The sequence below is a fragment of the Nitrosospira sp. NpAV genome (assembly GCF_000832065.1).
GTDB lineage: Bacteria > Pseudomonadota > Gammaproteobacteria > Burkholderiales > Nitrosomonadaceae > Nitrosospira.
The window spans coordinates 346,029-403,699 of record NZ_JXQM01000001.1 but is presented as its reverse complement, the minus strand read 5'-3'; the positions used below and the strand labels follow the sequence as shown (position 1 = coordinate 403,699).

47 protein-coding genes, 3 tRNA genes, 2 rRNA genes and 1 pseudogene (1 of these 53 only partly in view) are annotated in these 57,671 nt (G+C 53.0%); 30 read left to right on the top strand and 23 right to left on the bottom strand.

Going from position 1 to position 57,671, the window contains the following annotated elements; genetic code table 11:
- Position 1: 1 nt before the first annotated feature.
- The 14 genes from coxB to fur form a co-directional block, all read right to left on the bottom strand.
- Positions 2–1,024 (bottom strand): cytochrome c oxidase subunit II, encoded by a 1,023-nt coding sequence (coxB, locus tag SQ11_RS01725; protein WP_041512361.1) that lies wholly within the window; start codon positions 1,022–1,024, stop codon positions 2–4.
- A gap of 692 nt (positions 1,025–1,716) precedes the next feature.
- Positions 1,717–2,151, bottom strand: a complete 435-nt coding sequence (locus SQ11_RS01720) for a hypothetical protein (protein WP_041512360.1) — start codon at positions 2,149–2,151, stop codon at positions 1,717–1,719.
- Between the two features lie 182 nt (positions 2,152–2,333).
- The gene (locus tag SQ11_RS01715) at positions 2,334–2,759 is read right to left on the bottom strand and encodes a hypothetical protein (RefSeq protein ID WP_041512359.1); all 426 of its coding nucleotides are present in this window, start codon (positions 2,757–2,759) and stop codon (positions 2,334–2,336) included.
- A gap of 180 nt (positions 2,760–2,939) precedes the next feature.
- Complete coding sequence (locus SQ11_RS01710) at positions 2,940–4,124, bottom strand: tetratricopeptide repeat protein (protein ID WP_232297852.1); 1,185 nt, start codon at positions 4,122–4,124, stop codon at positions 2,940–2,942.
- A gap of 211 nt (positions 4,125–4,335) precedes the next feature.
- Complete coding sequence (locus tag SQ11_RS01705; RefSeq protein ID WP_041512358.1) at positions 4,336–5,202, bottom strand: carbonic anhydrase family protein; 867 nt, start codon at positions 5,200–5,202, stop codon at positions 4,336–4,338.
- A gap of 349 nt (positions 5,203–5,551) precedes the next feature.
- Positions 5,552–6,982 (bottom strand): glucose-6-phosphate dehydrogenase, encoded by a 1,431-nt coding sequence (gene zwf, locus SQ11_RS01700; RefSeq protein ID WP_232297851.1) that lies wholly within the window; start codon positions 6,980–6,982, stop codon positions 5,552–5,554.
- A complete protein-coding gene (gnd, locus tag SQ11_RS01695) occupies positions 6,957–7,976 on the bottom strand; it encodes a phosphogluconate dehydrogenase (NAD(+)-dependent, decarboxylating) (protein ID WP_041512356.1) in 1,020 nt (339 codons plus the stop codon). The genes zwf and gnd overlap by 26 nt, the downstream gene beginning before the upstream one ends.
- Positions 7,977–8,179: 203 nt before the next feature.
- Complete coding sequence (gene pgm, locus SQ11_RS01690) at positions 8,180–9,859, bottom strand: phosphoglucomutase (alpha-D-glucose-1,6-bisphosphate-dependent) (protein ID WP_041512355.1); 1,680 nt, start codon at positions 9,857–9,859, stop codon at positions 8,180–8,182.
- Positions 9,860–10,219: 360 nt separating this feature from the next.
- Positions 10,220–11,887, bottom strand: a complete 1,668-nt coding sequence (gene pgi / locus SQ11_RS01685) for a glucose-6-phosphate isomerase (protein WP_052493922.1) — start codon at positions 11,885–11,887, stop codon at positions 10,220–10,222.
- A 353-nt stretch (positions 11,888–12,240) separates the two neighbouring features.
- The gene (gene pssA / locus SQ11_RS01680; RefSeq protein WP_232297850.1) at positions 12,241–12,984 is read right to left on the bottom strand and encodes a CDP-diacylglycerol--serine O-phosphatidyltransferase; all 744 of its coding nucleotides are present in this window, start codon (positions 12,982–12,984) and stop codon (positions 12,241–12,243) included.
- A 337-nt stretch (positions 12,985–13,321) separates the two neighbouring features.
- Entirely contained in the window at positions 13,322–14,338 is a 1,017-nt protein-coding gene (gene ilvC, locus SQ11_RS01675) for a ketol-acid reductoisomerase (protein WP_041512354.1), read from the bottom strand.
- An 84-nt stretch (positions 14,339–14,422) separates the two neighbouring features.
- Positions 14,423–14,914 carry an acetolactate synthase small subunit gene (ilvN, locus tag SQ11_RS01670; protein WP_041512353.1) on the bottom strand — a complete coding sequence of 164 codons (492 nt, stop codon included), beginning with the start codon at positions 14,912–14,914 and terminating at the stop codon, positions 14,423–14,425.
- 221 nt (positions 14,915–15,135) lie between these two features.
- A complete protein-coding gene (locus tag SQ11_RS01665; RefSeq protein WP_041512352.1) occupies positions 15,136–16,839 on the bottom strand; it encodes an acetolactate synthase 3 catalytic subunit in 1,704 nt (567 codons plus the stop codon).
- Positions 16,840–17,232: 393 nt separating this feature from the next.
- Positions 17,233–17,661 (bottom strand): ferric iron uptake transcriptional regulator, encoded by a 429-nt coding sequence (fur, locus tag SQ11_RS01660; protein WP_041512351.1) that lies wholly within the window; start codon positions 17,659–17,661, stop codon positions 17,233–17,235.
- Positions 17,662–17,735: 74 nt separating this feature from the next.
- On the opposite strand from fur, the gene SQ11_RS16625 reads away from it, so the two are divergent.
- From SQ11_RS16625 to greA, 5 genes are all read left to right on the top strand, one after another.
- Positions 17,736–18,440: an outer membrane protein assembly factor BamE gene (locus SQ11_RS16625; RefSeq protein WP_084226680.1), complete on the top strand. Its 705-nt coding sequence runs from the start codon at positions 17,736–17,738 to the stop codon at positions 18,438–18,440.
- Positions 18,441–18,661: 221 nt separating this feature from the next.
- Positions 18,662–19,471 carry a 4-hydroxy-tetrahydrodipicolinate reductase gene (dapB, locus tag SQ11_RS01650; protein ID WP_041512350.1) on the top strand — a complete coding sequence of 270 codons (810 nt, stop codon included), beginning with the start codon at positions 18,662–18,664 and terminating at the stop codon, positions 19,469–19,471.
- A gap of 171 nt (positions 19,472–19,642) precedes the next feature.
- Complete coding sequence (gene carA, locus SQ11_RS01645; protein WP_041512349.1) at positions 19,643–20,788, top strand: glutamine-hydrolyzing carbamoyl-phosphate synthase small subunit; 1,146 nt, start codon at positions 19,643–19,645, stop codon at positions 20,786–20,788.
- Between the two features lie 41 nt (positions 20,789–20,829).
- Complete coding sequence (gene carB / locus SQ11_RS01640) at positions 20,830–24,054, top strand: carbamoyl-phosphate synthase large subunit (protein WP_041512348.1); 3,225 nt, start codon at positions 20,830–20,832, stop codon at positions 24,052–24,054.
- 95 nt (positions 24,055–24,149) lie between these two features.
- Entirely contained in the window at positions 24,150–24,626 is a 477-nt protein-coding gene (gene greA / locus SQ11_RS01635) for a transcription elongation factor GreA (protein ID WP_041512347.1), read from the top strand.
- A gap of 168 nt (positions 24,627–24,794) precedes the next feature.
- Here greA and yhbY read toward each other — a convergent pair whose 3' ends face one another.
- Positions 24,795–25,145, bottom strand: a complete 351-nt coding sequence (yhbY, locus tag SQ11_RS01625; protein WP_041512345.1) for a ribosome assembly RNA-binding protein YhbY — start codon at positions 25,143–25,145, stop codon at positions 24,795–24,797.
- A gap of 30 nt (positions 25,146–25,175) precedes the next feature.
- Here yhbY and SQ11_RS01620 point away from each other — a divergent pair, with 30 nt between their 5' ends.
- The 13 genes from SQ11_RS01620 to SQ11_RS01560 all read left to right on the top strand — a co-directional run bounded on the left by SQ11_RS01620 (position 25,176) and on the right by SQ11_RS01560 (position 39,608).
- A complete protein-coding gene (locus SQ11_RS01620) occupies positions 25,176–25,796 on the top strand; it encodes an RlmE family RNA methyltransferase (protein WP_041512344.1) in 621 nt (206 codons plus the stop codon).
- A gap of 157 nt (positions 25,797–25,953) precedes the next feature.
- The gene (ftsH, locus tag SQ11_RS01615) at positions 25,954–27,849 is read left to right on the top strand and encodes an ATP-dependent zinc metalloprotease FtsH (RefSeq protein WP_041512343.1); all 1,896 of its coding nucleotides are present in this window, start codon (positions 25,954–25,956) and stop codon (positions 27,847–27,849) included.
- A 151-nt stretch (positions 27,850–28,000) separates the two neighbouring features.
- A complete protein-coding gene (gene folP / locus SQ11_RS01610) occupies positions 28,001–28,774 on the top strand; it encodes a dihydropteroate synthase (protein ID WP_052493921.1) in 774 nt (257 codons plus the stop codon).
- A 155-nt stretch (positions 28,775–28,929) separates the two neighbouring features.
- Positions 28,930–30,291 (top strand): phosphoglucosamine mutase, encoded by a 1,362-nt coding sequence (gene glmM, locus SQ11_RS01605; protein ID WP_041512341.1) that lies wholly within the window; start codon positions 28,930–28,932, stop codon positions 30,289–30,291.
- A 216-nt stretch (positions 30,292–30,507) separates the two neighbouring features.
- Positions 30,508–31,512, top strand: a complete 1,005-nt coding sequence (locus SQ11_RS01600; RefSeq protein ID WP_041512340.1) for a PstS family phosphate ABC transporter substrate-binding protein — start codon at positions 30,508–30,510, stop codon at positions 31,510–31,512.
- 440 nt (positions 31,513–31,952) lie between these two features.
- Positions 31,953–33,869, top strand: a complete 1,917-nt coding sequence (gene thrS / locus SQ11_RS01595) for a threonine--tRNA ligase (RefSeq protein WP_041512339.1) — start codon at positions 31,953–31,955, stop codon at positions 33,867–33,869.
- 26 nt (positions 33,870–33,895) lie between these two features.
- A complete protein-coding gene (infC, locus tag SQ11_RS01590) occupies positions 33,896–34,507 on the top strand; it encodes a translation initiation factor IF-3 (protein ID WP_084226679.1) in 612 nt (203 codons plus the stop codon).
- A 168-nt stretch (positions 34,508–34,675) separates the two neighbouring features.
- Positions 34,676–34,873, top strand: coding sequence for a 50S ribosomal protein L35 (rpmI, locus tag SQ11_RS01585; RefSeq protein ID WP_041512338.1), 198 nt, complete (start codon positions 34,676–34,678; stop codon positions 34,871–34,873).
- A gap of 12 nt (positions 34,874–34,885) precedes the next feature.
- Complete coding sequence (gene rplT, locus SQ11_RS01580) at positions 34,886–35,245, top strand: 50S ribosomal protein L20 (protein ID WP_041512337.1); 360 nt, start codon at positions 34,886–34,888, stop codon at positions 35,243–35,245.
- A gap of 88 nt (positions 35,246–35,333) precedes the next feature.
- Positions 35,334–36,380, top strand: coding sequence for a phenylalanine--tRNA ligase subunit alpha (gene pheS / locus SQ11_RS01575; RefSeq protein ID WP_041512336.1), 1,047 nt, complete (start codon positions 35,334–35,336; stop codon positions 36,378–36,380).
- Positions 36,381–36,500: 120 nt separating this feature from the next.
- On the top strand, positions 36,501–38,885 hold the full coding sequence (gene pheT / locus SQ11_RS01570) for a phenylalanine--tRNA ligase subunit beta (RefSeq protein WP_041512335.1): 2,385 nt from the start codon (positions 36,501–36,503) through the stop codon (positions 38,883–38,885).
- A 56-nt stretch (positions 38,886–38,941) separates the two neighbouring features.
- A complete protein-coding gene (locus SQ11_RS01565; RefSeq protein WP_041512334.1) occupies positions 38,942–39,250 on the top strand; it encodes an integration host factor subunit alpha in 309 nt (102 codons plus the stop codon).
- On the top strand, positions 39,228–39,608 hold the full coding sequence (locus SQ11_RS01560; RefSeq protein WP_041512333.1) for a MerR family transcriptional regulator: 381 nt from the start codon (positions 39,228–39,230) through the stop codon (positions 39,606–39,608). The genes SQ11_RS01565 and SQ11_RS01560 overlap by 23 nt, the downstream gene beginning before the upstream one ends.
- 125 nt (positions 39,609–39,733) lie before the next feature.
- Here the strand turns inward: SQ11_RS01560 and SQ11_RS01555 are convergent, their stop codons facing one another.
- Positions 39,734–40,309 carry a CNP1-like family protein gene (locus tag SQ11_RS01555; RefSeq protein WP_041512332.1) on the bottom strand — a complete coding sequence of 192 codons (576 nt, stop codon included), beginning with the start codon at positions 40,307–40,309 and terminating at the stop codon, positions 39,734–39,736.
- Between the two features lie 189 nt (positions 40,310–40,498).
- Between SQ11_RS01555 and SQ11_RS01550 the strand changes: the two genes are divergently transcribed.
- The 6 genes from SQ11_RS01550 to SQ11_RS01525 all read left to right on the top strand — a co-directional run bounded on the left by SQ11_RS01550 (position 40,499) and on the right by SQ11_RS01525 (position 44,827).
- Positions 40,499–40,575 (top strand) — tRNA-Pro (locus tag SQ11_RS01550).
- Between the two features lie 84 nt (positions 40,576–40,659).
- Positions 40,660–41,406: a 5'/3'-nucleotidase SurE gene (gene surE, locus SQ11_RS01545; RefSeq protein WP_041512331.1), complete on the top strand. Its 747-nt coding sequence runs from the start codon at positions 40,660–40,662 to the stop codon at positions 41,404–41,406.
- 60 nt (positions 41,407–41,466) lie between these two features.
- Entirely contained in the window at positions 41,467–42,129 is a 663-nt protein-coding gene (locus tag SQ11_RS01540; protein WP_041512330.1) for a protein-L-isoaspartate(D-aspartate) O-methyltransferase, read from the top strand.
- Positions 42,130–42,152: 23 nt separating this feature from the next.
- The gene (locus SQ11_RS01535) at positions 42,153–43,247 is read left to right on the top strand and encodes a peptidoglycan DD-metalloendopeptidase family protein (RefSeq protein WP_232297849.1); all 1,095 of its coding nucleotides are present in this window, start codon (positions 42,153–42,155) and stop codon (positions 43,245–43,247) included.
- Positions 43,244–44,203, top strand: coding sequence for an RNA polymerase sigma factor RpoS (rpoS, locus tag SQ11_RS01530; protein ID WP_041512329.1), 960 nt, complete (start codon positions 43,244–43,246; stop codon positions 44,201–44,203). The genes SQ11_RS01535 and rpoS overlap by 4 nt, the downstream gene beginning before the upstream one ends.
- A 198-nt stretch (positions 44,204–44,401) precedes the next feature.
- On the top strand, positions 44,402–44,827 hold the full coding sequence (locus tag SQ11_RS01525; RefSeq protein WP_041512501.1) for a group III truncated hemoglobin: 426 nt from the start codon (positions 44,402–44,404) through the stop codon (positions 44,825–44,827).
- Between the two features lie 87 nt (positions 44,828–44,914).
- Here SQ11_RS01525 and SQ11_RS01520 read toward each other — a convergent pair whose 3' ends face one another.
- The 7 genes and pseudogenes from SQ11_RS01520 to SQ11_RS01490 form a co-directional block, all read right to left on the bottom strand.
- Positions 44,915–45,322 carry a VOC family protein gene (locus SQ11_RS01520; RefSeq protein WP_041512328.1) on the bottom strand — a complete coding sequence of 136 codons (408 nt, stop codon included), beginning with the start codon at positions 45,320–45,322 and terminating at the stop codon, positions 44,915–44,917.
- Positions 45,323–45,532: 210 nt separating this feature from the next.
- A pseudogene (locus SQ11_RS01515) lies at positions 45,533–45,915 on the bottom strand (DUF1579 domain-containing protein).
- A gap of 103 nt (positions 45,916–46,018) precedes the next feature.
- Positions 46,019–46,507: a YciI family protein gene (locus tag SQ11_RS01510; protein ID WP_198140769.1), complete on the bottom strand. Its 489-nt coding sequence runs from the start codon at positions 46,505–46,507 to the stop codon at positions 46,019–46,021.
- A gap of 4 nt (positions 46,508–46,511) precedes the next feature.
- Positions 46,512–46,988, bottom strand: coding sequence for a VOC family protein (locus SQ11_RS01505; protein ID WP_041512327.1), 477 nt, complete (start codon positions 46,986–46,988; stop codon positions 46,512–46,514).
- Positions 46,989–47,112: 124 nt separating this feature from the next.
- Positions 47,113–47,481: a YciI family protein gene (locus tag SQ11_RS01500; RefSeq protein ID WP_041512326.1), complete on the bottom strand. Its 369-nt coding sequence runs from the start codon at positions 47,479–47,481 to the stop codon at positions 47,113–47,115.
- A 159-nt stretch (positions 47,482–47,640) separates the two neighbouring features.
- Positions 47,641–48,933 carry an RNA polymerase sigma factor gene (locus SQ11_RS01495; RefSeq protein ID WP_232297847.1) on the bottom strand — a complete coding sequence of 431 codons (1,293 nt, stop codon included), beginning with the start codon at positions 48,931–48,933 and terminating at the stop codon, positions 47,641–47,643.
- 363 nt (positions 48,934–49,296) lie between these two features.
- Positions 49,297–50,580, bottom strand: coding sequence for a DUF2130 domain-containing protein (locus tag SQ11_RS01490; RefSeq protein ID WP_041512324.1), 1,284 nt, complete (start codon positions 50,578–50,580; stop codon positions 49,297–49,299).
- 304 nt (positions 50,581–50,884) lie between these two features.
- On the opposite strand from SQ11_RS01490, the gene SQ11_RS01485 reads away from it, so the two are divergent.
- From SQ11_RS01485 to SQ11_RS01460, 6 genes are all read left to right on the top strand, one after another.
- Positions 50,885–51,502: a superoxide dismutase gene (locus SQ11_RS01485; protein WP_041512323.1), complete on the top strand. Its 618-nt coding sequence runs from the start codon at positions 50,885–50,887 to the stop codon at positions 51,500–51,502.
- A gap of 18 nt (positions 51,503–51,520) precedes the next feature.
- Positions 51,521–52,723: a tyrosine--tRNA ligase gene (gene tyrS / locus SQ11_RS01480; protein ID WP_156972381.1), complete on the top strand. Its 1,203-nt coding sequence runs from the start codon at positions 51,521–51,523 to the stop codon at positions 52,721–52,723.
- A 286-nt stretch (positions 52,724–53,009) separates the two neighbouring features.
- A 16S ribosomal RNA gene (locus tag SQ11_RS01475) occupies positions 53,010–54,545 on the top strand.
- A 123-nt stretch (positions 54,546–54,668) separates the two neighbouring features.
- Positions 54,669–54,745: transfer RNA gene (locus SQ11_RS01470), tRNA-Ile, on the top strand.
- 6 nt (positions 54,746–54,751) lie between these two features.
- Positions 54,752–54,827 (top strand) — tRNA-Ala (locus SQ11_RS01465).
- 391 nt (positions 54,828–55,218) lie between these two features.
- Positions 55,219–57,671 (top strand): 23S ribosomal RNA (locus tag SQ11_RS01460); it runs 437 nt beyond the window's last position.
- Together the 16S and 23S rRNA genes with 2 tRNA genes alongside form the textbook arrangement of a ribosomal RNA operon.

Sequence of the window (57,671 nt, the reverse complement as noted above, 5' to 3'; positions counted from 1 at the left end):
TCTAATTCAGTGTCGATAAAAATAACGCCAGTTCAGTCGTCTCGGATTCCGATAACGCAATACTTGGCATACGCGATCCAGGTTTGAGCCTTTGTGCGTTGATGACCCACTTCATCAAATGGTCAGGCGTATTCGTCAATAGTCCAGCCGCAAGCCAGCGCCGTGAGTTCAAGTGAGTCAGATCAGGAGCATGGTCGCCCGCAGCGCTGGTTCCACGGATTGTGTGACAGCCGGCGCAACGATCCATGAACAGCTTGTGTCCTGGATCTTCGTTTGACATGAAGGTAAGTGGAGCTGTTCGACGCTGGGCATTCTGCCATTTCTCAAAATCCTGGGCACTCTCCGCGATAACCTCAAGACCCATGTGAGCATGGCCCGCACCGCAATATTGAGCGCATTGCCCGGTATATATGCCGGGTACATCGGCCTGTATCCATTGTTGATTCGTCAGGCCCGGAATCATTTGTGTCTTGCCCGCGAGCGTCGGCACCCAGAAGGCATGGATGACGTCGGCGCTTTTCAATTTGATAAGGACAGGCTGGCCCACGGGAATATGTAGCTCATTGGCAGTGATAAAGCGGTGCGCAGGATCATCGTGTTCATACTCGATTTTCCACCACCAGTCGTACCCTGTAACAGTCAGGATAACGGCCGGGGCCTGGGGAGGCTTCGCAACCTCGTTCAGCACCATCAGCGAATATATAACCAGTCCAAACAATACGCAGGTGGAAATTCCCGTTCCTATATATATCCACCGTAGACCTTCGCCTTCACGGCCAATCGAGCGCGGATCGGCGAGAGGACGCTTACGCAGCACAGCCGCTAGCAGCAGTAGGGCGATAATGAGGCATACCGCCACTGACAGGCCTGCAAGCAACCATCCCAGATGCATTGTCGGTTTAGCTGCCGGACCATAACTATGTAAAAAATAGTTTAGCGGGGCGTCCGTTGTGCTTGCCATGGTGGCAGTTGACACGGTCGCCAGCGCTATCAGGCCGGACGTGCGGAATGTGACAGTGCTCATATGAAATCTTGAGTCAATGACTTTTCATCTCGGGACAACTAAATGAAGCGTAAGCAGTTCTCCGACGGAAATTGATCATAGGCATTAAGGGACGAAGTTAATTCCGCGCCAAAGTAGAGATTCTCATTGAACTCCTTCGGCGTTTGATCAATTAATTTGATATCGAAGTGGCGATATAATTCCTGAAAAAACGTCGCTAAGAAAAGTAGAAGCTAAATCCGATCTTCTTCGATAGCTTTGTAATAAGCGTGCCTGAAGCTATCAGATTAGTTATAGTCCATTTTTAGGACAGGGAGTGGAATTCATGGATGTGATGCAATACCACACCAGAAGGTTACCGGCGCAAGAATGGCGCATTTTATGGAGAATATAAGCCGGTCAAAGTTTGTGACGGCTATTGCAACTAAGATAAATGAAGTCAGGATCGATACTTAATCCTCGAAGATAGCGGATCCCAATCGAGACCCCCAGGATTCCTGCAGGAGTATTCCATTATCATAATGCCTTCTCTGCAGGCTGGTCTAGATGGTTTTAGGGTAAAACTTGATCATGCAAGTGTCCGATCAATCTCGCCAGTATTATGACAACAGCGTCACATAACAAAAACTGTGCCGTTACAGTGAAGTTTGGAGGGTGAACGCAGAAGAGATGCCTGTCTGATTCTCCGCCGCATTTGTTTTGTCATGGATGCGTTATCCTCCCGCTGCGCCGCCTGCGGAAATATTGGTGTCCACATCCGGGTTCGGTCCGGGGGGTGAGTCGGGTCCGAAGAATATCCTAATAATCTTGCGAAAAAGGCTTTCCGGTTCGGGGGCAGGGGACTCGCCCCAGCCAGGTTCCTGATTTGAGGGTAACGAACTTGCCGGAGAGCCGGATTGATCGGGTGTGTGCTGTTCGGGCGCGGCGCTGCCTTTTTTTTGCGGCGAACTTTCCTGATCTGAGGCGGCATCTTTCTGCCTGGATGATGGCTGTGTCGCTGTCGAAACGCCTTGCCCAGGAATCGAAGCGCCATCATGTCCGGCCGCGCCGGTTTGAGCATGGGGAACACCTGCCATGGTGAGAATCATGATGCCAGCAAGCGCCGCCGATTGCATCGCTGGACTTCTCAGAATGGAATTTTGTTTCATAATAATTCCTCTTTCTTTTTCTCGTTAATCCGGCGAAATAGCGAACTGAGTGGCTTGCATCGATCCATGATTTCTCCCAGGTGTCTACATCCACTCATATCATCAATGCAACACTGCTGGCGCTTTGCGTCATACAAACCGGTAATCTAAGAGGAATCCGGCTCTACCTCATACATGAGCACTTAGCCCCCCGCACCTCCTGCCGATATATTGCTATCCATATCCCGATTGGGCCCCGAGGAGTCGCGTCCGTAGAAGATTCTTCTCATCTTGCAAAAGAAACTTTCTTGTTCCGGTGTAGCGTACCTGCACGAGCCAGCCCCAGGTGCCTGGTCCACGGATGCCCCGTTTGACGAAGAATTTAACCGATCGGGTGTGCCTGGTGTGGAGGCGGCGCCCGCGCTCTCGGGTGGCAAATCTTTTTGACCTGTCGCGGCGTCTCCCCATCTTTGCGAGAGCTGCGCCACGATCAGGCTGCCCTGTACGGACATCGAGACACCTGGCTGTCCAGTCTGCGCATGGGATACGCTCATTAAGCCGGAAATCATAATGCTGGCGAGCGTCACGAACCAAGCTGCGGCATTCCTCAGAGTGAACCTGGGCTTCATGGTTTTTACTCCTCCTTATCCGGTTCGGAAAGATAGACAATGAAATGTCCCGCCGAATCTTAGTAGTCTCTTCACCGCGTCATGCTCTCAGGCGTATCGATGGGATATCATTCTCCATCATCATTGTAGCGTTTTTGAGATCACTCGGTTTTGCCAGAAACTCGTTTCATAGCGTTTCCTCTATTCGGCGGCTGATATTCGCCTTTCCACCGCCGCCGCTTCTATTTCCCTGCCGGACTTTCTGTAGAATTCGGCGACATTATTCAGACTTGAAATCACATTGGGATGTTTGTTGCCAAAAGCTCTCTCCAGGACGGACAAAGAGCGGATGAAGAGCGGTTCGGCCTCCGCATATCGTTCCTGAGCTTCATAGAGTTTCGCTAAATTGTTCAGGCTCAAGGCTACATGAGGATGATCAAGCCCGAGCGCTTTCTCCCAGATCGCCAGCGAGCGTTCGAAGAGCGGTATAGCTATCTCGTACTTGCCTTCCGCATAATAAAGTTCCCCCAGATTATTCAGGGTGGTTGCTACATTGGGGTGGTCGGACCCAAGCGCTTCCTCGTTGATTGCCAGCGAACGCTTGAAGAGCGGCTTAGCCAGAGTAAAGTTACCTTCGGCGGTATATAGTTCCGCAAGATTGTTCAGACCTTTGGCAACGCTCGGATGGCTGGGTCCGAAAACTTGTTCCCAGATCGTCAGTGAACGGTTGTAAAGCGGTTCGGCTTCCGCGTAATTACCCTGCGCGCGGTAGAGTCCCGCGAGATTATTCAGGCTAATGGCCACATCGGGATGATTGGGTCCAGCGGATTTTTCCCAGATTGCGAGGGATCGTCGATATAACGGCTCGGCTTGTGCGTAATGACCCTGAATTTTATAGAGGAGCGCAAGATTATTGAGACTTGTGGCCACATCAGGATGGTCCTGTCCGAGCTTTTTTTCCCAAATTGCAAGTGAACGTTTGTACAGGAATTCGGCTTCTGTGTACCGGCCCTCGGCACGATAGAGTTCCGCCAGATTATTCATTCCCTTGGCTACTGCGGGATTATCGGATCCCAGCGTTTTCTCCCAAATCACCAGCGCGCGTTTATAAAGCGGTTCCGCCTGAGCGTATTCGCCTTGCCCTTGAAAAATTAGGCCGAGATTGTTCAGCGTCTGGGCTACATTGGGATGATCGGCACCCCATTCCTTTTCGGCGATCTCGAGCGCTTCTTGTACCAGTACTGTCGCCTGATCGTAACGTCCATTCTGGTAGTGTGATTTTGCTTCGGCATTCAGGCTGGCCCATTTCCCAGTTTGCGCATGGGTCAAGGGCGAAAAAGTTAACAGAAAGGAAATAATGACGAACGGAACGATACGCGTTTTCATTTTACTGGGCTGCCAAATATTGGCAAAAACTGCCAGCATGCTTAGATCCGGAAGGTTTTCGATAAAAGCCATAGCCGGTGATCAAGCAGCAGAAAGCTATTGATTCAGCAGGAATCGGGAATGGTCGGTAGCCGCTTGTTTTCGCCTTCCACCATCTTTTGGAGATGGTGGAAGTAAAAAGGCGCATCGACTATTTCTTGCTTATGCAAATTTATGCAATAGAACCCACAAAACCTGGGTTGACAAGACGCCGCCGTGCAACGAAGCCTATCAGGCACAGTCCCGCCAACAGCATGGCGTAGGTTTCCGGTTCCGGGACCACAGTGGCAAATCCCGGTACATCGGTGAATATTGGTCGTCCATTGAGCGCCTGAACCTCACGCGCATCACCGTTCGGGAAGAGGGAACTGAAAGCACTAATTTGTTCCTTGGACATCTCCATTGGTTGCGCCAGGTCGACCCATTTTACGCCTTCAGAAAATGGGGGGGTGGTTAGCGAGCCATCATAGCGAAAGGAGTTCAGATTGTCCGGAATCAGCGCATTCAAATTGAAGTGATCAACTGTGAGCGTATCCGTTACGGAATGCGGCAAGTTGGAGAAAATCGGGGCAAGCGCTTTATTGAAGCTTCCCTCCTCGATCCATCGGCCTACGACAAGCAGGTTATTTTGGGCATCGGCAAATACCAAGTGCATCTCCATGGGAAACTTATAGCCGTTCTCCAAATGCTCCGCAGGTGTATGAAAGTGGAACTGGGACAATCTATACGTATCCCCGCCAACCGTTACCGATCCGGCACCGGGATCGACGAGATTGGCTCTGGCAGCGGTTTTGTCCACGCCAGGCGAGCCATTATTGATTACCTTCAGTTGAGTATCGGAATTCAATGTAAATAAAAGGGGAGACAAATTCTTATCAAAAGTTGTGTTATTGGTAGTGATGTTAATGGGGCTTTGCGCCTCCATTGCAGCCAGATTATCCGCCAGCCTATCTGCTTGCGCGGCAGGCGCTGTGAGAAAAAGAATAGCAGAAGCCAGCATGGCGGATTGCGTTAATTTAAAATGGAATGAAGTATTCATAAAGAGGTCCCCTTTAAAGTATGACATCTGATTGGAAGGACAGAAATGACATCATGCAGTCCAGAAAATAACATGCTACTTGTGAAAAAAGCGTCGCCTTAGTGTAAAAAAAAAGTTAACCCTACCGTCTGTACGGAGATCTGATTTCTTTTCCATATACATCATAAACATGACATATATGTTGCGATCATGGCTTGCTTATTCCAGCTTTGAACTATCAGGAGTTTCCCATTGAAACCAAATTTCGGCGGATTGCGTTATCGAAAGAATGGGCTGCGTAAATGAGTGATCTGTAATATGAATCCACTCTGCTCTTATGCCACTGATATAATAAGCCGCCTCGCGGCCATTAGATTTTCGACTCCGGGTTGTGCCAGCATCCATCGGGCGCGATGAGCGCCTCGGCTACTTTGGGTCCCCAGCTCCCGCGTTTGTAGGGAAGCGCCCGATGATGCGTTGTAAGAACGCGATCGAGCGTCGCCCAGGCGGCTTCTACCGCTTCCTGACTTGTAAACAGCGCGTCATCGCCGATCATGGCGTCATGCAAAAGCCGCTCGTAAGGTGATTCGCACCCGAAGCGCTCTTCGGCCAGGCAGAGTTCCCGCTGGTTGCCAATAAACTCTTTTCCCATGCGCTTGACTCGCGCGGCAATGGCAATGGCGGAAAGCGGAGAAAGCCGGAAGCGTAAATAGTTGGCGTTGCAAATCTCCGGCCCCGAGTCGGCGAAAAGCCGTTGGGGTGGCGGTTTTAACTGCACAATGACTTCCGCTGCCGTCTCCGCAAGAAATTTTCCGGAGCGCAAATACCACGGAACGCCTTCCCAGCGCCAGGAGTCAATGAAAAGGCGCAAGGCGCAGAACGTCTCGACGTCGGAGTCCTTCGCAACGCCGGCTTCCTTGCGATAACCGGCATACTGTCCACGCACCAGGTCGTCTGATATTACCGGGCGCATGGCCTGAAAAATATTGGTTTTCTCACCCTGAACCGATCCAAAACCTCTGTAGGAAGGGGGCTCCATGGCGAGCAGCGCGACGATTTGGAAAAGATGATTCTGTATCACGTCGCGAAGGCAGCCCGCAGATTCGTAAAATCCGCCGCGGCCTTCCACGCCAAAATTCTCGGCGAGTGTTATCTGGACGCTGGCTACGTAGTTTCGATTCCATATCGGCTCAAGGAATGAATTGGCGAATCGGAAATAGAGAATGTTCATGATCGCCTCCTTCCCAAGAAAGTGATCGATGCGAAAGATCGAGTCTTCCGGGAATACCGAGCGCGCGATGCGGTTAAGCTCGCGCGCTGAAGCGAGGTCGCGTCCGAATGGTTTTTCAACGATTACTCGCGCATGATCCACTAGATGCGCGGCGCCAAGGCTTTTTATGACGGTAGCAAAAAGCGAAGGCGGAATCGCGAGATAATGTGCCGGGCGCCGGGTATCACCCAACGCCGCCTTGATGGTCTTGAACGTCTCCGGACTATTGTAATTTCCGCTTACGTACCGGAGCAGGGAAAGAAGGTGATTCAGCGCATTCGGGTCATCAACTTTTCCGGCCTTTCTTATAGCCGCAGCCGCTCTGTCACGAAGTTGCGCGAGGCTATAGTTCGAAGAGGCCACGCCGACCACGGGCACATTGAGAGAACCCTGCCTCGCCATCGCATAAAGTGCCGGAAAGATTTTCTTCTGGGCAAGGTCACCCGTTATCCCGAATAGCACCAACGCATCGGATGGCTTCGCGTCGCCGTTGGCCCTGTTCATCTCAGGCCCCTTCTTTTTTTTCGCCATGGCCGCCAAATTGCTTTCTCATTGCGGAGAGCAATCTGTCGGCATAGTCAGCATTCCCGCGGGACTCGAAGCGGCTGAAGAGCGCGGCGCTGATGACGGGCACGGGCACCCCTTCGTCGACTGCGGCCAGCGTTGTCCAACGCCCCTCACCGGAATCCGATACGCGCCCCGAGAACTCAGTCAGTTCGGCATCTTCAATCAAAGCTTCTGCCGTCAGATCGAGTAGCCAGGAAGCCACAACGCTGCCTCGCCGCCATACCTCTGCGATTTCAGGCAAATCCAGCTCATACTGGTAAAATTCGGGGTTGCGCATGGGTGTCGTCTCTGCATCCATATCTTGCACCCGCTTGCCGGCATTGGCGCTATGCAGGATATTCAGGCCTTCGGCATAAGCCGCCATGAGTCCATATTCAATCCCGTTATGGACCATTTTGACAAAATGACCAGCCCCGTGCGGCCCGCAGTGCAAGTAGCCCTGTTCCGCTGTGCCATCACGTCCGTGACGGCCAGGTGTGCGCCGCGCCGCGCCAATGCCCGGTGCGAGGGCCGCAAAGATAGGGTCAAGGTGATCGATTATTTCTGGTTCACCGCCGATCATCAGGCAGTATCCGCGTTCACGGCCAGCAACGCCACCGCTTGTTCCGACATCCACATAGTGGATTCCCCGCAAGCGCAATTCGGTACCACGCCTGATATCATCGTGGTAATAGGAGTTGCCTCCGTCAATGATAATGTCGCCCGCCTCAAGCAGCGACGCCACCTTCGAAAGAATTTCATCAACCGCTGCGGCGGGCACCATCAACCATACTATGCGCGGTGCAGCTAGGCGAGCGACCAACTCCTCGACTGAGGATGCTCCGATGGCGCCTTGCAACTGCAGCGCCTCCACGGCTTCAGTGCGAGGGTCGTAAACCACACATTCGCTTCCGGCTTTCATCAGGCGGCTAACCATGTTAATACCCATGCGTCCCAATCCTATCATTCCCAATTGCATCTTGATCTCCTGTTAAGAATTGAATCTAACCCGGCGGTTGATCGCTCTTGGCGATCTAGAATGATGATTTGTGAAGAATTCTTTGAGCCATTTGATTCTCATCTTTTGGGTGAGCCCCGTTACGGGGCGCATGGCGCAATTTTTGCAGCATGTGTCTGCCGCCGCGGAGTGGATTCGGCCACTCGCCGGTTATTTGAAGCTGGCTAGTCCGCCGGAGCCATGGCAAGCGCGTCGGCGACTATTGTCTGTGCCTCGTCAAGGATATGATTCAGGTGCTCTGTGCCTCGGAAGCTCTCGGCATAAACCTTGTAGATGTCTTCGGTGCCAGATGGACGTGCTGCAAACCACCCGCTCTCGGCGATTACCTTAATACCTCCAATTGGCGCGTCGTTACCCGGTGCGCGTGTGAGGACGGTCCGGATCTTTTCGCCGGCAAGATCGGTGGAGTGTATTTGCTGTGGCGAGAGTTTTGCCAGAATCTTTTTTTGCTCTGGCGTGGCCGGCGCATCAATGCGTTGGAAGACCGGCTTGCCAAACTCATGCGCCAGGTCCTGGTATAGCTCGCCGGGATCGCGGCCCATGCGAGCGGTGATTTCCGCTGACAACAATGCCGGTATGATTCCGTCCTTGTCCGTTGTCCAAACCGTGCCGTCGAGGCGGAGGAAGGATGCGCCTGCGCTTTCTTCACCGCAAAAACCGAGGGAGCCGTCATGCAGGCCATCCACGAACCACTTGAAACCGACGGGCACTTCATGTAGCTGTCGACCCAGTTTCGCGGTGATACGATCGAGCATCTGGCTGCTCACTACCGTTTTGCCTACCGCTACTTTACTGCTCCACCGCGGGCGGTGTTGAAAAAGGTAATGAATGGCGACGGAAAGGTAGTGATCGGCTGGTAACAGACCCGTGCTCGCGGTGACGATTCCGTGCCGGTCATGATCAGTATCGCAGGCGAAGGCGATGTCGAAGCGATCTTTAAGCTCGATCAACCCATGCATGGCATAAGGTGAGGAGGGATCCATGCGAATCTGTCCATCCCAATCAAGCGTCATGAAACGGAAGGTGGGGTCGACCGTCTCGTTCACAACGGTCAGATTCAACCCATAGCGTTCCGCAATCGCACGCCAGTAGTGCACGCCCGCACCGCCGAGCGGATCCACCCCCATGCGGATGTTCGCGCCGCGTATGGTATTCATATCAATCACACGGTCGAGGTCGCTTACGTAGGTATTGAGAAAGTCATGTTGATGCGTTGTAGGCGCGCGCAACGCCTTCCCGAAACGTTGTCTTTTTATTCCCCTGAGCTCATTCTTCAGGAATTCGTTGGACATGGATTCGATCAAGGCGGTGACCTCGACACCCGCCGGGCCGCCGTGTGGCGGATTGTATTTAAAACCACCGCTCTCAGGCGGATTATGAGAAGGTGTAATGACTATGCCGTCGGAGAGTCCCTTCGTTCGGCCGCGATTGTATGTCAATATCGCATGAGAAACGGCGGGAGTGGGTGTGTATTCTCCATTCGCGGACAGCATGACTTCGACTTCATTCGCGGCCAATACCTCAAGTGCACTGGTGTATGCGGGTTCCGAAAGGGCGTGCGTGTCGATGCCCAGAAATAGCGGTCCATTGATATTCTGCTGCTGACGGTATTGACAAATAGATTGTGTGGCAGCAAGCACATGCCATTCGTTGAAGCTCGTTTCGAATGCCGACCCACGGTGTCCCGAAGTGCCGAATGCAACTCTTTGGGCTGGCACCGACCAATCGGGGATCTGCGCGTAATATGCGGTAACAAGCCTTGGAACGTTCAGCAGCATGGATGGCTGGGCAGGTTTTCCCGCAAAGGCGCTGACTTTTCGGGTTGTCTTCTGATTTTGGATCATGCTATCTCACTGTGACGGTATCGGAAGCAAAAGTGTGTGGATAAAGTTTTACCTATTCAGGTTTGACTGCTTGAAGCATGGCGCGCAATTTGTTCCCCGGCTGTGGCAACCATGTGTGCAGCTTCGAGCCCCAAATGCTGCACAGGCGTCATACTTGTAGAACTTGCGGGAGATATATACTTTTACTGTGGGTCTCGATCTCCGCACGGATAACTGTCACAGGTAAGCAGCTGTATTATTTCTGTGAAGTATTATTGGTATCACAGTGGCTTCTTTGAAAAAAGAAATCTGAAAACTGACATGTCAATCGAAAGCGTAAGCCGGAAGGAATAAGCAAAGGCAGTCGCGGGCAATCCACTTTCATGGCGGCGTTTCTTTGAGTCTAACGTAGCGTCGGATCAGTGTGTTTGTGGAACTGTCATGCTTCAGCGGCGGTCCGTTTGTTATCGCCAGTTCTTGAACAATGCGCTGAGCCAGCGCCTTGCCAAGTTCGACCCCCCATTGATCGAATGAATCTATATTCCAGATTGCCCCTTGCGTAAAGACGGAGTGCTCATAGAGCGCGACCAAAGTTCCAAGCGTATAGGGTGTCAGACGCTCGGCCAGGATAGTGTTGGTCGGACGATTACCCTCAAAGCTCCGATGCGGGCACAGCCAGTCCGGTGTCCCCTCGGCTTTTACTTCATCCGTAGTTTTGCCGAACGCCAATGCCTCGGTCTGGGCGAACAGATTCGCCATCAGCAGGTCGTGATGGTTGTCCAACGGATTCAGAGTGTGACAAAAGCCGATGAAATCACAGGGAATAAGGCGCGTACCCTGGTGGATAAGTTGATAGAACGAATGTTGACCGTTGGTGCCAGGTTCTCCCCAGATGATGGGCGATGTTTGATAGCTGACACGCGCGCCATCGAGCGTAACGTGCTTGCCATTGCTTTCCATTGTCAATTGTTGCAGATATGCCGGGAAGCGCTTGAGATACTGGTCATAAGGCAGCACGGCAATTGTCTGGCCATCGAAGAAATTGTTGTACCAGATCGCGAGCAGTCCCATGATGACGGGCAGATTTTTATCAAATGGTGCGGTGCGAAAATGCTGGTCCATCGCGTGGAAACCGGCTAGCATGGCACGAAAGTTGTCAGGCCCGATGGCGACCATGGTTGAAAGGCCAATTGCCGAGTCCATTGAATAACGGCCGCCTACCCAGTCCCAGAAGCCAAACATGTTGGCAAGATCGATGCCAAAATTCGATACTTCCTCCGCATTGGTCGAGACAGCAACGAAGTGCTTGCGAACGGCCTGGATATTATCGAGCTTGCCCAGTATCCATTTGCGGGCTGCATGTGCGTTGGCAAGCGTTTCGGTCGTGGTAAATGTCTTCGAACAGATGATAAACAAAGTTTCTTCGGGATCGATGCCGATGGTGGCTTCCTTGAAATCCGTTCCGTCCACATTGGATACGAAACGGAAATTCATTTCACGCACGCTATAATAACGCAATGCTTCATAGGCCATCACCGGGCCCAGATCGGAACCGCCGATCCCGATATTGATGATATTGCGAATGCGCTTGCCCGTATGGCCTCGCCAGTGGCCGCTGCGTAATTGGTCAGCAAAAGCAGCCATTCGGTCAAGCACCGCATGCACCTCAGGTACCACGTCGATTCCATCGGCAACAATCCGCTCATTTTTGGGCGCACGCAAGGCCGTATGGAGGGCGGCGCGCTGTTCCGTCGAGTTGATTTGCTTACCGCTGAACATGGCGTCGATACGCGCACGCAAATCGCATTCCTCGGCAAGCTGTACAAGCAGACGTAATGTCTCGCCGGTAATTCGATTCTTTGAGTAGTCAAGGTAGATGCCTGCGGCTTCAGCCGTGAGGTGCTCGCCTCGCTTGGCATCGTCAGCAAAAAGCTGACGCAAATGCAAATCCTTGATGGTATGGTGATGTGTTTCGAGTGCTTTCCAGACCGGGCGCTCTGTCAGGGATTGCGCAGTGATGGGTGCAGCCGCTGCCGATTCGGTCCTCATGCTTGATCCATCAGTCGTGCTTTCATCGTTCACGCTCCTGCCGGCATGGTTTGTTAGATCGAGACCCGCTTAAATTACGATTCATGCATGCATGAAAGTTCCATACGGCTCGCACTGCTCCATGCTTGAACTTCGATAGCGATAAAATCGCGCCTTTGAAATCATAACCTGTCCGAGACCTGCTTATTCAGGAATATGGTCTGATACTCTCCGTCGAGATACAAGAGGGTGGTAAAAAATATAGCACAGCAAGCATCAGCGCAATGTTAAGCGAGCGTGAGTAATTCGTAAAGCCGTGCGATTGCCATCAATTTTATGGCAGCGTTCACGCATGCAGACAAACGAGTTCTGTGCTAACTAGTGATTTCCGTTGTTCTCTTTCTCTTGATCAGCCGCCATCCCCACATAACATAGCCAGATAAAGCATAAAGGAAAAAAAGGCAGAACAGCACAACGGGTGGATGGGTTGGAATTAATACAAAGAAGAACAGCGCCAGCAGGAGAACAGTGATGAATGGCACGCTTTTGCGTAAATTGATTTCCTTGCCGCTGTAGTAGGGAATGTTACTGACCATTGTGAGACCCGCAAACAGGGTGATGCCCCAGGCTAGCCACTTGATATCCGTGCCCGCTATTTCAAAGTCCAACATCACCCAGAGCAGCCCTGCGATCAGCGCGGCGGCGGCCGGGGTAGGCAGCCCCTGAAAAAAACGCTTATCCACGATCTCTATATTGGTATTGAAGCGTGCCAGGCGCAGTGCGGCACAGACGCAATAAATAAAGGCCGCAATCCATCCCAATTTGCCCATGCCCTTCAAGGCCCATTCGTATATTACCAGCGCGGGTGCGGCCCCGAACGAAACCATGTCGGACAGGCTATCGTACTCCGCGCCAAATTCGCTCTGAGTGTGAGTGAGCCGGGCGACCCGGCCATCCAGCCCGTCCAATACCATCGCAATGAAAATCGATACCGCGGAATGTTCAAAACGACCGTTCATTGCCTGCACGATGGCGTAAAAGCCGGCAAATAACGCGGCGGTGGTGAACAGGTTAGGCAGTAAATATATTCCCCGCCGGCGCAATTTGGATTTGAGCATGAGACGTGGCAGGTGAGGATCATGCATCATATGTGCAAATACCGAAGGAAACCGATGCATGGTAAACGGTTATCGGCCACTGGTAAACAGTAATGAAATGAATAAACTAATTCACACACTGAATACACCGACCGAGCCACACATGTTCCAGTGAAGCGCTTGGATCCCGGCCCGGTCCGGCAATTCCGCCGCGAAGATTATAATTACCGAGTATTTCCGCCACCCCTCGGATTGCGGTTCGAAGGGACGTAGAGCGCGGAAGTGCCTTATAAAATAAATAATGGGGGTGGTGAAGCACCCCGCATTATCCGCGTCATTTTCCGTGTTCCATCAATCTTTAATTTTTTGCCTGATCAACCAGCTTGTTCTTCTTGATCCAAGGCATCATGTCACGCAGTTTTGCGCCAACCGTTTCTATCTGATGCGCGGCGGCGAGGCGGCGGCTGGCTTTAAGCATGGGTGCGCCAGCGCGATTTTCCAGAATGAATTCGCGAGCGTATTGACCTATCTGGATTTCATGAAGAATTTTGCGCATTTCAGCACGGGTCGCATCCGTGACGATGCGTGGACCGCGCGAAATATCGCCATACTCGGCGTTGTTGGAAATGGAGTAACGCATGTTGGCGATGCCGCCCTCATAGATTAAATCCACAATCAGCTTGACCTCGTGCAGACACTCAAAATAGGCCATCTCTGGTGCGTAGCCCGCTTCGACCAGGGTTTCAAAACCCGCCTGAATCAAAGCGGTCAGACCTCCGCACAGTACTACCTGCTCACCGAACAGGTCGGTTTCGGTTTCTTCGCGGAAGTTGGTTTCAATCACACCTCCCCGAGTTCCTCCGTTGGCCGCGGCGTAGGAAAGCGCCAGTTCGCGCGCTCTGCCAGACGTATCTTGGTGTACCGCAATGAGTGAAGGCACGCCGCCACCCTGAAGATAGGTTGAACGCACCAAGTGGCCGGGTCCCTTGGGGGCGATCATAATGACATCGAGATCCTCACGGGGAGATACTTGGCCATAGTGAATATTGAAGCCATGCGCAAACGCAAGCGCGGCACCCTTCTTAAGGTGGGGTTCGATCTCGGACGCATAAACAGCGGCAATCTGCTCATCCGGCAGCAGCACCATGACGACATCCGCCTCCTTCACGGCTTCCGCTACTTCCTTGACGGTCAGACCGGCTTTCTCCGCCTTGCTCCAGGATGCTCCGTCCCTGCGCAGGCCAACGGTGACCGTTACGCCCGAGTCGTTCAGATTATTGGCGTGAGCGTGGCCCTGCGAACCATAACCCACAATGGTTACCTTCTTGTCCTTGATGAGCGACAAATCGGCATCTTTATCATAGTAAACGTTCATAATTTCCTTTCTGCCCAAATTAGAAGAATGCCAAGGACTGGCGGGTGAGCACCCCACCCCCTCATAGATCGAAATCAGATGCCGCTATATTTTTAGTATTCGCTCGCCGCGGCCGATGCCGGAGGCCCCGGTACGCACCGTCTCCAGAATTGTGCTGCGTTCCATGGCTTCGATAAATGCGTCAAGCTTGGAGCCGGTACCGGTCAGTTCGATGGTGTAGGATTTATCTGTGACGTCAATAATCCGGCCGCGAAAAATATCAGCCATGCGCTTGATCTCTTCGCGATCGTTGCCGACGGCGCGCACTTTTATCAGCATTAGCTCGCGCTCGATATGAACACCATCACTTAAATCCACCACTTTGACCACTTCGATAAGTTTGTTCAACTGTTTGGTGATCTGCTCAACCACATCATCCGATCCGACGGTAACCAACGTCATGCGAGACAAGGTTGGATCTTCGGTAGCCGCGACGGTAAGCGACTCAATATTATAGCCGCGGGAAGAGAACAAGCCAGCTACGCGAGATAAGGCCCCCGCCTCGTTTTCCATCAATAGGGAAATGATATGTCGCATTTTTTTTTATCTAAGTCCGGCAGTTGGGCAGATGGAGTGTGGGATTAAAGATAAGGTGACGAAAAAGGTTGTTTGGATTATTTGCCAAAATAAAAAATGAGAGGTCAACCGCCGGAGTCAAGTTTAAATCAGATAATCCGTTAGGCAGCTGTTCGAGCCTATCAAAACCGTCTCGCAACCCGCCTCGTCATCCTCTCGCCTCCGATGCATTATCCGGGGATTCATACCAGAATCATTTCAGAGAGGCCTTTGCCGCCAGGCACCATCGGAAATACATTTTCTGTCTGGTCAGTGATGAAATCCATGAACACCAATCGGTCCTTCAGCTTGAAGGCTTCCTTTAATGCTCCCTCGACATCTCCGGGTTGCTCGATTTTCATGCCGACATGACCGTAGCTCTCGGCCAGTTTGACAAAATTCGGTAACGCATCCATATAAGATTCAGCGTAACGGTTACCATGGAAGAACTCTTGCCACTGGCGCACCATTCCCATATAGCGATTATTCAAATTAACGATCTTGAGTGGAAGGTTATATTGCTTGCAGGTGGACAATTCCTGTATACACATCTGGATGCTGGCTTCACCGGTCACACAGGCTACGGCGCCCTTGGGGTTGGCGAACTGCACCCCCATTGCCGCGGGAAGGCCAAAGCCCATGGTTCCCAAGCCGCCGGAATTAATCCATCGACGCGGCAAATCGAATTTGTAGAACTGCGCCGCCCACATCTGATGCTGACCTACATCCGAGGTAATAAAGGCATTTCCCTTGGTCACTTTATAGAGCTTTTCAATCACCATCTGCGGCTTGATGATCGTGCTTGCGCGATCGTACTTGAGACAATCGCGCGCGCGCCACAAATCGATCTGCGTCCACCATGCCTCAAGGGCGGATTGATCAAGCTTATCTTTGCCGGCCTGAAGTAATTTCATGAGCTCATCCAATACGTCGGAAATACTGCCGACAATGGGAACATCCACCTTCACGCGCTTGGAAATGGACGAGGGGTCAATATCGATATGTATGATCTTACGAGCTTCATTGTAGAAATGCTTCGGGTTGCCGATCACACGGTCGTCGAAACGGGCGCCCACTGCCACGAGTACGTCACAATGCTGCATTGCCATATTGGCTTCGTACGTACCATGCATTCCCAGCATCCCGACAAACTGTTTATCGGTAGCGGGATAGCCTCCCAGTCCCATCAATGTATTGGTGCAGGGAAAACCCAGCATTCGTACCAGATTCGTCAATCGCGTGGCAGCATCGCTCAGAATTACGCCGCCACCCGTGTAAATCATCGGACGCTTGGCCCCCAATATAAGCTGTACCGCTTTCTTGATCTGTCCGGAATGCCCCCTGGTGACGGGATTGTAGGAGCGCATGCTGACCTTCTCCGGGTAAGCAAATGCCGTTTTATGCTGGCTCACGTCTTTCGGAATGTCCACCAGCACGGGACCCGGGCGGCCGGTTGAAGCGATGTAGAACGCCTTCTTGATCGTGGCGGCGAGCTCGCTGACGTCCTTCACCAGAAAGTTATGTTTGACGCAGGGGCGCGTGATGCCCACGGTATCGACTTCCTGAAATGCATCCAGCCCAATGGCGTGAGTGGGCACCTGTCCGCTGATAATGACCAGCGGGATCGAATCCATATAGGCAGTGGCGATTCCGGTAACCGCATTCGTCACGCCGGGACCGGATGTCACCAATGCCACACCTACCTTGTTACTGGAGCGGGCGTAGCCGTCCGCCGCGTGCACAGCCGCCTGCTCATGCCGCACCAGGACGTGCTTGACCTTATCTTGCTTGAACAGTTCGTCGTAAATATACAGCACGGCCCCGCCGGGATAGCCAAAAATATAATCCACCCCTTCTTTCTGCAAACAACGCACTGTAATTTCAGCGCCGGTTAATTCCGTGCTCATGCTTTCTTGGATCCTAATATTGGGTGCCAGCAAAATGATGAATAAAACACTGAACAGTAATGGTTAACCAATCTTTGGTCAACCCCTTGACAGCGGGCCAAGAGGCATTGACATCCATGTGCGGCCGCAATGGAGGTCGAAGCGAGTAATCGAATAGATTTCCGTGATGAGCAAGAGAGTGGCGGAAGCAGGCAAGCTCCAGTTTTTTAGTTTTTTTTATTATCCCAGATAATCCATCAGGATGCGAGATGATGGCGAGGCGGGTTGCGGGACAGTTTTGCCGGCCGGGATAAGCTTAGCTCATTCCACGGTGGCGCAAGCGGCGGAACTCGCCGTAAACTGGCCGCCAGCACTCGAATAGGCTCGGAAAACCGCCTATTGCATTATCTGCGGTTATGTTTTTCGATGCGGGCACGCCGGCTTGGTGCAATCCGCGTAAAGCGCCAGTGAGTGCTCATGTATGGCGAAGCCGCGATCCTTGGCGATTCTAACCTGGCGCTTCTCTATTTCGGCATCATAAAATTCTTCCACCCGGCCGCATTGCAGGCACACCAGATGGTCATGGTGAGTGCTGCTGGCAAGTTCAAATACCGCCTTGCCACTCTCAAAATGGTGGCGTTCCAGCAAACCTGCCTGCTCGAATTGGGTCAGTACTCGATAGACTGTGGCGAGGCCGATATCTTCACCTTCACTGATGAGTGTCCTGTAAATATCTTCCGCCGACAGGTGGCGTACCGGACTGTTTTCAAACAGTCCTAGTATTCTAAGCCGTGGCAGCGTGGCTTTCAGGCCCATGGTTTTAAGATCATTCGGCTTGCTCATGGCTATGTCCATCCTGTAAGTTATTTGCTGTATCATATAACGTTAAGTCTGCTTTGGAAACATACGCTGCCGCGATGCGCGCGAAAATACTCACGTTGTTTGTTTTGCTACTGCTCGCCGGATGTTCGTCTGTTCCATCTCTGGTCTACAAAATCGAGATTCAGCAGGGGAATGTGATTACCCAGGAAATGGTGGATAAACTAAAACCTGGTATGACCCGGTCGCAGGTCCGCTTTGCGCTGGGCTCGCCAATGATCAGCGATGTTTTCCACGATAACCGCTGGGACTATGTATATCGCCTTGAGCAAAAAGGTAATCTGGTTGAGCAACGGCAATTGACGGTCTTTTTCGAGGGCGACAAAATAGTGCGCCTGGGTGGCAGTTTTTCACCCTCAATCGCCTTTGTTTCACCTCAACCCGGCGATCCAACCAGGCCAGGCGCTCATGTGGAAAACGGTACTTCAGCGCCGGTGGATGCTGCCGCGCTGCGGGAACCGGAAATGTCCAGTCTGAAGCAGGTGCCACCATCGCAGGCCGCGATCTTGCCCCAGCCGGTTGATGAAGCTATTGCGCCCGCCGTTCGAGAGGGCGATATTCCTGCTTTGGGCGCTACTCCACCAAATGATATTCCGGCTTCAAGCAGTATTTCGGCATCGAGTGAGGCTCCGGTGGCGAGCAAGATGCCAATTCCATCGGAGCCAAAGCCAGCAGTTGCCAGACAGATGCCGGCACAGGCGGGAGACAGGGGGAGCAGAGAGGCAGATCAACCGAAAGAATAGCAATGAATCTGCCAGGATAGTGGAATGATCTTAAATCCGGTTGGTAGAGGCAAGCGGCGGACTCATCCGCAAGATGCAACTCGGATGACATAGAATCATTATGACTCATAGAATTGAACTCAGACATGAATGGGCGGCTACCGGATTTAGGAAATCCTGGCCTGGTAGTTTGCCATTCACATTCCAGTTGGCACGATGATCACAAAAACCTCGGAATATAGATGACCATATTGAACATTGCCATTACCGGAAGCTCAGGCCGCATGGGGCGTGCTCTGCTGGAAGCCGTTGCGCGGACACCGGACATGCGGTTATCTGCCGCCCTGGAGCGGAAAGGAAGCCCATGCCTGAAGAAGGATGCAGGGGAGTTGATCGGCGCGCCTTGCAACATTGCCATTACCGACAATGTTACCGCTGCGCTTTCCGGAAGCGATGTATTGATCGACTTCACTCGACCCGAAGGCACGCTCGCCCATCTTGCAGTATGCCGCACGCTGGGTGTAAAAATGGTTATCGGTACTACCGGTTTTTCAGCGCAGCAAAAGGAGGATCTCAAGGCGGCATCAAAAGACATTTCCATCGTATTCGCGCCCAACATGAGTGTGGGTGTGAACGTTACGCTCAAGCTACTGGAAGTGGCCGCCAAGGCGCTGAACGAGGGTTATGATATCGAGATCATAGAGGCGCACCATCGCCACAAGATAGATGCTCCTTCCGGCACTGCGCTACATATGGGTGAAGTGATCGCAAAAGCGCTGGGCAGGAATCTTTCAGAAGTCGCTGTTTATGCCCGTGAAGGCAATACAGGCGAACGAACGCCTGCCACCATCGGCTTTGCCACCGTGCGCGGAGGGGATATCGTAGGCGATCATACAGTGCTGTTCGCAGGTACCGGTGAACGCATCGAAATTTCGCATAAGGCGAGTAGCCGCGCAACATTCGCCGAGGGCGCGCTGCGCGCCGCCCGTTTTCTGATGGATAAGCAAAGCGGCTTATTTGACATGCAGGATGTGCTCGGGCTACGCGAGTAGTGCCGGTTAAACCGGTCGATGAGTAAAGCCGCCTAACGTTTTTGGTTGACCGCACTGCCGCATTTCGTTGAAGGACGCGCCTTTTGGGCGTATAATTTTAAATTCAGATAAACGGGACGGGCGATAGCTTGTCCCGTTTTCCACGCCTTGTCAGCATTCCAGGAGCCACCCGTGTCACAACGCCCGCATGCCGTTCTCGCGCTCGCCGACGGCACCATTTTTCGCGGCATATCCATCGGCGTGGAAGGCATCAGCACGGGCGAGGTGGTGTTCAACACCGCCATGACCGGTTATCAGGAAATCCTGACTGATCCGTCCTACTGCAAGCAGATTGTTACGCTAACTTATCCGCATATCGGCAATACCGGGACCAATCCTGACGATGTTGAATCAGGCAGGATCGAGCGAGTATATGCCGCTGGTCTAGTGATCCGTGATCTGCCTCTGGTTTCCAGCAATTGGCGGCAAACCCGGACTTTGCCGGAATATCTCGAACAGCAGGGCGTCGTGGCGATAGCAAATATCGATACCCGCAAGCTTACGCGTATCTTGCGGGAGAAGGGTGCGCAGGCCGGTTGTCTCATGACGGGTCATTTCAATGAAGCTGAAGCACTGGAACATGCCAGAGGGTTTCCCGGTCTGGTCGGCATGGATCTCGCCAAAGTGGTGAGCTGTGACCAGCCTTATGAATGGAGGGAAGGTGAATGGAAGCTGGGATGCGACTATCAAGTTCAGGAAAATCCGCGCTTTCATGTTGCCGCACTCGATTTTGGAATCAAGCGCAACATACTTCGCAAGTTGGCGCAGCGCGGCTGCAGGATTACGGTACTTCCCGCGCGGACATCCGCGGACGAAATTCTGGCATTGCAACCCGATGGAGTTTTTCTTTCCAATGGACCCGGTGATCCGGAGCCCTGCGACTATGCCATCGCTTCCACCAAAGCGTTGCTTGAAAAGAAAGTGCCGATTTTTGGTGTGTGCATGGGACATCAATTGCTGGGGTTGGCCAGTGGGGCCAAAACCATCAAGATGAAATTTGGGCATCATGGCGCCAACCATCCGGTGCAGGACCTGGATACCGGCAGGGTGATGATCTCGAGTCAGAATCACGGTTTTGCGGTAGATATCGCGACCCTGCCGAAGCATGCGAGAGTTACGCACGTGTCGTTGTTTGATGGCAGTCTGCAAGGGTTTGAGTTGATCGGCCAGCGCGCGTTCTGCTTTCAAGGGCACCCCGAAGTCAGCCCCGGGCCTCACGATCTGGATTATTTATTCGACAAGTTTATTGGTTTGATGGGGGAAAAACGTGAGGCATAAGCACGGCGTACCGCTTTCACACTTTGCATTTCATCGGGACTATGCCTAAACGTACCGACATAAACTCTATTCTCATTATTGGCGCTGGGCCCATTGTCATCGGACAGGCGTGTGAATTCGATTATTCCGGTGCGCAGGCGTGCAAGGCATTGCGCGAGGAGGGTTATCGCGTCATCCTGGTGAATTCAAATCCTGCTACTGTCATGACCGATCCCGAGATGGCCGATGCGACTTATATTGAGCCCATAATCTGGCCCATGCTGGAAAAAATCATCGCCGTCGAGCGTCCTGATGCGCTGTTGCCGACGATGGGGGGTCAGACAGCATTGAACTGCGCGCTGGATCTGGCCAAGAATGGCGTGCTGAAAAGATACGGTGTCGAATTGATTGGCGCCTCGCGCGAGGCGATCGACAAGGCCGAGGACCGGGAAAAGTTCAAGCAAGCCATGAACAGAATCGGGTTGGGTTCGGCGCGTTCCGCCATCGCGCACAGCCTGGAGGAAGCGCTGCAGGTACAAGCGATGGTGGGTTACCCCGCGATTATCCGTCCGTCATTCACCATGGGCGGTAGCGGCGGCGGCATCGCGTACAATCGCGAGGAATTCCTCGGTATCTGCGAGCGTGGATTGGAAGCCTCGCCCACCAAAGAGCTGCTGATCGAGGAATCGGTAATCGGTTGGAAAGAATTCGAGATGGAGGTGATACGTGACAAGAAAGATAACTGCATTATCGTTTGCACGATCGAAAACCTCGACCCAATGGGCGTCCATACAGGCGATTCCATCACCGTCGCGCCGTCTCAAACACTGACTGACAAAGAATATCAGATCATGCGCGACGCATCGATAGCGGTGTTGCGCGAAATAGGCGTGGAAACCGGTGGTTCCAATGTACAGTTTGCGATTAATCCGCAAGATGGCCGCATGCTGGTTATTGAAATGAATCCGCGCGTATCGCGCTCTTCCGCCCTGGCTTCGAAAGCAACCGGATTTCCCATTGCCAAGGTGGCGGCGAAACTCGCGGTGGGTTACACGCTGGATGAACTCAGGAACGATATTACCGGCGGAACGATGCCGGCTTCGTTCGAACCGGCGATAGATTATGTCGTCACCAAGATACCCCGTTTCGCGTTTGAGAAATTTCCTCAGGCCAACGACCGGCTTACTACCCAGATGAAGTCGGTAGGGGAGGTGATGGCGATTGGGCGTACATTTCAGGAGTCACTGCAAAAAGCCCTGCGCGGATTGGAAATCGGTGTCAATGGACTGGACGAGAAAACAACCGATATCGAACTTATCGAAACCGAATTGAGCGATCCCGGCCCGGAGCGGATCTGGTATGTGGCTGACGCGTTTCGTTGCGGAATGGAATTAGCTGAAATTCATAAGCTTACCCACATCGATCCCTGGTTTCTGGCGCAGATCGAGGACTTGGTGAAACAGGAACAGTCTCTTGCCGGCAAGACGCTGGATATGCTTGATCCGCAGGTGTTGCGCAACCTGAAACGCAGCGGTTTTTCCGACCAGCGCCTGGCGAAGCTGATGGATACATCGCAGGTTGCCGTGCGCGCCAGGCGCCATCAATTCGACTTGCGTCCGGTTTACAAGCGGGTCGATACCTGCGCCGCCGAGTTCGCTACCCGTACCGCTTACATGTACTCGACTTATGAGGAGGAATGCGAAGCGCTGCCCAGCAGCAGAAAAAAAATCATGGTGCTGGGTGGCGGGCCTAACCGCATCGGTCAGGGTATCGAATTCGATTACTGCTGTGTCCACGCAGCGCTGGCTTTGCGCGAGGACGGTTTTGAAACCATTATGGTCAACTGCAACCCCGAAACCGTTTCGACCGATTACGATACTTCCGACCGGTTGTATTTTGAACCGCTGACCCTGGAGGATGTACTGGAAATTGTCGCGGTGGAGAAGCCGCTGGGTGTAATTGTCCAGTATGGCGGGCAGACGCCGCTGAAACTCGCACGCGATCTCGAGGCCAATGGGGTGCCCATCATTGGCACCAGTCCCGACATGATTGACTGTGCCGAAGATCGCGAGCGCTTTCAGAAGATGTTGCATCAGCTTGGACTAAAGCAGCCATTGAATCGCACCGCGCGCAACCCGCAAGCGGCACTCACCGCCGCCAATGAAATCGGATATCCGCTGGTAGTGCGGCCCAGCTATGTACTGGGGGGGCGTGCCATGGAAATTATCCACGAGCAAATTTACCTGGAACGTTATATGCGCGAGGCGGTAAAGGTTTCGCACGATTCGCCCGTGTTGCTGGATCGCTTCCTCAACGATGCCATCGAAGTGGATGTGGATGCGATTTGCGACGGAGAAACCGTTCTGATTGGCGGTATCATGGAGCACATTGAGCAGGCTGGCGTGCACTCGGGGGATTCCGCCTGTTCGCTGCCACCCTTTAGTCTTTCAACTGCTCTGCAGGATGAGTTGCGCCGGCAGACGTCGGCAATGGCGCATGCACTTAAAGTGGTGGGATTGATGAACGTGCAATTCGCCATTCAGGGCGATACGGTATACGTGCTGGAAGTCAATCCCAGGGCTTCACGCACCGTCCCTTTCGTGTCCAAAGCGACGGGATTGCAATTGGCAAAAATTTCCGCCCGCTGCATGGCCGGGATGACGCTTGCCCGCCAGGGCATCACCGGAGAGAGGGTCCCTTCCTACTACTCAGTTAAGGAAGCGGTGTTCCCTTTTATCAAATTTCCCGGCGTGGACACCATACTTGGACCCGAAATGAAATCCACGGGCGAGGTAATGGGCGTGGGGCATACTTTCGCCGAAGCGTTCGTCAAGTCGCAGTTGGCCGCTGGAGTCAAACTGCCCAGCGCTGGCAAGGTCTTCATCAGCGTGCGCCAGTCGGATAAGCCCCGGGTGGTGGAAATCGCCCGCAACCTTGCAGAACTTGGATTCACCCTTTATGCTACTCGTGGTACCGCAATGGTATTGATCCAAGCTGGACTGGCGGTAACGCCGGTAAATAAGATGGCGGAAGGACGCCCCCATATCGTGGATATGATCAAGAACGGGGAAATGGATTTGATTGTCAACACGGTGGAAGACAAGCGCAGTGCGATTCATGATTCTTATTCGATCCGCCATGCCGTATTGCAGGCAAGGGTAACGTATTACACCACGCTGGCGGGCGCGCGCGCCGCGTGCATCGGCATGGCGAATATACGAGAGTTGCAGGCCTACCGCTTGCAGGAATTGCATGCACCGGCAGCGGAGCTGCCCGGCCCGGTTTGATGGCGAAGCGATTAGCCTCGTTCATCGCACCAGATTGCAATCTAGCGGAAGCCGATGATGATGTCGTATACAATACAGGAAGGTGGTAATAGGCTATGAGTACAATTCCATTAACCGTGATTGGCGCGGGAAAGTTGCGTGCTGAATTGCAAGAAATGAAAACGGTGCAGCGTCCCGCTGTAATCGCCGCGATTGCGGAAGCCCGCTCCCATGGGGATCTTTCGGAAAATGCCGAATACGAAGCGGCCAAGGAACGGCAGGGTTTTATCGAAGGGCGTATTGCCGAATTGGAAAGTAAGCTTTCCAATGCTCAAATCATCGATCCAGCGTTGCTGGATGCCAGTGGCGCTTGTGTATTTGGCGCAACAATTGATTTGCAGGACATGGCCAATGATACGGTAGTGACTTACCAGATTGTTGGCGACGATGAGGCCGACATCAAGGAGGGCAAAATCTCCATCAGTTCCCCCATCTCTCGTGCTCTGATTGGTAAGTATGCGGGAGATATCGCCGAAGTCATGGCGCCGGGCGGGGTACGGGAGTATGAGATTCTTGATGTGAGATATGTCTAGCAGGCTGCTGGACTTAAAGGAAATCGGGTTGCAAAAAGTGTCTGCCGGTCCATATTTCACCGCTTTTTCGGCCAATAGAATGCTTATTAACCTTCAAAATTTGTCCTCCCCCCGCTTTTTTTGCTGGATTCTTCAATTCCGGCAGGCTGAATCGGTTGCGGCGGCATTTCACGTTTGAAAGCTGCGCTTGGTGCGGCGTAATTCCCTTTTTTTACGGAATGCAGCGGTAGCCGGCTTTGCGATTTCGTCTAACTTGGGACGGTAGATTACCAGTATTTTGCCGATATGCTGTACCGGCGCCGCATCGAGGCGATGGCACATTTCCTCGAGCAGCGCATTCCTTGTTTCCCGCTCATCGCCGAACACTTTGACTTTGATCAACTCGTGGTTTTTCAGTCCTTGATCCAGCTCATGCATAACATTCTCCGACAAACCCTCCGCGCTTATGCGGACAATCGGCCTGATGGTATGAGCGAGCGCCCGGAGGGCGCGTCGATGATCGACTGTAAGGGCTAGCATGAGATTTCTCGGAAATCTCCATTTTACGCGATGAAACGTGCCAAAACCAGCAAAGCCTGGATGAAAGAGCATGTAAATGATTTTTTTGTCCAACAGGCAAGAAAGGAAGGTTATCGTTCGCGTGCCGCGTACAAGCTGATTGAAATCGCCAGGCGCGATCATTTGCTCGGCCCGGGCATGACGGTGGTGGATCTGGGTGCGGCGCCCGGTGGCTGGTCTCAGGTAGCGGCGGAAAAGCTGGGCGGGAAGGGGAGAGTGATCGCGCTGGATCTTCTCGAAATGGCACCCCTGGCGGGAGTGACGTTCATCAGGGGAGATTTCGGCGAAGCGCACGTTTTGGCGGAACTAAAAAAAGAGTTGGGGAAATATCCTCCTGGTCTTGTAATTTCAGATATGTCACCTAATATAAGTGGCATAGGAGTGAGCGATCAGGCGCGCAGCATGTATTTAGCGGAACTCGCTCTGGAGTTCTCCATGGAGCAATTGAACTCCGGTGGCAATTTTCTCGTCAAAGTGTTTCAAGGTTCCGGTTTTGAGGGATTTTTGGGCGCGATGCGTGCCGGGTTTGGCCGGGTGGTGACACGAAAGCCGGAAGCGTCCCGTGGTCGCAGTAGTGAAATTTATTTGCTGGGCTTGGGTAAGCGGGGTTAACCCTTTCAGGGTGAAGCAAAGTACGCCGGCGGAGATATATTTTACTGAAACAGGGCGGCCGTGGCGGTATTATCCATGCTATTCGCTGTTATAAAACCTGAAATGGGTTTAGAATGAAACACTCAAGGATTTTGACGGCGCAAGCCAAGGAGCTATCTTGAACAATCTCATTAAAAACATGGCCATCTGGCTAGTGATTGCTTTGGTGCTGATGACAGTGTTCAACCAGTTCAGCACGCGGCAGACAGCACAAGCGCCGATGGAATACTCCCAATTCATCGAGGAGGTGAAGCAGGGCAGGATCGCCAAGGTAACCATCGAAGGCCGTACGTTGAAAGGCACCAAATCCGACGGCAGGCGATTCACCACCTATACGCCCTCCGATCCGTGGATGGTGAGCGACCTGCTCAAGGCCGGCGTTATTATCGACGCCAAGCCGGAAGAAGAGCCGTCGCTACTGATGAATATCTTCGTTTCGTGGTTTCCCATGCTGTTACTGATCGGCGTGTGGATTTTCTTTATGCGCCAAATGCAGGGCGGTGGCCGTGGCGGTGGCGCATTCTCGTTTGGAAAGAGCAAGGCACGCATGCTTGATGAATCCACCAATCAAGTGACGTTTGCCGATGTGGCGGGTTGTGAGGAAGCCAAAGAGGAAGTTTCTGAACTGGTGGAATTTCTGCGCGATCCCAGTAAATTCCAGAAGTTGGGAGGGCGCATTCCCCGCGGTGTTTTAATGGTCGGGAATCCTGGTACCGGTAAGACGCTTCTGGCGCGCGCCATTGCTGGCGAGGCCAAGGTTCCGTTTTTCAGTATTTCAGGCTCTGATTTCGTGGAAATGTTTGTCGGTGTGGGTGCGGCAAGAGTGCGCGACATGTTCGAGCAAGCCAAGAAGCATGCGCCTTGCATTATCTTTATCGATGAAATCGACGCGGTTGGCCGTCAGCGCGGCGCCGGTCTGGGCGGCGGCAACGATGAGCGCGAACAGACATTGAATCAGCTGCTGGTGGAGATGGATGGTTTTGAGGGAACCGCCGGGGTGATTGTCATCGCGGCCACCAACCGTCCCGATGTACTCGACCCGGCGCTCTTGCGTCCCGGCCGCTTTGACCGGCAGGTAACGGTGCCGCTACCGGATATACGGGGGCGGGAACAGATATTGCACGTACATATGCGTAAGGTGCCGATCGCGCCCGATGTGCATGCGGAAATCATTGCGCGCGGCACGCCCGGTATGTCGGGGGCCGATCTTGCCAATCTGGTGAACGAGGCAGCATTGTTTGCAGCACGGAGTAATAAACGGCTCGTGGATATGGATGACTTCGAGCGTGCCAAAGACAAGATTTTTATGGGCGCGGAACGCCGCTCTGTAGTGATGCCGGAACGCGAGCGGCGGAACACGGCCTATCATGAATCCGGCCACGCCGTAGTGGCGCAATTGCTGCCTAAAACCGATCCGGTGCATAAAGTTTCCATCATTCCACGTGGACGTGCGTTAGGCGTGACGATGCAATTACCCACGGAAGACCGTTTCAGCATGGATCGCGATGAGATTCTGCAGAACATCGCTGTGCTGTTTGGGGGACGTATCGCCGAGGAAGTGTTCATGGGGCAGATGACGACGGGTGCATCCAACGATTTTGAGCGTGCTACCGAAATGGCGCGACGCATGGTCACGCAATGGGGCATGTCCGACTCTCTGGGTCCCATGGTCTACGGAGAGAACGAGGGAGAAGTCTTTCTCGGCCGTTCCGTTACGACGCACAAAAACGTAAGCGAAGCCACCATGCAAAAAGTGGACATAGAAATTCGTCGCATCATTGATGGACAGTATGGTCTGGCGCGCAAGTTGATTGAGGAGAACCGCGACAAGATCGAAGTCATGGCCAAGGCTCTGCTGGAGTGGGAGACGATAGACTCCGATCAGATTAGTGACATTATGGAAGGTCGTGCGCCGCGGCCACCCAAACCCACCAAGTCTACGCCTCCGCCGCCGAAAGACAATACGCCTCCGGCGGCACCGGCGACAACAGCGACTCCCGCTCAGGAAGTGTGAGCATAGGGAAGTGAAATAAATAAGGCGGGCTTGTCCCGCCTTATTTTTATGCATACTCCGGTCCTGTGTTTTCCCGTCAACGAACTGTTGTATTTTCCTTGCATTCTCCTTGAGGCAATTTCAAAATCTCGATTCAGGCAATCCTCTTGTCATGGGGATTATCAATGTAACACCCGATTCCTTTTCTGACGGAGGCTTGTATGCTTCGACCGAGAGCGCTCTACGCCACGCGGTGCGTCTTATTGAAGAAGGAGCGGATGTGCTGGACATTGGGGGTGAGTCCACTCGACCCGGCGGTGTTCCGGTAAGTGTGCAAGAGGAATTGCATCGTATCATTCCGGTGGTGAAAGCCTTATCGAGCACGAATACGCCTGTTTCGGTAGATACATCCAAACCGGAAGTCATGCGGGCGGCAATAAAAGCCGGCGCGGCCATGATTAATGATGTTAACGCGTTACGGGCGCCAGATGCGCTCGAGGCGATTGCGGAAGGCGGAGTCATGGCGTGTCTCATGCACATGCAGGGTGATCCGCTTAGCATGCAGACTGATCCTCGTTACGATGACGTGGTAGCGGAGGTGAAGGACTTTTTACGGCAGCGTCTGAATGCGGCCCAGGCTGCGGGCATATCGCCGGAGAAACTGTTAATAGATCCTGGTTTCGGGTTCGGCAAGACGCTGGCGCATAATATCGAATTACTGCGCCACCTTGATCACTTCATGGAGTTGGGTGTGCCCGTGTTGGTGGGATTGTCGCGAAAATCGATGTTGGGAAAAATCACCGGCAATGAGGTAGGTGATCGGGTCCATGCAAGCGTTGCCGCGGCTTTACTGGCGAGAGCCAAGGGCGCTAAAATTCTACGTGTACATGATGTAAAAGCAACCAAGGATGCGCTGGCGGTTTATGATGCGATAAACATGGTGTAGCGCTTCAGAGAGACTACTGCTTTTTGCCGGTGGATTATCCCAATACTACGTTTTCCGTCGCTGCATGAAGAATCATGTGTTCGCACAGGAAGTAAAACAGCGAGGCGAGCGCTACTCGGACTTCTGTTTAATTCTGACCACTCAAGGAATTTTTTATGACCCGAAAATATTTTGGCACTGACGGGGTGCGCGGGCGTGTAGGGGAAATACCAATCACGCCAGAATTCGTTATGCATCTCGGCTACTCCGCAGGTAGAGTTCTGACATCCTCCGACTGGCACTTATCCAAGGGCGAGCGGCCGGCGGTACTGATCGGCAAAGACACTCGCATATCCGGATACATGCTGGAATCAGCGCTGCAAGCGGGATTATCCGCCGCTGGCGTCGACGTGCTATTGTCTGGACCTATTCCTACGCCAGCGGTAGCTTATCTTACCCGCGCGTTGCGATTGCAGGCGGGTATTGTCATTTCTGCTTCACATAATCCGTTCGAAGACAATGGCATAAAGTTCTTTTCCGCCGCGGGCAGCAAGCTGCCCGATGCCACTGAACACGAGATAGAGGCGGGATTAAATGCTCCCATCAAATCGATGCCTTCTGCGCAACTCGGTAAAGCGCGGCGTGTCGACGATGCAAGAGGGCGTTACATCGAGTTCTGCAAAAGTACCTTTCCAAATCATCTCGATCTGCGCGGCTTGCGTATCGTCATTGATTGCGCCCACGGGGCGGCTTATCAAATCGCCGGTCATGTGCTGCATGAGCTGGGTGCGGATGTTGTTGCCATCGGGGTGCACCCAGATGGCCTCAATATCAATCATGAATGCGGCGCCACTCATAGCGCCGCATTGCGGGAAGCTGTCAGGAGGCATCGGGCAGATATCGGTATTGCGCTCGATGGCGATGGTGATCGTGTAATCATGGTCGACAAAAAAGGCACGTTTTACGACGGTGACCGGTTGATTTACATTATTGCCCGGCACCGCCAGCGGAAAGGATTGCTCAAGGGCGGTGTGGCAGGGACTTTAATGACTAATCTTGCGGTCGAGAATGGTTTGAAGAAATTGGGTATTCCTTTTGCGCGCGCCAACGTGGGTGATCGTTATGTACTGGAGCTCATGCAAAAAGAAGGCTGGCAATTGGGGGGTGAGGGCTCCGGCCATATTATTTGCACCGACAAGCACACTACCGGAGACGGCATTATTTCCGCTCTGCAAGTATTATATGCGATACGTGATTCCGGCAAGGCCTTGTCCGAGCTTGCACGTGGTGTAACGCTTTATCCGCAACAGCTGATCAACGTCAAGGTTCCCAAAGGATTTGATTCGCGGGTTAGTGTCGCGATAAAAACGGCACAAGCGGAAGCTGAGCGGGATCTGGACGGCAGTGGCCGCGTGTTGCTACGCGCTTCAGGCACCGAGCCACTGATACGGGTAATGGTTGAAGGTGAATCCAAACAGAAAGTCGAGCATTGGGCGGAGAAAATAGCAGACGTTGTGCGCAGTGCCGCAGCGGATTAAAAATTGTATGGCAAATTACTATTAATAAACATGCGCCTCCGGAGTGCCGCGCGCAATTTTATAACCTGTATTTGCCTTGTGCCCAAGCCGCCGGCAGCGAACATCGGTGATGTCGCCAACGCCGATCCCAAGCAATAATGTCGCAAAACGGTAATATTGGTGACTTAGTATGGTCATATTACGGTACTGGTATCTGTCAATTAAACGGAGAATGAAATGTTAAAATTTCCTGCGGGAAAGGCCCTTGGAATCTCGGCTGTACTGGGTGTGTTAATCAGTGCTCCCGGTGTTGCGGGTGCCAACGGGGTTGTGAAAATAGACGGCTCCAGCACCGTTTATCCCATTACCGAGGCGGTGGCGGAAGATTTCCAAATAGCCAAGAAGGGAAAAATTAGAGTGACGGTCGGCATTTCGGGCACCGGTGGCGGCTTCAAGAAATTTTGCCGTGGTGAAATCGATATTGCCAATGCATCGCGCCCCATTCTGAAAAAAGAGATGGATGACTGCAAAGCAGCCGGTGTGCAATATGTTGAAATGCCAGTGGCGTATGATGCGTTGACAGTCGTGATAAACCCGAAAAACGATTGGAGCAAAGCCATCACGGTCGCAGAGTTAAAGACAATCTGGGAACCGGCCGCGCAGGGCAAAATCATGAAATGGAGCCAGGTAAATCCGGCATGGCCCAACGAGCCGATCAAACTCTTTGGGGCGGGCGCGGATTCTGGCACCTTCGACTACTTTACGGAAGCCATCGTTGGCAAGGCTAAATCGAGCCGTGGTGATTTCACCGCATCTGAGGACGACAACGTGTTGGTACAAGGCGTGGCAAGCGACAGGAATGCGCTCGGTTTTTTTGGTTTCGCTTACTATGTCGAAAATCAGAAGAAGGTTAAAGCAGTCGCTGTTGATGGCGGTAAAGGCGGTGTCCTTCCATCCGCCAAAACAGTGGAAGATGGGAGCTATCAGCCCTTGTCCCGCCCAATTTTTATTTACGTCAATGTCAAGGCGGCGGAGAAACCCGAAGTCAAGGAGTTTATCGAATTTTATATGAGTAATGCGATGGTGCTGGTTAAGGAAGTTAAATTCTTCCCGCTACCGGCCCAAGTTTATACTACCAATCTTGAACATCTCAGCAAAAAGAAGATTGGGACTGTATTTGGAGGCCAATCGGAAGTCGGTCTCAGGATCGAAGAGCTGCTCAAGCGTGAGGCCAGCTTTTAACTTCACATAAAACGATTATCCGGCGGGGCCCGGGCAATATTGCTTGGGTCTCGCTAACTTTTTTCCCCCTCGCCCCCTCCGGTTTACCAGAATCGGGCACTTTCCCTTTTGGAAATGTTTCGTGTTCTTAATCAACTTGGCAGGCTTCTCAATACCATTTGCTGTCGCAGTAAGGCTGCATCTGCTTATCGGAACATTCGGGATCGCTGTTTTTTTTTGCAATCAGCTAAGGAACCCCTCTCGGATCTTGTCCGGCCTGCTGCACTTGTCGCGATATTCGGGGGTCTCGATCAATCACCGATTGATGCATTGAGTTGTCGCTCAATGAGAGCTATGGGAGAATGCGGCTTGCGCAGCATAAGTCGTGCGGAAAATACTGGCCTTCCGCGAATTTTGAAAATATTTGATAGCTTGGGCTACCCTTACGAAAGGAAGAAGTTGTGACTGTCATTCGTCTGCCCGATGGTTCGGAACGCAGGTATGAGCAGCCGGTGACGGTGGGCGAAGTTGCGGCGTCGATAGGTGCGGGACTGGCTCGCGCCGCGTTGGCGGGAAAAGTAAATGGTAAATTGATAGACACATCCAGCCGTATCGAGACTGATAGCGATCTGGCTATTGTTACCGAGAAAGATCCGGAAGGATTGGAAATCATTCGCCACTCGAGTGCCCATCTGCTGGCACATGCGGTGAAAGAATTATTTCCGGATGCCCAGGTCACCATAGGCCCGGTGATCGAAGATGGCTTTTATTACGATTTTTCCTACAAGCGTCCGTTTACGCCTGAAGATCTGATAGCGATCGAGAAGCGCATGACGGAAATCAGCGCGCGTAATCTGAAAGTAGAGCGCAAAGTGTGGGAGCGCTCCGAGGCCATTAATTTTTTCAAAAATCAGGGCGAGCATTACAAGGCGCAGATTATCGAGGCTATTCCCGGAGATGAGGATGTTTCACTCTATTCCCAGGGAAACTTCACCGATTTATGCCGCGGACCCCATGTACCAACGACTTCCAGGCTCAAGGTATTCAAGTTGATGAAGTTGGCGGGCGCTTATTGGCGTGGCGATTCGCACAATGAAATGCTGCAGCGGATTTACGGCACTGCCTGGACGAGGAAAGAGGATCAGGACGCCTATCTACGCCGTCTCGAAGAGGCGGAAAAACGCGATCATCGTAAACTCGGCAAGCAACTGGATTTATTTCACATTCAGGAAGAAGCCCCGGGTATGGTGTTCTGGCATCCCAAAGGCTGGGTCATCTGGCAACAGGTAGAGCAGTACATGCGCCAAATATTTCGCGATAATGACTACCTGGAAATCCGTACGCCAGCGGTACTGGACAAAGGCCTGTGGGAGCGTTCCGGCCACTGGGAGAATTTTCGCGAGAACATGTTCATCACACATTCGGAAGAACGGGCCTTTGCCGTCAAGCCAATGAACTGTCCCGGTCACGTCCAGGTATTCAAACAGGGATTAAAAAGTTATCGTGACTTGCCTTTGCGGCTGGCGGAATTTGGTTCGTGTCATCGGAACGAACCGTCGGGTGCGCTGCATGGTATCATGCGGGTACGCGCATTTACCCAGGACGACGCACACATTTTTTGTGCCGAATCCCAGGTACAGGATGAGGCCGTACGATTTATCGACCTGTTGCAAAAAGTTTATACTGATTTCGGATTTAACGAGATCCTGGTAAAACTTTCAACCCGCCCGCCAAAGCGCGTCGGTTCGGAAGAACAATGGGATAAGGCGGAAGCCGCCCTGCGGTCGGCAATGAGCCATAAAAAGCTTGATTGGGATTTGCAGCCCGGGGAAGGCGCCTTCTATGGGCCAAAGATTGAATTCTCCCTCAAGGATAGCATCGGCCGTGTGTGGCAGTGCGGTACCCTGCAACTGGATTTTTCCATGCCGGAGCGTTTAGGGGCTGAATATGTGGCTGAGGATAATTCCCGCCGCGTACCGGTAATGCTCCACCGGGCAATTCTCGGATCGCTGGAACGCTTCATCGGCATTATCATCGAAAACCATGCGGGAGCCCTTCCCTTATGGCTGTCGCCGGATCAGGCGGTGGTGTTGAATATCTCCGAGGGACAAGCGGATTACGCCCGGAAAGTGGCCGATGAGCTCAAGTACAATGGCATCCGTGCATATGCGGACTTGAGAAATGAGAAAATAACTTATAAAATACGGGAGCATAGTTTACGAAAACTGCCCTACCAGATTATAGTAGGCGACAAGGAAGTGGCAGCGGAAATGGTTGCCGTGCGAACCCGCGAGGGCTCGAATCTCGGCCAAATGTCTTTGCAGGCGTTGATTGAACGGCTGAAAGTAGAAGCATCTATAAGGGCCGGTGCGGCTTGATTTATTAACAGACTTGGGGAACTACTATAGTTCAAGAAAAAGCAGCGCGTATCAATCTGGAGATTAGTGCGCCGGAAGTGCGCTTGATTGGGGTAGAAGGAGAGCAGATAGGCGTAGTCTCTCTGGCGGTCGCCAATAGTTTGGCGGAGGAAGCCGAGGTGGATCTGGTCGAAATTGCGCCTACTGCCCAGCCACCGGTGTGCCGCTTGATGGATTATGGCAAGTTTCGTTATCAGGAGAGCAAGAAAAAGCACGAAGCCAAGCTCAAACAGAAACAGATCCAGATCAAGGAAGTCAAGTTCCGGCCCAACACCGATGAGGGCGATTACAATATCAAGCTGCGTAATTTGATCAGCTTCCTGGAAGAAGGTGACAAGGCCAAAATTACCTTACGTTTTCGCGGCCGTGAGATGGCACATCAGGAATTCGGTGTGCGCTTGCTGGAGCGGGTAAGGGGGGATCTGGAGCCGCATGCGGTGGTGGAGCAGTTTCCCAGAATGGAAGGGCGGCAGATGGTAATGGTGTTGTCTCCCCGGAAGAAGGAAATAAAGACCATCAAGCCGAAGGAAGTCAAGCCGAAAGCAATAGCCACCAATGATGCCGCGCCCATAATAGATTCGGATCCAGCGTCACCGTAGCGGTGACGCCGGGGACGTGGAAATGACGCAAGGCAAGTATGTCGAGCCCTGCGGCGATAGCAGCGAACCAGGCACAGGTAATGTGCCTGTAAAAAACAAGTGATGTCCAGGTCTTAAAAGTGTTCCAGCAGGAATCACCTGGTGTCATATTAATACAGGAGTCATGTCATGCCAAAGATGAAAACCAAAAGCGGGGCGGCGAAACGCTTTAAAGTGCGGGCTGGTGGCAGCGTCAAGCGTTCACAGGCATTCAAGCGCCATATACTTACCAAGAAAACCACGAAGAGCAAGCGCCAATTACGCGGTACTGCCGGCGTTCATTGCAGCGATGTGGCGTCCGTGCGCGCCATGATGCCCTACGCTTAAGGAGAGACTGCCATGCCAAGAGTAAAACGTGGTGTAACGGCTCATGCCCGTCATAAGAAAGTGCTGGACCTGGCGAAAGGTTATCGCGGGCGCCGCAAAAATGTCTATCGCATTGCGAAGGAAGCAGTGATGAAAGCGGGGCAGTATGCATACCGTGATCGCCGCCAGAAGAAGCGCGAGTTTCGTGCCTTGTGGATCGCTCGTATCAATGCTGCTGCGCGCGAATGCGGCTTGTCCTACAGCGTATTCATGAACGGTTTAAGGAAAGCCGCGATTGAAGTGGATCGCAAAGTGCTGGCTGATATTGCCGTATTTGATAAGCCGGCTTTCGTGAAAATAGTTGAACAAGCCAAGGCCGGCCTGGCCATATAGCCGGTAGCAGCGAGAACCGCGAGGAGGCTAAAGGCAGAACGCCTTGCCTCCTTTTTTCTTGTATAGACCGAATCCCTATTGCGTTCTCATGAATAATCTCGACTCCCTTCTTGACGAAGCCATCAGTCTGTTCAATGGCATAGACGATGCCGTTGAACTGGAGCAGGCCAAGGCATGCTATCTTGGCCGCAACGGCAGGCTGACCGAATTGCTGAAGGGATTGGGCAAGCTGTCGCCGGAAGAGCGGCCTGCGATGGGTAGCCGTATCAACCAGGCAAAAGAAACGATGGAAGCCACGCTTAAGCTGCGTCGTGATGCGATACAGGAAAAAAAGATGGAGGCGCAGCTGATCGGCGAGGCATTGGATGTGACCCTGCCCGGACGTGGCGTAGGAATGGGCGGTCTGCATCCGGTAACGCTTACGCTGGAACGCATCCAGTCATTGTTTCGTTCGATTGGTTTTGCCGTGGCGTCAGGCCCCGAGATCGAAACCGACTTCTACAATTTCACCGCCCTTAACATTCCCGAAAATCATCCGGCGCGGGCGATGCATGACACCTTCTACGTCGACGCTGGGAATGGCGGGAATGATGATGTGCCTAATGGGCATTTGCTGCGCACACATACCTCGCCGGTACAGATACGCTATATGCAAAGCAACCAGCCGCCCCTGAAGGTAATCGCGCCAGGGCGGGTATACCGGTGCGATTCGGATCTGACGCATACGCCCATGTTTCATCAGGTAGAGGGTTTATGGGTGGATGAAAACGCCAATTTCGCGGCGCTTAAGGGTGTACTGGCGGACTTCATGCAACACTTTTTCGAGCGTGACGATTTGCCGGTGCGCTTCCGTGCTTCTTTCTTCCCGTTTACCGAGCCGTCCGCCGAAATGGATATCGGCTGTGTGATGTGCCGCGATGGCTGCCGCGTATGCAGCTATACAGGCTGGCTGGAAGTTTTGGGTTGCGGCATGGTACATCCCAATGTTTTTAAGCATGTCGGTATAGACAGCGAGAAATATATCGGTTTTGCTTTCGGTATGGGGGTGGAGCGGCTGGCGATGCTGAGGTATGGCGTCAGCGATTTGCGTCTATTTTTTGAAAATGACTTACGATTTCTTAAGCAGTTTAATTAGAGCGCCGACCATCTCAGTCAATCGTTTTTACCAACTCAATTCCCGATTTCCAGTTAATCGGCTGACAGTGTAATCAACCGGTTCTTAAAAAATCGTTTTTTCGTAGTAAACCACGCGCTCATGAAATTTTCTGAAAATTGGCTTCGTACTTTTGTTGATCCGCCACTATCCACCCGCGATCTTGCCCATGCCTTGACCATGGCGGGTCTGGAAGTGGAAGCCATCGAACCAGCCGCCCCGGCTTTCAGCAACGTGGTGGTGGCCGAGATTCTATCGATGGAAAAACATCCGGACGCCGATCACCTCAATATTTGTCAAGTAAACGCCGGCCCAAGCGCGAATAATGAGCCGCTACAAATCGTCTGTGGTGCGATGAATGTTCGCGCCGGCATAAAAGTGCCATGTGCATTGGCCGGCGCACAATTGGCTGGGGTCGTCATCAAGCAGACGAAAATACGCGGAGTCGAGTCCTTCGGTATGTTGTGCTCAGCCAGGGAGCTCGGTTTGGAAGAAACCGAGGCGGGCTTATTGCTGCTTCCTGGCGACGCGCCAACGGGGGTGGACTTCCGCGATTATTACGAACTTGATGACACGCTTGTTACACTCAAACTGACACCCAATCGTGCCGATTGCCTGGGACTATCCGGAATAGCGCGGGAGGTGGCTGCGATTACTTCCGAAATGCTTAATCCGCTTGAAATCAAACCGGTTCAGCATCGGATTGAAGAAAGTCTGGCGGTATACGTGGACGCGCCGGATGCCTGCCCGCTTTATTGTGGCAGAGTAGTTCGTGAAATATCTCTCGACGTTCCCACGCCGCAATGGATGATTCGCCGCTTGGAGCGCAGCGGGATACGCACGATCAACGCAGTGGTGGACGTGACCAACTATGTCATGCTGGAAACCGGTCAGCCGCTTCATGCTTTCGATCTGACCATGATTGCGGGCAACCATACGAGTGCAGGTGCGATCCATGTGCGCTATGCCAGATCCGGCGAAATACTTCAGTTGCTGAATGGCGAAGATCTTGTTTTGCAGACCGACATGCTGGTGATCGCTGATGAGACCAAGCCGCTCGCGCTTGCGGGTATCATGGGCGGGAGTGAAAGCGGTGTGCAGCAAGGCACAACCAGCTTATTTCTGGAAGGCGCATTTTTCAGTCCGGAAGCAATCGCCGGTAAATCCTTCCGCCTGGGCTTCAGTTCCGATTCGGCACACCGTTTTGAGCGCGGTGTGGATTTCGCTGCCACGCGCAATGCGATGGAACGCGCCACAAGTCTGATGCTCGATATTTGCGGCGGCAGGGCGGGTCCGATTACTGAAGTCCGGGGTAAATTGCCGCCACGCAATCCGATTGATCTGCGATTGGAACGATTGCGAAGGGTGCTGGGCATAACACTCGATGAGGCCACGGCTGCGGCGCTATTGCGGCGCCTGCAATTCAATTTTTCTACTGGAGCCGGTGTGTTTCGTGTCATGCCACCGACTTACCGTTTCGATCTTGCCATAGAAGAAGATCTGATTGAAGAATTGGCGCGAATTTATGGATACAACCGCATTCCAGCGGCATTCCCCCATGCAAAGCTGGGCATGCTGCCCGCGCCAGAGACAGTACACGCACCGTCCCAGTTGCGGCAGATCCTGATGGGACGAGACTACCAGGAAGTCATCAACTATGCTTTCGTGGATGCCTCGTGGGAATTGGAGCTGGCCGGGCAGAAAACGCCGGTAGCGTTGAAAAACCCCCTATCCAGTCAATTGGGGGTGATGCGCAGCAGCCTGCTTGGCGGTCTTATATCGAACCTGCAATTCAATCTTAACCGCAAGCAGAGCCGAGTGCGGCTGTTCGAAATCGGATGTTGTTTCGTGAGCAAAGGCGAGACTTATGCGCAGCCGGAGAAACTGGCTGGACTCTGCTATGGGGACGCTGTGGCTGAGCAATGGGGCATGTCCGCACGCAGGGCGGATTTTTATGATGCAAAGGCAGATGTCGAAGCGCTGTTTTGGCCTGCCCTACTTCATTTTGAGGTGGCTTCTCATCCTACGCTACACCCCGGTAAATCGGCCAGAATCCGTTTGGGTGAAAGAACCGCCGGCTATCTGGGAGAACTTCATCCCCGCTGGCAGCAGAAGCTTGGTTTGCCCGATTCCCCAGTGCTGTTCGAATTGGATCTAGAGATACTGCAGACACGAAAGCTGCCGATGGCTGCGGAGATAGCAAAATTTCCGCTGATAAGACGCGATATCGCCGTGGTGGTGGCGGAAGATATTACCGTTCAGGCGATGCTGAATGGTATGCAAGCGGAAAAATCACCCGTGATTTTGGAAATTTCCCTGTTCGATGTGTATCGTGGCAAGGGGATGGAAAATGGCAAAAAAAGTCTTGCATTCCGGGTGTTATTACAAGATACTCAAAAGACATTGACTGACGCGGAAGTAGACTTGGTTATGACAAAATTGATAAATATTCTGGAAAATCAGTTTGGCGCCAGACTGCGTAATTGAAAACGGATGGCTGATTTTGCCGCATCGAAAACGTAAATAAACAGATGAGGGAGAGTATGACCTTAACAAAGGCTGAGCTGGCGGATTTGCTGTTTGAGAAAGTTGGGTTCAACAAGCGCGAGGCGAAGGATATGGTGGAATCGTTCTACGAAGAAGTTCGCGCCGCGCTGCAGAATGGAGACGCTGTGAAACTTTCAGGTTTCGGCAATTTCCAATTGCGCGACAAACGGCAGCGTCCCGGCCGCAATCCCAAGACCGGCGAAGAAATACCGATTACCGCCCGGCGTGTGGTGACTTTCCACGCCAGCCAGAAACTGAAGGCAATGGTTGAAAAAAATCAGCATGGAAAACACAATCCCCAGTAGCGCTTTGATGCCTATTCCGGCGAAGCGTTACTTCACCATCGGCGAGGTTAGCGAGTTGTGTGCCGTCAAGCCGCATGTGTTACGTTATTGGGAGCAGGAATTCGCACAATTGAAGCCTGTCAAACGACGGGGCAACCGTCGTTACTATCAGCACCACGAAGTGCTGCTGGTTCGCCGTATTCGGGAATTACTTTACGAGCACGGCTTTACCATCCACGGCGCTCGCGGTCGCCTGGGACAAAGCATGATCGAGGAGGCATCTGCTAATATCCCCGTCGCCGCGGCTTTTCGCCCGGCCATCGATTTGACGTTGTTGCGAGGCGAGATCGAAAGTGTTGTGTCATTGCTTCGCTCTTAAGGAATCCTTGAATAAATCCTTCTTGACTTTGCACCCATTCACTTTTTAGTTTCGATTCTTTAAGTCCAGATCGTGCGTGACATGGGACCGCCTGTCACGAGGACCTCCTCAGCGCTATACCTTGGCTACTGAATCACGCGTGGATGGCTGCCTCTCTTCAGCGCCTGAATAGCTTCTTCTTCATTTCTTACCATAACATTAGCCGGGCAGAAGAAATATCTGGAAAGCGCTCGTTGAGCATAGTGCTGAGATACATCTTCGAGTTCTTCCCATTTTGATATCCGTGCCCGTGCCCAGGTCCTGTCGTCCCGGCCAATTGCATAGAGCCTTTTCTCTGTGACCTGAAATTTCAATATGAGTATTTCCGCTCTCACACTCTCTCTTGCACCATCGGTCGCACATCGCATACCCTCGTAGCTTATGTTCATCGCTCCTTCGGGTGATTTGATCACCAGAGTGTAGCGCACTATGCCGTCCTCCCCCACCACGATCGAGGGAGCATCAATGTAATGAAGATTATCGCTGGCAGGGCCGGCGTCAAATGGCAGCAGATTTCCCGCTTTAGGATAAGCAGGTAATTGTACCTGTAGTTCAGCCCAGGATTTACCACCATCAAATTCACGATCGAATCCCTCCAGCGCCTTCCGAGGAGCGCACGCTGCGAGGGTCAGGAAGCATAGCAACAACAGAATTTTTCTCATAATGAAAAATCCGTAGTGTCCGATTAACTTGGGAGTTCGTTTGCCAAAGCTCGGCATTGGTACAGATTGCAGAACAATATTTATTCGGCGATTCCTCGACTTGTTCTGCTCATTATTTCATAACAATCGCCCCCATTGGCATCAATAGAGGTTCCTCACTTCCAGGCTTGTTTGCTATAATTTAAGCTTCGGGGCGTAGCGCAGCCTGGTAGCGTACTTGCATGGGGTGCAAGTGGTCGGAGGTTCAAATCCTCTCGCCCCGACCAATCAGATCCGCAAGTCGATTGATTTTTTAAGCGTATGCTTGCCCCTGATAAGTCACGCAATCACCTGGGTACTATTCGAATCGAATGCGCATATTGCTCAGCAACGACGACGGGTATTTTGCGCCAGGCCTTGCCTGTCTTGCGGAAGCGCTTTCCGTTGTTGCGGATATCATCGTGGTTGCACCGGAGCGCGACCGCAGCGGCGCTAGTAATTCGCTCACGCTGGACCGTCCGCTCCACCTGCGCAAATCCCATAATGGCTTTTACTATGTAAATGGCACTCCCACGGATTGCGTGCATCTGGCGGTTACGGGCATGCTGGACACATTGCCCGACATGGTTGTATCCGGTATCAATGATGGCGCCAACATGGGTGACGACACGGTTTATTCCGGAACCGTAGCCGCCGCCACCGAAGGTTTTTTGCTGGGTGTCCCCTCTCTCGCCATTTCCCTCGCCAGTTTATCCGCTGGAAATTTTGCCACCGCCGCACGTATTGCAACAGAGATGGTGCAACGTTTTGAAGGTGATAAACTCCACGGGCCGGTATTGCTCAATGTCAATGTGCCGGATGTTCCCTATGATGAGTTGCAAGGCATAGAGGTGACCCGGCTTGGCCGCCGCCACAAGGCTGAAGCGGTAGTCAAATCGCAAAGCCCGCGGGGCGAAACAGTTTACTGGGTGGGTGCCGCAGGCCCCGCCCAAGATGCCGGGGAGGGAACAGACTTTCTTGCGATTGAGCGTAACCGGGTGTCGGTAACACCGTTACAAATCGACCTGACCCGATATGGACAGTTGGATGCGGTAAAACAGTGGCTGAAGTTGCAGTAAAGCTTTTTACGTTGTGTTCCATGATGACAAACCCTCTGTTCAAGTCCAAGGTACTTTAGTTTGAACATTCATCATTCCGGAATTGGCATGACTTCTCAGCGTACCCGTGTGCGCATGATCGAGCGTCTGCGCAAGCAAGGCATCGTCGATGAAGTGGTTCTGGGGGCGATGAACGCCATTCCCCGTCACATTTTTATTGAAGAAGTCCTGGCCAGCCGCGCTTATGATGATATCGCCCTGCCGATCAATTTCGGACAGACTATTTCCAGTCCGTTTATTGTGGCGCGTATGAGCGAGCTGCTACGCGCAGGTTCCGGTCTTGGCAAAGTATTGGAAATCGGCTCGGGCTGCGGCTATCAGACGGCCATACTGGCACAGCTGGCACGCGAAATTTATTCGGTCGAACGCATCGGACCGTTGTTGACCCGTGCCCGTGTCCGGCTGCGGGAGCTGCGTCTCAACAACGTTCGCCTGAAGCATGCCGATGGTCTGCTAGGACTGCCGGAGGTCGCCCCGTTTGATGGCATTATTCTTACTGCCGCAACCATGCAGATTCCTTCGTCATTGCTCGGGCAATTAGCGGTGGGCGGTAGAATGGTTTTTCCTAAAGGAAGTCAGGAACAATTTCTGTGCGTTATCGAACATAATTCGCAGGGTTACACTGAGACAATACTGGATGAGGTCAAGTTCGTACCGATGCTGCCGGGTATCTTGAAAGGTTAAGCAGGCAAAACAAGAGATAAGGAATGACAAGTAAAGGAATCGAGCAGCATTTTTCGAACAATGGCGAACCTCCTCTGGCAATTATCATGAGCTCCAGGCTTACATTCCCTCCAAGAAGTTTCTTTTCTTCAGTATGTTATGGATTTCCTTTCATTCTTTTACTGTTGATTTCAGGTTGTGAGTCGACCCCGCATCGGGCGCCGGTGGTCGAAAGCGCGGCGGTGGAGTCTCAGGAAATCAAAGCGGGTACGGAGACGGAAGCAGCCAGTCAGCGCCCCGAATTCTATACGGTACAAAAGGGGGATACGTTATACAGCATTGCGCGCAGCCGTGGCATCGATCAAAAGGATTTAGCGGAGTGGAATAACATTCAGGATCCTGGCGCCATCCACATCGGTCAACAACTCACGTTATCTTCGCCATCCCGCCCATCGCAACCCTCCCTGTTTGCTATTCCCCAGCCAATGGCGCCGCCATCGTCGCCCGCGGCGGCAGCTCCCAATACCGTCCCATCACTCGACGAAAAGCCGGGGATTAATACCGATAAGCTTAAAGTCGAACCCAAGGCATTCAAGCTGCCATATTCAGACCAAGCCGTAGCGCAGCTGAAGGGGGGGGTGGCGATTGTCCCGCCTATCGTTGTGGCAAAAGCTGTGCCGATGACTGAAAGAAATGCGGGTAGCGAAATCAGTCCGGTAGCACCCGTGGCACCCGTAGCACCCGCGATGGAAGCTATCGATGAGGTCGACCGTGTGGAATGGATCTGGCCGACCAAAGGCAAGGTACTCGACGGATTTTCGGAAAGCACCAAAGGTATCGATATCGCGGGCAAGTCCGGACAGCCGGTAACGGCATCCGCCGGGGGCAAGGTGGTATATAGCGGGGCGGGATTGCGCGGCTATGGCAAGCTCATTATCATCAAACATAATAATACCTATCTTAGCGCCTATGCCCACAACGACAAGATTCTGGTGAAAGAAGGGCAAACAGTAGCAAAAGGACAGAAAATCGCGGAAATGGGAAATACCGATACCACCGCGGTCAAACTCCACTTCGAAATTCGCAAGAATGGAAAACCGGTGGATCCGCTGAAATATTTACCAGAGTTATCCGGATGAGCCAGCGCGACTATTCCGACGATGACGAGCCATACGACACGATTCCGGTGGAACCGGATGAGGTAACGCCTGACGTTGCCACGGAAAAAATCTCCAATGCTGGAAACGAAACTCTCAGCGATGTCCTGCTGACTGACGTCACCCAAATTTATTTCAACGAAATTGGCCACAATGCCCTCTTGAACGCGCGGGAGGAGGCGGTGCTGACACGTCGGGTCCGGCAAAATGATTTTGACGCGCGTCAGAAAATGATCGAGTGCAACCTGCGGTTGGTGGTGAATATTGCCAAACACTATACCAACCATGGTGTTGCGCTATTGGATCTGATTGAAGAAGGCAATATGGGGATGATGCACGCGCTGGATAAATTTGACCCGGAACGCGGCTTTCGTTTCTCAACTTATGCCACGTGGTGGATACGCCAGAATATTGAGCGTTGCATTATGAACCAGTCTCGCACGATTCGGCTGCCGGTGCATGTCATCAAGGATTTGAATATCATTCTGCAAGCATCCCGCCATCTCGAGGCGCATACCGGCAAGGACCCGAAACCGGAAGATGTCGCGTATCTGCTGGGGCGTCCGGTAAAGGAAGTGCAGCGGATGTTGTCCTTGAACGCGAGCATGATGTCGCTGGATGCGCCGCTCGATGTCGACCCGTTGTTGTCCATTGGCGATGTCATGGCGGATGATAACACTCCCGGCCCCGATCTCATGCTGGAACAGTCTGAAATCAAGGATCGCTTGCGGGAATGGCTGGGCCGCCTGAACGACAAACAACGCTATATCATCGAGCAGCGTTACGGGCTCAACGGCAATGAAATCCAAACATTGGAGCAGCTGGCGAAACATCTCGATCTTACCCGCGAGCGTGTGCGGCAGATTCAACTGGAAGCGCTGCAAACATTGCGCGTGATGCTGAGGGGTGATGGCGTATCAAGGGATGGGGTATTTTAGGGGAGCCTTAAACCGGCCTCCAATTCGCCTGGGACGCTTGCTTAAAAATAACTTGTGACATTTTTTTATGTTTAAAGTACAATGCTATCATTGTTCATGTAATATCCTAATATCGATCCGATCCGTGGATCAGGCTCTTTTGACCAACAACCGCATCCGCTGACAGCGGTGAATCTTGTCTTTAAATCGACTATGAATATGTCACAACCCGAGTTTTTAGCACCTCATCCCGATCTTTGTACCGAGGAGGAGATTTCTTGGCTGGTCCACGCCTTTTATACAAGGGCCAGAAAAGATCCGTTGCTGGGTCCGATCTTTGAAGGGCATGTTACCGACTGGGACGCGCATTTCGTACAGATGATCAATTTCTGGTCAATGAAACTGCGCGGAACCAACCGTTTCCGGGGCGCGCCCATGCCCAAGCATGTAGCTCTGCCGGGACTTTCTGCCGAATTGTTCGAACGATGGCTGCAACTTTTCCGCCAAACTACGAGCGAGATGGAAAACCCGGTCTTGCAGTTCAACGCGGATACGCTGGCACTGCACATCGGCGGCAGATTATGGTTAAGATATCAAATGGAGCGCTATCCGGATAAGCAACTGGTGGATCTTTACGGAGCGTAATTGCCCGCCGCCAGCGGCGTCTTGAAATATAACGAAGCGGCGTTGCGAGCGAGCAGAAGAACCCATGTGAGCACCAAGCAGCGGGCCTTAGCCTTGGTCTGCTGCGTTCGGTTCCATGTAGATTAGTTCCCAAAGATGTCCGTCCAGATCCTCGAAGCCATGCTGATACATAAAGCCATAGTCGCCCGCGTCCATGGGAGCGGCTCCGCCAGCGGCGACGGCTTTGCGAACCATGTCGTCGACTTCCTTCCGGTTCTCGCAGGTCAAGCAAACGAGAACCTCCGTGCTTTTCGTGGCATCACAAATTTCCTTGAGAGTAAAAGTCTCAAATTTTTCCCGAGTCAGTAACATGACGAATATGTCCTCGCTTACGATCATGCAAGTGGCGGTTTCGTCGGTAAACTCGGGATTGAAAGTGAAGCCCAGCTTGGTAAAAAATGCGACAGACTTTTTGAGGTTTCTTACGGGGAGATTCACGAAAATTTTGGTGGCCATGGGTTTCCTTTCGAAAAATTCATTGCACGATAAATATCCGCCAGCACGGCGTTAACAACATGCCGGCGCTCAAGCGGCAAGCGCCGATTGTCGTGCCAAGCCGGTATTATGCCCCAATCAGGCGTGGCGTCTTGCCACTCGTTCGACTCCGCCATCTTGATAGGCCTTTCTGGCCTTCGACGGTCCGATCAAGGCGTTGCGCTTGGGCCGTTATGTCTTTCGCCGGTAGTTTGCCGTCATGATTTGACGCCACTTGCCGTCATCGCCCAGCATATGTGACGTCAGCACCCGGTGGTCGGGGCTCTTTATCTCGATTACATCCTTGTATTTTGCCAGTTTTCCCTCTTCCGTGAAGGTTGGGCCCTCGGTATTGAGCGTCAGCACTTTTTTTTCCGCGTCCAGCGAGCCGGCATAAACCCACAGGTGGGTCATCATCGATCCCAGCCAGGTTCCCTGGTATTGTTTCTTCTGTGGATCATAGCCAAGCGTCATCAACGTTGCCGCCATGCCGCCGTCGGACATTCGCTTTCATAGGTCCATTCACCTACAAGCTGATGCAGCCACTCATGCTCTTTCTGCGGTTCTACCTTCATGGTCATCTCCTATGGGTTAGTCATTTATCAATACTTCTACGGGATCGATGTGGCAGCCAGGGTTTTTTCTGATTAACGTTTGGTAATTTTGCCCGCCGCGGAGCTAACCAGCCGGCAGACCGGCGATCTCGATCACCGGCCGGATCTCGACGGTACCCTTGCGTGCCATGGGAATTCGCGTGGCGACGCCGATCGCCTCGTCCAGATCCCTGGCGTCGATCAGGAAGTAACCGCCCAGTTGTTCACGTGTCTCGGCGAATGGACCGTCCGTCACGAGCCGTTTGCCTTCGCGCATCCGCACGCTGGTTGCCGAAGCGGTTGGGTACAAGGGATTGGCGGCCAGATACTGTCCCTTCGATTTGATCTCTTGTGCGAGTTGAGTGGATTCCACGTAGCATGCTTCCCGTTCGGACTCGTTCAATGCAGTTTCATCACCATAAATCAGCAACATGTATTTCATGCTTACCTCCGTAGTAACGCTGCCCGGTTCGGCGGCGCGAAAGCGTGGAAATTTACAATAGTCGGGGAACTCCCGCTTGAGCGAAAGGGCAGATTGCCTATAACGTCCATCCGCTTCCCTTGGCTGTGCCATCGGCTTACGCCTTATCTGCCGCGCAGTGTGCCTCCATCCTGCTTTGGAACTCACTCGGATTAACATCTTCAATGTGCGTGGCGATGAGCCATTGATGGCCAAAAGGATCGACGACTTTGCCCATGCGATCTCCCCAGAATTGATTTGCGAGAGGCATCGTTTCCTTGGCTCCTGCCTTGATTGCATCCGAAAAAGTGGCGTCGGCATCGGCAACATAGAGATGGAGGGCTACCGGACTGCCTCCCAGCTTTTCAGGGGAAGCGATGCCCCATTCCGGGTTTTCATCCGAGATCATGAACATTGAATCGCCAATTTTGAATTCACCATGGGCTATTTTTCCATCTGGCATGTTCAGGCGGAATAACTCGGTGGCGCCAAAGGCTTTTTTATAGAATTCAATTGCATCGGACGCTCCCCGGACCGTCAGGTATGCGGTAAGCGTGTGGTAACCCTCCGGGATGGGTTTGATTTTTGTAGCCATGATCATTCTCCTTTAAAGGTTGAGTGTTCAAATTCCAACTGGAAGTTCAAGCTTATTTGTACTTTACCTGCACCATATAGCCGAACGACGGGTGCTGCTCGGATCACGGTGCCTCCAAAATTATTTATCCCAGCGCGCGCAGCGTCCGTTCGTCTTCGGCGATGGGCCGCACTTCGACGCATCCGATCCGCACCCCCGGAATCCGGGAGGCTATCTGTATTGCCTCGTTCAGATCCTTGGCCTCGATGACATAGTAGCCCCCCAATTGTTCCTTGGTCTCCACAAAGGGGCCGTCAGTCGTCGTGATCTTGCCTTGCCTAACCCGGACCGTAATCGCGGCGTCAGGAGGTTGCAGCCGGTTGCAGCCGAGAAAGTGACCGCTTTCCCTGATGGCTTTCGTGAATTCGGCGTATTCTTCGTAGTGCTGTTCCGCTGCGGCTTCTGTCATCTGTTCCATGACGGTTTCGGCACAGATTAGGCATAGGTACTTCATGGGCAACCCCCGGTTTGGCGTGAAAACTGGTTGAATATCGTGTAGTCGTTCGGCAAGGTCCAAATTCGACATCGGGAGCATGCGCGAGATTTTTTTTCTTGGACGGGGGCGATAATCGGGTCGCTCTCCAAAGCTCCACAGGCGTGGCGGGGAACTGTTTCAATCCCGCAATTCGCATAATCTGCGTTCAAGAAACCGTCGTTCGGGTTCCTGGCGGGCGAGACTATAGGCGCGTTCGTAGGAGGCCCGGGCTTCTTTCGTCCGTCCGAGCCGCCGGCACAAGTCGGCGCGTGCCGAGTGTGCCAGATGGTAGTCGGCGAGATCGCCCCGCGTCAGGATGGCATCAATGAGTGCCAGGCCTGGCAGGGGTCCGTCACGCATGGCCACCGCCACGGCGCGATTCAGTTCGATCACAGGCGATGAATCGGTGCGCAGCAGTATATCGTAGAGGCTGGTGATTTCAGCCCAGTCCGTCGCCGCAGCGTAGGGCGCGTTGGCGTGGACGGCCGCGATCGCGGCTTGAAGGGCGTACGGGCCGAACCGGCGCGACGATAGCGCCCGTTCCACCAGCGCCGATCCTTCCGTAATGTAATCCATGTTCCAGAGTGAACGATCCTGATCATCCAGCAGGATCAGATCGCCGTTCGGCGCACTGCGCGCCGCGCGCCGCGATTCCTGCAGCAGCATCAGCGCAAGAAGTCCCAGCGCCTCGGCCTCCGGCAGCAATTCAATCAATAGTCTGCCTACGCGGATCGCCTCACCCGAGAGATCGGAACGCATCAGCGCTCCGCCCGATGACGCGGAATAACCTTCGTTGTATACCAGATAGATCACCCGCAGCACGCTGTCCACTCGATCCGGCAGCTCGGCCGGTGAAGGCACCTGATAGGGAATGCGCGCATCGCGGATTTTCGCCTTGGCGCGCACGATACGCTGGGCCAGCGTGGGTGCGGCGGTCAGGAAGGCACGGGCGATCTCTTCGGTCGTGAGGCCGCATACCTCGCGCAAAGTGAGCGCCACTTGAGCGTCTGGAGACAGGGCAGGATGGCAGCAGGTGAAGATAAGTCTAAGCCGGTCATCCTCTACCCCTTCACCATCCAGCTCATCGCCGCTGTCGGCTGCCAGCCGTTCTGCCAAGTCGTCCGGCAACGGCTCGAATCGGGCTCTTCTGCGTATGCCATCGATTGCCTTGAAGCGGCCTGTTGAAACGAGCCATGCCTGCGGCTTGGCTGGCACACCGTCACGCGGCCATTGCTCCAACGCGGCCCTGAAGGCATCATGCAGCGCCTCCTCGGCGACATCGAAGTCGCCGAGGAGGCGGATCAGCGTAGCAAAGATGTGGCGTGAGTGGGAACGGTAGATGGCGTCTACCGTCTCGCGCGCGCGTTGGGGAACATTCTCATGTTGCATCAGAACCCCGCCTTCCGTAGTCAGGAGATTGTCAGTCGTCACCCCACACCGGAGAGCGGGGTCCAGTATAGGGCGCTAAGTTCAGGCAATATTTTACAACCAGTCTGTCGGCACTTGGCAAAATGAGATGCTTGACTGAATGAACCGAATATCGCCTTGGCTGTTCTAGCGAAGCAATGACTCCCACTCCATCCAATCTTTCCCATCCTGTATCATCGAAGCGGTCGCCGGCATGCACCGCCATAAACGGGGTTGATGACCGGAATCGGGCAATTGGCTTGTGTTCGCCTGAGGCGTCGCACAGCTCCAGAATGTATTCGGTACGCATCAAAAATGGCCTAACGTTTGAGTCGATTCAGCGGACGGCAAAGAGCGCAGCGTTTATGGGTTCGCTGGAAGAAATTATTACAAATGCTCGTCGTTCAGGCCCAGACTCTTCAATTCAAGTCCCTCGATCTCCTGCAGCGATTTGCCCGCGATCCCCTGCAAATCCCCATACATACCCACCGTTGCACCCATAACACGCATAATCTGCTCTTCGCGCTTCGCCCATTGCTTCATTATCACCTTGCGTTCCTTATCGAGATCGTCCTGCATGGTGGAAAACGCTTCGACGATGGCCTCAACGCGCTGGCGGAAACGCGGTCCGGTGAGATACTGGTAGACCATCTCCGTTTTGGTTTGCAGACCTTCCGAGGATTGCCGCGCCAGGGCGATCTCCAGCAATGATTGGCGCAGGATAAGCGCTACAGGCAGCGCGGCGCGAGGATGCGTTACCCAGATGCCCTCAACCATTTCAAAGGTTTCAACGCCCTTTGGCAACGTTTGGCTCACGATTACGGCGATTTCCGCTTTGGCGGTACGCTGATCTTCCCGCAGTTTGGCGAGCCACATATCGCTCCAGTTCCGGGTGCGCTTGGTTTCCCAAAGAATGGTGCCGCTGAACTGGCCCTCCGTGCCGACGACACGATGTAATACATCCCCGCCGTAATCGCCCTTGGGTACCGGCTCGATCGCATCGAACGGGAATTTGGCACGCAGCAGGTTTTCGAGCGCCAGCTCCTGCACTTCTCCCTGAAGCTGCTGCGATCCCTGCTCGGCCCTGCGCTTCAGCTCTTCAATCTTTTGCTGCATGGATGCAATCGTCTGATCTTTTTCCATCACCTTGAGCTTAAGTCCCTCCTCCGCTTCTTGCCTGGCCTTCGCGCGTACTTCGCCGAGTCCGTCCTGTATGCGTTTTTCCACAGTAAGTTCGAATTCGCGTCTGGCATCATCGAGCTCCCGTTGTTTTTTGGTAAGATCGGCTTGTACTTTTTGCGCCGCGGCGAGCTTCTCGTCGCGACCTTTGAGTACTTCCTGAAGCTCCGCGAGCTCCCGTATCTTGTTTTCCAGCTCGACGGCGCTGGCAAGCCTCGCTTTTCTGGACTCTTCGGCAATAACGCGAACACGTTCGATATTCAACTGCGCGGCGACTCGATCGGCTACCTGGGTATCCAGGGTGCGTTTCGCCTCTGTCATTTCTCTCTCTTTTTCCCGCATGCTGAGTTCGCGTCTCGCGATCTCGTCATCTTTCCGCAAAAGCTGCTGCTCGAACTGCTTGCGCGTGGCGGCTAGCAGCGGTGCGGCAAGCGACTCGGTGAGCCGGATTTCGGTTTTGCAGTGAGGGCAGGTAATGATGGGTTCCGTCATGCTTGTTCCTGGGATGGATTCGCCGCTTCTGTCTCTATGAAAGCGGATTTGATGTTCCGATTATAGGTTAAACCGGGTTGCAGGCGGCGGCACCGTCGCAAGGTTTAGTTTCTGCGCCGGTCTCAAGTGCGGTGGCATGCTATTTTCGGATATACTTGCTTTCATATTGCCTGACCGGATGCATGGTCAATCACGCATCAACTCTTTCCCTTCAAGTGTTGTTTATATGGGTTCGATTCGTTGCGTTTCCACATAAGAGCAATGGAACGGATATTTTTCATGTCACCACATAGGAGCGAAAACAATGAGCGATCAAAAAACTGGAAGTGCGCCCCACACTCTGCCGCCTTTGCCTTACGCGGATAATGCGCTGGACCCCGTTATATCCGCCAATACGCTGAGCTTTCACTACGGCAAGCATCACAAGACTTATGTCGATAATCTGAACAAGTTGGTAGCGGGTACGGAGCTGGCGGATTTGTCGTTGGAAAAGGTCATTGCCGCAACAGCCGGCCAAGCGGATAAGGCCGGTATTTTCAACAATGCTGCGCAAATCTGGAATCACACTTTCTACTGGAATAGCCTGTCCCCAAAGGGCGGGGGCGAACCTCCTGCGGCATTGAAGAAAAAAATCGAAGCATCTTTCGATACCGTGGAAGCGTGCAAAAAAGAACTGGCGGCGGCGGCGACGACCCAATTCGGCAGTGGCTGGGCCTGGCTGGTGCAGGATGGCGACAAGCTCAAGGTGGTCAAGACAAGCAATGCGGATCTACCCTTGACCAAGGGATTAAAGCCGCTGTTGACCATAGACGTGTGGGAGCATGCCTACTACCTTGATTACCAGAACCGTCGCGTGGATTATGTCAATGCTGTGCTCGACAAACTGATCAATTGGAGTTTTGCGGCGGATAACCATGGGTAGCATGCCCAAAGCGCCGCTGTGATCAGGCCAATAACGGAACAACTGGAGATCATCAAGCGCGGCTGCAGCGAGCTCCTCGTGGAAGAGGAGCTCGCGCAAAAGCTTGCCCTGGATCGTCCGCTCAGGATCAAGGCTGGATTTGATCCCACCGCCCCGGATTTGCACCTTGGGCACACTGTTCTGCTTAACAAGATGCGTCACCTGCAGGATTTAGGGCATCGCGCCTTGTTCCTGATTGGCGATTTCACCGGGATGATCGGTGATCCCAGCGGCAAGAACACGACTCGTCCCGCCCTCACTCGGGAACAAGTGGATGAGAATGCGCAATCCTATGCAGATCAAGTTTTCCGGATACTCAAGCCCGAGCAGACTGACGTGGTATTCAATTCCACATGGATGGACAAGCTCAATGCCGCCGATCTGATCAAGCTGGCGGCCACCCATACCGTTGCGCGCATGCTTGAGCGGGACGATTTTGGCAAGCGTTATGGAAGTAACAAGCCCATCGCGATTCACGAATTTTTGTATCCGCTCATTCAAGGTTATGACTCGGTTGCCCTCCGAGCGGATATCGAGCTGGGAGGCACCGACCAGAAGTTCAATTTGCTGGTGGGGCGGGAACTGCAAAAGCATTTCGGGCAATCGCCGCAATGCGTCCTCACGATGCCACTCCTGGAAGGGCTGGATGGGGTCAATAAGATGTCCAAATCCTCCGGTAATTATATTGGCATCGCCGAGACTCCCACCGAGATATTCGGCAAGCTGATGTCTGTTTCCGATGAGCTGATGTGGCGTTATATCGAGTTATTGTCGTTTGAGCCGATCAGTGTTGTGCGTCAGTGGCAGCAGGAGGTGCGGCAGGGGCGCAACCCGCGCGACATCAAAGTCCTGTTCGCTCAAGAGGTTGTTGCGCGTTTTCACAGCAAACACGATGCGGAAATCGCACTGGCTGACTTCGAGGCACGCTTCAGGCGCGGCGCGATACCGGGTGACATTCTTGAGAAAGTGTTGCATACTGGAAGCGAAGGATTGCTCATTGCTCAAGTACTCAAGCAAGCCGGATTAACGGCCAGTACGACTGAAGCATTGCGCATGATCGAGCAAGGTGGTGTCAAGTTGAATGGTGAAAAGGTTGGCGACAAAGCGCTCAAGCTAAGTCGCGGAGAGACCGCCGTAGTACAAGTAGGCAAACGAAAATTCGCCAGAATTATCCTCTCCTGATAAAGAGTGCAAGGAAGTACCAGAAACCCCTTGACCCTCTGTCTGGTATCTGTATAATGCCGCCTTCTGTCGCGTCTACCTGAAGTTTGTAGCCGGCATCGTTCTTTAAAAATTTACAGCCGATAGGTGTGGGCACTTGACCGGGACACCCGGAACTATTTCGTCTTTCGAGACAAAATACCGGGTAGCTTAAGAGTTGAAGTGCTCGCACGATGTAGATTCCGGCTCCTATCTTGATAGAAATCGGAATCGCAGTAACACGTCAAGCGAGAGTTTTACCAGTATTGAACTGAAGAGTTTGATCCTGGCTCAGATTGAACGCTGGCGGCATGCTTTACACATGCAAGTCGAACGGCAGCACGGGGGCAACCCTGGTGGCGAGTGGCGAACGGGTGAGTAATGCATCGGAACGTATCCTTAAGTGGGGGATAACGCATCGAAAGATGCGCTAATACCGCATAATCTCTGAGGAGAAAAGCAGGGGATCGCAAGACCTTGCGCTTTTGGAGCGGCCGATGTCTGATTAGCTAGTTGGTGAGGTAAAGGCTTACCAAGGCTTCGATCAGTAGCTGGTCTGAGAGGACGACCAGCCACACTGGGACTGAGACACGGCCCAGACTCCTACGGGAGGCAGCAGTGGGGAATTTTGGACAATGGGGGAAACCCTGATCCAGCCATGCCGCGTGAGTGAAGAAGGCCTTCGGGTTGTAAAGCTCTTTCAGCCGGAACGAAAAGGTTACGGTTAATACCTGTGACTAATGACGGTACCGGAAGAAGAAGCACCGGCTAACTACGTGCCAGCAGCCGCGGTAATACGTAGGGTGCGAGCGTTAATCGGAATTACTGGGCGTAAAGCGTGCGCAGGCGGTTTTGTAAGTCAGATGTGAAATCCCCGGGCTCAACCTGGGAACTGCGTTTGAAACTACAAGGCTAGAGTGTGGCAGAGGGGGGTGGAATTCCACGTGTAGCAGTGAAATGCGTAGAGATGTGGAGGAACACCGATGGCGAAGGCAGCCCCCTGGGTTAACACTGACGCTCAGGCACGAAAGCGTGGGGAGCAAACAGGATTAGATACCCTGGTAGTCCACGCCCTAAACGATGTCAACTAGTTGTCGGGTCTTAACGGGCTTGGTAACGTAGCTAACGCGTGAAGTTGACCGCCTGGGGAGTACGGTCGCAAGATTAAAACTCAAAGGAATTGACGGGGACCCGCACAAGCGGTGGATTATGTGGATTAATTCGATGCAACGCGAAAAACCTTACCTACCCTTGACATGTACCGAAGCTCGCTGAGAGGTGAGTGTGCCCGAAAGGGAACGGTAACACAGGTGCTGCATGGCTGTCGTCAGCTCGTGTCGTGAGATGTTGGGTTAAGTCCCGCAACGAGCGCAACCCTTGTCATTAATTGCCATCATTCAGTTGGGCACTTTAATGAAACTGCCGGTGACAAACCGGAGGAAGGTGGGGATGACGTCAAGTCCTCATGGCCCTTATGGGTAGGGCTTCACACGTAATACAATGGCGCGTACAGAGGGTTGCCAACCCGCGAGGGGGAGCTAATCTCAGAAAGCGCGTCGTAGTCCGGATCGGAGTCTGCAACTCGACTCCGTGAAGTCGGAATCGCTAGTAATCGCGGATCAGCATGTCGCGGTGAATACGTTCCCGGGTCTTGTACACACCGCCCGTCACACCATGGGAGTGGGTTTCACCAGAAGCAGGTAGTCTAACCGCAAGGAGGGCGCTTGCCACGGTGAGATTCATGACTGGGGTGAAGTCGTAACAAGGTAGCCGTAGGGGAACCTGCGGCTGGATCACCTCCTTTCTAGAGAAGATTCCGGATCAAGTGTCCACAACCTATCGGTTGTTCTATAAAGCAGGGCTGGGGGCTCAGGTGTAGAGGCTGGAAAATCGAGAAGCCCCGGCCCTTATTTTTGAGCTCTGTTCAGGGTCTGTAGCTCAGTTGGTTAGAGCACACGCTTGATAAGCGTGGGGTCGGTGGTTCAAATCCACCCAGACCCACCAGCTAACGGGGGTGTAGCTCAGATGGGAGAGCACCTGCTTTGCAAGCAGGGGGTCATCGGTTCGATCCCGTTCACCTCCACCAATTCTGCGGTCAGGGATTAATTAGTTTAGAAAATAGAAGTAAACGAAAACGTTTACTTCTGGTTTTTAACCAGCGGCTGTATTTCGGGGATCATAAAAGGAAGCATGCGAGGTGCTTTGCATCAACCTTTGCTTTCATAATGTTTTCCCTGCGTTCTTTAACAATTTGGAAGAAGTAAATATTTCGCGTTCAGCGAATGCGTGGCTTTTTTGGGCCTCGTGTTTGAGGAAAGCGGAATAATGGGTTAGATTGTATCGACGCACTGTATTTTTAGTCGGATGCAGTGCGCGCAGACACCTGTAACTAATTGGTTTGGAATAGCTTCAGAGCTGGATCGAATTTTTGATTGTTTCCAGTCCTGATTTCCAATTCCGAGCCCTTAAGGTTATAGGATCAAGCGAATAAGTGCATGTGGTGGATGCCTTGGCGATTACAGGCGATGAAGGGCGTGGAAGCCTGCGAAAAGCTCCGGGGAGCTGGCAAACGAGCATTGATCCGGAGATGTCCGAATGGGGAAACCCGGCCCGCAAGGGTCAACCTTGACTGAATACATAGGTCAAGCGTGGCGAACCTGGCGAACTGAAACATCTAAGTAGCCAGAGGAAAAGAAATCAACCGAGATTCCCAAAGTAGTGGCGAGCGAAATGGGAACAGCCTCCAATTTTTAGCACTTGAACTAGCCGAGCCGTCTGGAAAGTCGGGCCATAGTGGGTGATAGCCCCGTAGGCGAAAGTTTGAGTGTGGAACTAGGATTGGGACAAGTAGGGCGGGACACGAGAAATCCTGTCTGAATATGGGGGGACCATCCTCCAAGGCTAAATACTCGTAATCGACCGATAGTGAACCAGTACCGTGAGGGAAAGGCGAAAAGAACCCCGGGAGGGGAGTGAAATAGACCCTGAAACCGCATGCATACAAACAGTGGGAGCGGACTTGTTCCGTGACTGCGTACCTTTTGTATAATGGGTCAGCGACTTACATTCAGTAGCAAGCTTAACCGAATAGGGGAAGCGCAGCGAAAGCGAGTCTTAATAGGGCGTTTAGTTGCTGGGTGTAGACCCGAAACCAGATGATCTACTCATGGCCAGGATGAAGCGGGGGTAACACCTCGTGGAGGTCCGAACCCACTAATGTTGAAAAATTAGGGGATGAGCTGTGGGTAGGGGTGAAAGGCTAAACAAATCTGGAAATAGCTGGTTCTCTCCGAAAACTATTTAGGTAGTGCCTCACGTATCACCTTTGGGGGTAGAGCACTGTTATGGCTAGGGGGCCGTTTAGGCCTACCAACCCATGGCAAACTCCGAATACCGAAGAGTGCGAGCGTGGGAGACAGACATCGGGTGCTAACGTCCGGTGTCAAAAGGGAAACAACCCAGACCCTCAGCTAAGGTCCCAAAGACACAGTTAAGTGGCAAACGAAGTGGGAAGGCTAAAACAGTCAGGAGGTTGGCTTAGAAGCAGCCATCCTTTAAAGAAAGCGTAATAGCTCACTGATCGAGTCGTCCTGCGCGGAAGATGTAACGGGGCTCAAACTGTGCACCGAAGCTAGGGATTTACACGCAAGTGTAGATGGTAGGAGAGCGTTCCGTAAGCCTGCGAAGGTGGCTTGAGAAGGCTGCTGGAGGTATCGGAAGTGCGAATGCTGACATGAGTAGCGATAAAGGGAGTGAAAGGCTCCCTCGCCGTAAGCCCAAGGTTTCCTGCGCAACGTTCATCGGCGCAGGGTGAGTCGGCCCCTAAGGTGAGGCAGAAATGCGTAGCTGATGGGAAACTGGTCAATATTCCAGTACCTTTGTTCAATGCGATGTGGGGACGGAGAAGGTTAACTCGGCCGGGTGTTGGATGTCCCGGTTCAAGCGTGTAGACGTGCTGCTCAGGCAAATCCGGGCGGCTTAGTTGAGGCGTGATAACGCAACGTCCTTCGGGACGCCAAGTGAGTGATACCCTGCTTCCAGGAAAAGCCACTAAGCTTCAGTTGAATGAAGACCGTACCGCAAACCGACACAGGTGGGCGGGATGAAAATTCCAAGGCGCTTGAGAGAACTCAGGAGAAGGAACTCGGCAAATTAACACCGTAACTTCGGGATAAGGTGTGCCCCTGGTACGTGTAGCGCCTCGCGCGTGAAGCGGAAGGGGGTTGCAAAGAAATGGTGGCTGCGACTGTTTAATAAAAACACAGCACTCTGCAAACACGAAAGTGGACGTATAGAGTGTGACGCCTGCCCGGTGCCGGAAGGTTAAGTGATGGGGTGCAAGCTCTTGATCGAAGCCCCGGTAAACGGCGGCCGTAACTATAACGGTCCTAAGGTAGCGAAATTCCTTGTCGGGTAAGTTCCGACCTGCACGAATGGCGTAACGATGGCCACACTGTCTCCTCCTGAGACTCAGCGAAGTTGAAATGTTTGTGAAGATGCAATCTCCCCGCGGCTAGACGGAAAGACCCCGTGCACCTTTACTGTAGCTTTACATTGGACTTTGACAATATCTGTGTAGGATAGGTGGGAGGCGTTGAAGTGGGCTCGCTAGAGCTCATGGAGCCGACGTTGAAATACCACCCTGATGTTGTTGAGGTTCTAACCTAGGTCCATTATCTGGATCGGGGACCGTGTATGGTAGGCAGTTTGACTGGGGCGGTCTCCTCCCAAAGTGTAACGGAGGAGTACGAAGGTACGCTAGGTACGGTCGGAAATCGTGCTGATAGTGCAATGGCAAAAGCGTGCTTGACTGCGAGACTGACAAGTCGAGCAGATGCGAAAGCAGGTCATAGTGATCCGGTGGTTCTGTATGGAAGGGCCATCGCTCAACGGATAAAAGGTACGCCGGGGATAACAGGCTGATTCCTCC

Excerpts from the sequence above, each read along its gene's own strand:
- SQ11_RS01500 (WP_041512326.1), bottom strand. The coding sequence starts at position 47,481 with ATGAAGTACCTATGCCTAATCTGTGCCGAAACCGTCATGGAACAGATG.
- SQ11_RS01705 (WP_041512358.1), bottom strand. The coding sequence starts at position 5,202 with ATGAATACTTCATTCCATTTTAAATTAACGCAATCCGCCATGCTGGCT.
- SQ11_RS01485 (WP_041512323.1), top strand. The coding sequence starts at position 50,885 with ATGAGCGATCAAAAAACTGGAAGTGCGCCCCACACTCTGCCGCCTTTG.
- fur (WP_041512351.1), bottom strand. The coding sequence starts at position 17,661 with ATGAGCAAGCCGAATGATCTTAAAACCATGGGCCTGAAAGCCACGCTG.
- SQ11_RS01560 (WP_041512333.1), top strand. The coding sequence starts at position 39,228 with ATGGAAAACACAATCCCCAGTAGCGCTTTGATGCCTATTCCGGCGAAG.
- dapB (WP_041512350.1), top strand. The coding sequence starts at position 18,662 with ATGACCATATTGAACATTGCCATTACCGGAAGCTCAGGCCGCATGGGG.
- pheS (WP_041512336.1), top strand. The coding sequence starts at position 35,334 with ATGAATAATCTCGACTCCCTTCTTGACGAAGCCATCAGTCTGTTCAAT.
- SQ11_RS01555 (WP_041512332.1), bottom strand. The coding sequence starts at position 40,309 with ATGAGAAAAATTCTGTTGTTGCTATGCTTCCTGACCCTCGCAGCGTGC.
- SQ11_RS01600 (WP_041512340.1), top strand. The coding sequence starts at position 30,508 with ATGTTAAAATTTCCTGCGGGAAAGGCCCTTGGAATCTCGGCTGTACTG.
- zwf (WP_232297851.1), bottom strand. The coding sequence starts at position 6,982 with ATGGCGAAAAAAAAGAAGGGGCCTGAGATGAACAGGGCCAACGGCGAC.
- SQ11_RS16625 (WP_084226680.1), top strand. The coding sequence starts at position 17,736 with ATGCGCGCGAAAATACTCACGTTGTTTGTTTTGCTACTGCTCGCCGGA.
- rpoS (WP_041512329.1), top strand. The coding sequence starts at position 43,244 with ATGAGCCAGCGCGACTATTCCGACGATGACGAGCCATACGACACGATT.
- SQ11_RS01620 (WP_041512344.1), top strand. The coding sequence starts at position 25,176 with ATGAAACGTGCCAAAACCAGCAAAGCCTGGATGAAAGAGCATGTAAAT.
- gnd (WP_041512356.1), bottom strand. The coding sequence starts at position 7,976 with ATGCAATTGGGAATGATAGGATTGGGACGCATGGGTATTAACATGGTT.
- SQ11_RS01510 (WP_198140769.1), bottom strand. The coding sequence starts at position 46,507 with ATGGCACAGCCAAGGGAAGCGGATGGACGTTATAGGCAATCTGCCCTT.
- SQ11_RS01715 (WP_041512359.1), bottom strand. The coding sequence starts at position 2,759 with ATGAAGCCCAGGTTCACTCTGAGGAATGCCGCAGCTTGGTTCGTGACG.
- SQ11_RS01505 (WP_041512327.1), bottom strand. The coding sequence starts at position 46,988 with ATGGCTACAAAAATCAAACCCATCCCGGAGGGTTACCACACGCTTACC.
- SQ11_RS01565 (WP_041512334.1), top strand. The coding sequence starts at position 38,942 with ATGACCTTAACAAAGGCTGAGCTGGCGGATTTGCTGTTTGAGAAAGTT.
- rpmI (WP_041512338.1), top strand. The coding sequence starts at position 34,676 with ATGCCAAAGATGAAAACCAAAAGCGGGGCGGCGAAACGCTTTAAAGTG.
- surE (WP_041512331.1), top strand. The coding sequence starts at position 40,660 with ATGCGCATATTGCTCAGCAACGACGACGGGTATTTTGCGCCAGGCCTT.
- SQ11_RS01525 (WP_041512501.1), top strand. The coding sequence starts at position 44,402 with ATGTCACAACCCGAGTTTTTAGCACCTCATCCCGATCTTTGTACCGAG.
- SQ11_RS01720 (WP_041512360.1), bottom strand. The coding sequence starts at position 2,151 with ATGAAACAAAATTCCATTCTGAGAAGTCCAGCGATGCAATCGGCGGCG.
- pgi (WP_052493922.1), bottom strand. The coding sequence starts at position 11,887 with ATGAGGACCGAATCGGCAGCGGCTGCACCCATCACTGCGCAATCCCTG.
- SQ11_RS01665 (WP_041512352.1), bottom strand. The coding sequence starts at position 16,839 with ATGAGCACGGAATTAACCGGCGCTGAAATTACAGTGCGTTGTTTGCAG.
- glmM (WP_041512341.1), top strand. The coding sequence starts at position 28,930 with ATGACCCGAAAATATTTTGGCACTGACGGGGTGCGCGGGCGTGTAGGG.
- ilvN (WP_041512353.1), bottom strand. The coding sequence starts at position 14,914 with ATGCGACATATCATTTCCCTATTGATGGAAAACGAGGCGGGGGCCTTA.
- pssA (WP_232297850.1), bottom strand. The coding sequence starts at position 12,984 with ATGCTCAAATCCAAATTGCGCCGGCGGGGAATATATTTACTGCCTAAC.
- SQ11_RS01710 (WP_232297852.1), bottom strand. The coding sequence starts at position 4,124 with ATGAAAACGCGTATCGTTCCGTTCGTCATTATTTCCTTTCTGTTAACT.
- pgm (WP_041512355.1), bottom strand. The coding sequence starts at position 9,859 with ATGATCCAAAATCAGAAGACAACCCGAAAAGTCAGCGCCTTTGCGGGA.
- SQ11_RS01535 (WP_232297849.1), top strand. The coding sequence starts at position 42,153 with ATGACAAGTAAAGGAATCGAGCAGCATTTTTCGAACAATGGCGAACCT.
- SQ11_RS01520 (WP_041512328.1), bottom strand. The coding sequence starts at position 45,322 with ATGGCCACCAAAATTTTCGTGAATCTCCCCGTAAGAAACCTCAAAAAG.
- pheT (WP_041512335.1), top strand. The coding sequence starts at position 36,501 with ATGAAATTTTCTGAAAATTGGCTTCGTACTTTTGTTGATCCGCCACTA.
- ilvC (WP_041512354.1), bottom strand. The coding sequence starts at position 14,338 with ATGAACGTTTACTATGATAAAGATGCCGATTTGTCGCTCATCAAGGAC.
- carB (WP_041512348.1), top strand. The coding sequence starts at position 20,830 with ATGCCTAAACGTACCGACATAAACTCTATTCTCATTATTGGCGCTGGG.
- yhbY (WP_041512345.1), bottom strand. The coding sequence starts at position 25,145 with ATGCTAGCCCTTACAGTCGATCATCGACGCGCCCTCCGGGCGCTCGCT.
- greA (WP_041512347.1), top strand. The coding sequence starts at position 24,150 with ATGAGTACAATTCCATTAACCGTGATTGGCGCGGGAAAGTTGCGTGCT.
- rplT (WP_041512337.1), top strand. The coding sequence starts at position 34,886 with ATGCCAAGAGTAAAACGTGGTGTAACGGCTCATGCCCGTCATAAGAAA.
- folP (WP_052493921.1), top strand. The coding sequence starts at position 28,001 with ATGGGGATTATCAATGTAACACCCGATTCCTTTTCTGACGGAGGCTTG.
- SQ11_RS01490 (WP_041512324.1), bottom strand. The coding sequence starts at position 50,580 with ATGACGGAACCCATCATTACCTGCCCTCACTGCAAAACCGAAATCCGG.
- coxB (WP_041512361.1), bottom strand. The coding sequence starts at position 1,024 with ATGAGCACTGTCACATTCCGCACGTCCGGCCTGATAGCGCTGGCGACC.